The following is a 57,671-nucleotide window of genomic DNA, read 5'->3' on the forward strand; positions in this document are numbered from 1 at the left end:
AGCGCGGCATGGTCATCGTCGCCGGCCGGTATCTCCAGCGACCACATCTTGGCGATGTAGTTCTCGGCGGCATGGGCATCGTCGATGATGACAACATCGGGATTGTTGAAGAAAGGGCTGACGTTGAACAGGCTCGAATACGTCGTGACGGCGACTTTGCTGCCGGTCGTATAGTCTGACTTCGCGGAGGCGGGGTAATCCCGCTTCGCGCTGGTGAAGCCCACGGCATCGATACCATAGCGGTTCTGCGCCTGGTCCACGGTCTGATTGACGAGCTGGCGAGTGGGACAAAGATAGACGACACGCTCTTTGAATTTGCGACGCCGCCATTCCGCGATCAGCAGGCCCACAAGCGTCTTCCCGCTGCCCGTCGGCAACTGAAGGGCGACATCCTTCTCGTCGACCATCTTGTCACCATAGGCGCTGAGCATATCGCGCTGATGCGTCATGACATCAGGGAGTTTGCGCCGGGTAAGAGTCTGGAACAGCTTTGCGGGAGAGTCCGACGCACTCAGGATCGAAGTGTTCTTCTTGAAAGCCATATGCTGTGCTTATCCCTAAAACATCACTTAATCATTTCTTGGCTCGCCTGATCTCAGGAAACCTGCCCGATGTCGAGCCTTGCCAGCATGTAGTGGGCCAACCCACGCAGCCTTATCGATTCGCGGACTCATTCACGTGGCGGACGGAACGGCTGCTTTCCGGCTTGGCCTTAAAATGCGACCGTCATCGCCTTATGGCGACGTTAGCCCTTCGGACGACGGGCTCTGATGACCGCGCTTAGGGTTCTGTGCTCGATTCGGCTGACCGATTCAAACGACAAACATTCCACCCCCATCTCGTCCATGGCGGCAGTCAGCTGATGAATTTTGCCCCAGCCCATAAGGATGGGCGCTTCCGGATTTTTTTTGCTCTGTGGCGCCAGAACGCATCCGGATGGAGGAACGGCGGGCACCCTAGGACTTCCATTGGGGACGGAAACACCCATCGATCAAAGTCGGTTGGTTCCTGGCGTTTTGGTCCGGCGACGGCTGACCGCAGGTGACTCAGCTGGTTTGACGGCACACCAATTGGCGCGGCTCTTCAGGCATTCTACGCAACACCTTGCTCCGCGAACAATTTGACATCAGCACCATCGGCAGTGAACCCGAGAGTGCCAGACTAACTGGCCGATTCCGAACGGATTCGTTGACATTCGACAGTAGACTGGTCCCAGGCACTGCGACCGGGTTCATGTCGTGATGGATCTGCCCGTCCCAAAGCGTCGATGAGTTTACTCCTTCACCCGGAGAACTTGCTTCTGGTGGCAAGCGTCGTGCATGATTCATCAGGACGGGGCGGCAGATGGCTTTCATCTTCTACGATACAGAGACGACGGGTGCTGATCGCTGCTTCGATCAGATACTGCAATTCGCGGCGGTTCGGACTGACGATGATCTCAATATCGTTGATAGCTTTGAGATACGCTCACGGCTGCTCCCACACATCGTCCCCTCACCAGGCGCAATGGTCGTCACGGGCGTGCGCGTTGACCAGCTGTTCGATTTGCAACTCCCGTCGCACTACGAAATGTGCACACAAATTCATGAGGTGTTGGCGGTTTGGTCTCCGGCGACCGTGGTCGGCTACAATTCGATTAGTTTCGATGAGGAACTGCTTCGCCGGGCCTTCTATTCCACGCTCTTGCCGATCTATCTGACGAACACCGGTGGCAATTCGCGACTAGACATCTTGCCCCTCGCCATTGCAGCGCACACCTTCGCGCCGGACGGGTTTGCCTGGCCTGTGAACGAGAAGGGACGGACAAGTTTCAAGTTGGATCGTCTGGCGCCTGCCAATGGCTTTGCACACCCCAACGCCCATGATGCGTTGGCCGACGTTCATGCCACCATCCATATCGCTCGCCTGATAAAGGAACGTGCGCCTGCGGTGTGGAATTCCGCGATGGAATACCGGGTGAAAGCCTCCGCGACGCGATTTGTCGAGATGAACCCTGTCTTCGCGGCGACACGCCTGCGTTTTGGCCTCTGCACTTCTAGCTTGGTGACAGCCATTGGGATCAATCCCGACAACTCGGGCGAACTCTTCACGCTTGACCTGAGGCAGGATCCGACGGCTCTCGCGGCGATGACTGTCGAGGAACTGGCGGCACATATCACCACGAAGCCGAGGCCGGTCTCCTCGCTAAAGCTCAATGCGTGCCCCCTGTTCATGCCGGTCGAGCTGGTCGGCGCAAGAGCTTCTGGATTCGACCTCGGGCTCGACGAGATCGCACGTCGAGCCGAACTGGTGCGCAATGACGAAGGCCTGCGACAGCGCCTGATCTCTGCCGTAATGTTGGGCCGCACACCGTTCTCAGAAAGCCCTCATGTCGAGGAACAAATTTACGGCGGCTTCTACTCTCGGTCAGACCAAACGCTGGCTGATGAGTTCCGCGGGGAGAGCTGGCCACGTCGGCTTGAACTCTCCGGGCAATTTGAGGACCGGCGCCTCAGAGGGCTGTCGAGGCGACTCATCTACTTTGACGCACCTCACGTCATGTCTGCGAGGACGCGTGCAGATTACGCCCATGCGATTGCCACCCGAATTCACTCGCGGACTGAGACAACAGGCCGTTGGACCACTCTGGACGATGCAATCGAAGACGCCCAGGACATGTTGACCGATGCTGCCCCGGACCATGAGGCGTTCCTGCGGGAACACCTTGCCAGATTGACTGCCTGGCGTGAGGAGGCAGGCCAGATTTTGCACGGTCCAAACGCTACTATCGTCAAATCCCAATAGCTCTGAACGACCGAGTAGGCCCCTTCTCCCCCCTCGGCTCGGAGAAGTTGAAGGGGAAGCCGTGACCCAAAGACGGCCTTCGTCTCCCGCAGGACGAATGGCGGCTTCGGCCAATTCCGGTCGCTCGCGGCATCTTCACTCGATCGCTGCCGCGGCCCGTCGGCATGAGACACACACGCATCCGGGGGGCACAACGTCGCTCGTCCTAATCTCTGAAGCGCAGACCTTCCAGAAGCAGGTTGAAGGCTGGCGATGGCTGCCGCCGGCTGGTGTAGTAAAGATAGTAGCCGTCGAACGGTTCGCACCACTCCTCGAGGACACGGACCAGCACCCCTTCGGCCACCAACGCTGCTGTCCGGTCCTCAACCAAGAAAGCGATGCCGTGTCCTGCGACGGCGGCAGCGACGATGAGTTCGGCATTGTTGAACGTCAGCTGACCCTCGACCTTGACATTCAGCTCGCGCCCGTCCTTCTCGAACTCCCAAGCATAGATGCTTCCGCTCACCATCCGGAGATTGATGCAGGAGTGCCTCGCGAGATCGTGAGGCGTCAGCGGCTGCCCGTGCTGCGCAAAGTAGGTCGGAGAGCCGACCGCGGCCATCCTCAACCTGGGTCCGATCCGAACCGCGATCATGTCCTTCTCTAATCGTTCGCCAAGGCGAACGCCCGCATCGTAACGCTTTGCGACGATGTCGGTCAGGCCCGACTCGATGTTGAGTTCGACCTGAATGTCGGGATGCTCGGCTGCGAGCCGATCGACCACTGGCCAGAGCACTGATTGAGCAGCGTGTTCGGACGTGGTGATCCGGATAGTGCCGGCCGGTCGCTCGCGCAGTTCTGTCAGCGCTGCAAGCTTGGCGTCGATGTCGTCCAGCGCAGGCCGGAGCGTCTCGACCAGCCGCTCGCCAGCCTCGGTCGGCGCCACACTGCGCGTCGTGCGGGTCAGCAGGCGCAGGCCCAGCTTGGCTTCCAGCCGCCGCATCGCGTGGCTGAGCGCCGACTGGGAGATGCCAAGCTTTGCAGCTGCTCTGGTGAAGCTCTGTTCTTCGGCGACCGCCAGGAACATTGCCAAACTGCCCAGATCCTCACGTCGCATGCCGGTCACTCCGCCATTGATGACACCGAGTCATAAGCCCATGCGACTTGCCCTGTCTAATCGCTAGGACACGGAGGGCATATCTTCTCCGGATGGAAGGCGCTGCGATGCCGACCACCAGCGAGAGGACGATCATGCAGAAACGAACATTAGGGCGGAACGGCCTGAGCGTATCAGCAATTGGTCTCGGCTGCATGGGCCTGAGCTACGGCTACGGGCCGGCGACCGATCGCGGTGAGGCCATCAAGCTCATCCGCGCTGCCCATGATCGAGGTGTCACGTTCTTTGACACCGCCGAGGCCTATGGCCCTGGCATCAACGAGGAGGTTGTGGGCGAGGCGCTTGAGCCTGTCCGTGACCAGGTGGTGATCGCGACCAAGTTCGGCTTCAAGGACGGCATTCCGGCGAATGGTCTCGACAGCCAACCTGAGCGAATCCGACAGGTCGCGGACGAGGCACTGAAGCGTCTGCGAACTGATGTGATTGACCTGTTCTATCAACACCGGGTCGACCCGACTGTGCCGATCGAGGATGTCGCCGGCACTGTCCGCGATCTCATCGCCCAAGGCAAGGTCCGCCACTTCGGTCTGTCGGAGGCTGGCGCCGAGTCGATCCGCCGCGCCCATGCGGTTCAGCCGGTCGCCGCGCTTCAGAGCGAATATTCGCTATGGTGGCGCGAGCCCGAGAAAGAAATCCTGCCGACGCTCGAAGCGCTTGGCATCGGCTTTGTGCCGTTCAGTCCTCTCGGCAAGGGCTTCCTGACCGGCAAGATCGACCCGAACACCGCCTTCGGTGAAAGTGATTTCCGCCGCATCGTGCCACGCTTCTCGCCCGAGGCGCTCAAGGCGAACCAGGCACTCGTCGATCTCATCGGATCGATCGCTTCGGCCAAAGGTGTGACCCCCGCGCAGATCGCTCTCGCTTGGCTACTCGCCCAGCGTCCCTGGATCGCGCCGATCCCCGGCACCACGAAGCTCCACCGGCTGGAGGAGAATCTCGGCGCCGCGGACGTGGAACTGACGGCTGACGATCTCGCCCGCATCGAGCGGACGCTCGCCAGCGTCGAAGTGAAGGGCGATCGCTACCCCGCCTCGCTTCAGCGCTTCGTCAACCGCTGAACCGCGCCTGATTCCCACCGCTGGCGAGACCATCGATAAGAAATTCCCCTCGGATCGAGACGGATCCGAGCCCCGGTGAAAAGGATGATTGAGATGACAACCGAACGCATAACATTGAGACGACGTGGTTTTCTGGGAGCAGCGGCAACTCTCGCCGCTGCGCCACTGCTCGCAGGAACGGGTTCGCAGGCCTTCGCTCAGGCAACTGGTTCTGGCAGCGAGGGCGCAGCCCGGGCGAGCGGGCGGCGAAAGCTGGGCCAGCTGGAAGTCTCGAGCGTCGGCCTCGGTGTCCAGAACATGCACCGGACCTACCAGACGACGGTCCCCACCCGACCCGAGATGCTGAACATCATCCGAGCTGCCCACGACCATGGCGTCACCTTCTTCGACACCGCCGAGGCCTACGGGCCGCATGAGTGCGAGCGGATCCTCGGCGAAGCCATCGCGCTGTTCCGCGACCAAGTTGTGATTACCTCGAAGTTTGGCTGGAACATCGATCAGGAGACCGGCGAGCGTCGGCCGGGGCTCATCAGCCGCCCGGACCACATCAAACGCGTGGTCGAGGGCATGCTCAAGCGCCTTCGCACCGACCGCATCGATCTCCTTTATCAGCATCGTGTCGACCCTGAAGTGCCGATCGAGGACGTCGCCGACGCGGTCAAGGACCTGATGACGGAGGGGAAGGTTCTGCATTGGGGCCTTTCCGAAATGGGCCTTAAGACGCTGCGTCGCGCTCATGCCGCATTACCTGTCACCGCGGTTCAGAACGAATACTCGATGCTGTGGCGCGGGCCTGAGAAGGAAGTCATTCCACTTTGCGAAGAGCTAGGCATCGGCTTCGTGCCCTGGAGCCCGCTTGGGGTAGGATTCCTGACCGGCGCCATCGATGCCAGGACCCGGTTTGCCGAAGGCGACATCCGCGGGATCGAGTCCCGTTTCTCGCCGGACAACTTGCCACACAATCTGGCGCTGGTTGAGCTGGTGAAGAGCTGGGCCGAACGGAAGCAGGCCACATCCGCCCAGATCACGCTGGCCTGGCTGCTGGCGCAGAAGCCGTGGATCGTGCCGATGCCCGGGTCGACACAGATGCCGCACATGATCGAGAACATGGGCGCGGCTGAAGTCCAGTTCACGCCCGCAGAAGTGGCCGAGCTCAATGCGGCCGTGGCCACGATCGAGATCAGGGGCGCGCGCCTTCCTGACCAAGTGCTGGTCTTCTCGGGCGTGGAAGCGCCTCCGAAAATCTGATCGCATGCACTGGCCATCACGAGAGCCCTGGATGATTTCGACTACAACCATCTCGCGCCGGCAGGCCCTGCAACGCTCGCTCCTGCTGCCTTTGGTGGCGGGAGTGAGTTCGGCGGCGGCAAGCGCCGAACCTGCTGCGGCCGGTCGCAGCGCCACGGTCCTGGTGGCCTACTTTACCCGGACCGGCAACACGCGCCTGATCGCCACCCAGATTGCCCGCGCACTCGACGCAACGCTGTTTCAGATCGTGCCGGCGGCGGCCTATCCGGAAGACTACGAGGCACAGGTCGCGCAGGCAGAGGACGAACGGCAGCGCGGCTACGAGCCGCCGTTGAAGGCGACGGTGCCGGATCTGAACTCCTATGAGACCGTGTTTCTGGGCTTTCCGATCTGGGGGATGACCGCGCCTTCCGTCATCCGCTCGTTCCTGTCGCAGCACGACCTTTCGGGCAAGATGTTGGTGCCGTTCATCACGCATGGTGGCTACGGGTTCGGCAACAGCCTTGCCGTGGTCGCCGAGCATGCACCCGGTGCCCGTCTGATCGATGGGTTTTCCAAAGAATGCGACCAGGAGCGCGAGACGCTTCGAGAGGTCACACAGTGGCTCCGGAGCGTCGAGATACGCCGGTAGCCTTGGCTGCAAACCCTGGGCGTCGCGATCCGAGGCACTGACCGCATAAAGGATTGAACAACATGACCCAAGGGATTCAAGGCAAAGTCGTCGTCATCACCGGCGCCAGCAGCGGCCTCGGTGAAGCGGCAACACGGCGGCTTGCCGCAGATGGAGCCAAGCTGGTGCTTGGCGCTCGCCGCATCGATCGTCTCCAGGCGCTCGCAACAGAGCTTGGTCTAGATAGGGAGGCGGTCGTCCAGACCGACGTCACCCAGGTCGATCAGGTTAGGAGCCTCGTTGACCACGCGGTGCAAACGCATGGCCGTCTCGACGTCATCATCAACAATGCGGGGCTCATGCCCCATTCGCCGCTGGAGCGCGGCAAGGTCGACGACTGGGACCGCATGATCGACGTCAACATCAAGGGCGTTCTCTACGGCATCGCGGCGGCACTGCCGCATATGACCAAGCAAAAGAGCGGCCACATCATCAACGTGTCCTCCGTTGCCGGCCACAAAGTTGGAAAGGGCGGTGCCGTTTACTCCGCCACCAAGCACGCCGTGCGGGTGATCTCGGAGGGGCTGCGCCAGGAGGTCAAACCCTACAACATCCGGACCACTGTCATCTCGCCTGGAGCTGTCGCCACTGAGCTGCCCCTGAGCATCACGGAAGCTGATGTCGCCCAGGGCATCAAGCAGTTCTATGAGGCCGTCGCGATCCCTGCCGACAGCTTTGCCCGCATGGTGGCCTTCGCCATGAGCCAGCCGGAGGACGTGGACGTCAACGAAATCCTGTTCCGGCCGACCGCCCAAGAGCTCTGACTTCATCCAGCTACAGAGAGACGCGCAACATGAAAAGCCTTTCAGCCTCCTTGGTGGCGGCAACACTCGCGGCCTCGGCCGCAGACGCACAGGAACGTCCTGCAGGTCGGATTGCACCCCCGGACGTCTATGTCGTAGCACCCGGTCTTGGGGACTACACCGACAATCTCCTGTTCGGCGATGTCTGGCTGCGTAAGGAGCTCGCGCCCCGGGACCGGAGCATTGTTACGGTATCGGCGCTGATCGCCTCAGGTCGCATCGCGCAGGTGGGCGGACATGTCAGCCGGGCGCTGGACAACAGAGTCACGCCAGGGGAGATTGGCGAGATCATCACCCATCTCGCCTTCTACTCGGGCTGGCCGAACGCAATTTCCGCAGTTCAGGCGACAAAGGACGTGTTCGACCGGCGCGGCATCGGCGAAGTTGAGGCAAGCACGGCCGAACCACTTGAGCCCAACGCCGCCGCCGAAGCGGCGCGAGCCGCTACTGTTGACGACACGGTGGCGCCGGTGGCTCCCGCACTGGCGGCCTACACCAATCGGGTGCTGTTTGGCGATCTTTGGCGCCGGCCGGGCCTTTCCGAGCGGGATCGCAGTCTTGCCACCATAGCCGCGCTTCTCGCTTCAGGGGACGTTGACCAGTTGCCATTCCAGGTCAAGCAAGCGCTGGACAATGGCCTGACGCAGACGGAAATCGCTGAGGTTCCCACCCACCTGGCCTTCTATGCAGGGTGGCCGAAGGCGATGGCAGCGATGCCTGCCTTGCGCACGGGCTTCGCGGAGCAGGCCGCCGGCGGGTCTTCCGGCGCAGCAATCCGGGTGCAGAAATATGATCCCGCCAAGGCAACGACGGGATCGTCAGATCACTTTACCGGCTCGGTTAGAATTGAGTCATCGTTCAAGGCTGACGAGCCGGCGCGCGTCGGCGGCGGAACGGTTCATTTCGAGGCCGGTGCCAGAACCGCGTGGCATACCCACCCCTTAGGCCAGACGCTGATCGTCACCGCCGGCAAGGGCCTTGTCCAACAATGGGGAAAGCTGGTTGAAGAGATCGAGCCCGGCGATGTTGTTTGGATCCCGCCCGGCGTGAAGCACTGGCATGGTGCCGGTCGCACGGCCGGCATGACGCATGTTGCCGTTGCCGAGGCACTGGACGGCAAGGCCGTCGAGTGGCTGGAACATGTGAGCGACGCACAGTATCCCAAGTGAGAAGGCTGCTGGCTCTTTTCGTTGCTTTGCGGAATACGCCAAATGAACCGGCCTGCAGTCTTGGTGATGGTGGGGAAAGGGCTCATCTGCCCGCGGCGGCGCTCGGTCTGCTCGCCGCTCTGGCAGTGAACAGCCTAGTGCTGGTCCTTGGGCTGGCTGGACGACGAGCCCGGCGAAAGATCGTCAGTCCGTCGTCCGAAGGCGATAGCCGACACCAGTCTCGGTGATGATGTGTTGCGGCTGCTCCGGATATCGGCACTCGCCGAACGGCTTGAATGAGATCCGCCTCCGGTCATTCAACCGCACTCGCGCCAACCGCAGATTCTGGCGCATCCTGCGTCGTGCTCGGCCGGCAGATCGATGTCCGAGGTCACCTGGAAACTGGACATCGGCCGATCGCCATAATCGATCGACCCATCAGTCTTCCCATTCCCGCATTCGGCGTCGCTTCTCATTCAGCCGTTTCTCTGGCGGCCATGCCGTAATGATGTGCTTACCGTCGAACAGAACGTAGATCCGTTCGCCAAGGCGATCGATTCTGACGGAGTAGATGGACGTCCTTTTCGATCGCTTTTCGATCTCCTTGGCGTAGCCGGATTTGATATCCCGAACCATGTCGGAGAACTCGCCAGGCTGGAGGACAATGCTGTATCGGCGCCAGAGCTGCCTATGAAAATGCCAATGTTTCTTAGGGATGGAAGCGCCGAGCCACCGTGGGTTGAAGTAAGGCTTTTTGCTCATCGATCAGCTGCTCGACTCTGAAAAATTTGGCGAAGTCGCTGAACGCGATCCAACGTCGGCGGGGGGTCCGTATCGCCACTGACGGACCTGATGAATTCGATCCATGCGATTTCATTTGGCGTGATCGCTGTCTCCGCTATGCTCGGATGTGGGGCCGTCGATCGATCAATCCGAGCCCCCTTCATTTGCCGAAGATCCCGCGCAGCGCAGCCCTGGCCCTCGACGTCAGGCTTGGGTCTGAGTAGTTGGACGCCCTGCGGATTTCCTCCAGCCATGCGGTCTCATTTTGTGTAGCCAGAGTTCCGAAAATTTTACGGATCGCTAGTTCGGTGGTTTCGCCACCGAGCTGCTCAAGGGCCATCTGGAAAAGCAGAACTGGGTCACATTCGAGCGCGCTAGCTAGGGCGGGAACGCGATCGAGCGGCAGTTTGCTGCTGCCGGTCTTAATGTTCGTCAGCATGTTATGTTGTGCAAAGCCGGCCTCTCTCGAGATGAGCGACTGCGTCTTGCGCGGCTTCAGCTCTAGAATTCGTCTTTCGACGAATTTAGCCAGCCTTGTTTCTGAGTAAGGCCTAAGTGTTGTTTGCTTAACCATCGATCTTCTCTCTCAGTCTCACAGCATCAACGCGCTGCTTGATCTGATTTATAGCGATCGACTTATGGGTTATGTCGCGAGGGATGTGGCGAAATGCTTCTACTTTTCGTTTGCCTTGCGCGCGCTCCTTAGCGGCCCTGCGTTCCACGAGGCTGCTAGCACCACTGGACCGCCGAGCCAGGGCCCAGCTCTTTGCCCGCCCAACTGGCTAGGTGAAAATCGAAATGATTTCGGTTTCAACTCTCGCGAGATATCAAGACGCAGGTGAAGCGCTAACGCAATGCCTCAGCTGTGCATGACTCAGGCTCTGCTCCCTATGTCGGCGCACATGTAAGCAGTCGACGCAAACTGGTGCAGGTTGACAATTGCGTGCCACTCGCTCTTTTGCCGGGTTCCGGAGAATTGTGCGCAGTCTTTCAGGGAAAGACCAGCCAGCTGAGTTGATGCCGGGAAGCCATAGCTGCGATGATGTAGAATTTTGTTGCAGCTGTCCCGAAAGTATAGGGTGGTTTCGTTGCCATCCGTCAAAAGCAGCCCAACCTCCCTTTCCGCGAGCATCCGCCATTCGTCGCTTCTTGTCTCAATAGGATACTTTTCAAACACCACGTTTCGAATCATGCCAGCCGTGGCGAGAAGCCTCTTAAGGAGCATGCTTTCGATGCTGGTCTGCAAATCATCCAGAAAAATATCGCTTTCCGGATTTCTGCTGATTGCTTGCTCGACATTTTGAAGCGCAAGAACGAGGCACGATATCAAGAAGGCGTCTTCAATGATTCCGGATGTAACAACGGGGTTATTATCCATGGCTCGCCCTCAACGCCTGCTCCTGCCCAGCCGGCGGCCTGCTTCGCTGCAGAACCACCGCTCGCTCTTTAATACGCCTATACGAGTTTCCCGATAGTGCTGCTGCCTTGGGACATGGCCGCCGATGCGCTCGCCAGTGTGGCTGGTTCTCCCTTTATACCGCGGGTCACCGGCGGCTTGCATCGCCACACGATCTCGGAAGGTAAAGACTTGCTGGTTCGCCAGCCGGATCGGCTGCCCGCCAGCTCCCCTGCGCCGTGGCGAGCCTCGAACGCCCGCGCCGCCGATCCGACCGATTGTGATATCGGTTCTTGTCCACGCCCTCTCCCCAGGAGAGCATGAGACCGTTGGGTTGAATGTCTAGAGAATTTCGCCATTGCTAAGGAATCCGAAGTGTCCCGACCAGAGTATCAGCGGCGGCACCGTGACGGCCTCAAAGGTTTTACAGGCGTATTGACTTCATTGGATAATCTGTGGTCGAAAATGGACCTGTTTTACAGCTAAGTCACTGAAATGTCGGCATTACACCCAGCTTCAGAAAGCGGTCGGCATGTGAAACATCGCCACCCGCGCGCCGGTAAGTAATCCTTGGACGTGACGCCAATCGTTCCTCCTCTCAAATTTGCGTTGCTGTCAAATGCGACAGGTCGAGCTTTGGATACTGGATTGAGTTCACCAGGTCGACACGCTGTTGCAACATGCCTTGCGGCAGGATGCCGTAGCGGCCGGTCGTGCTACCGCTAGCGTGTCCAAGGATGAAACCAAATTGTTCATCAAGGTAGCCGGCGCGGCGAAGCGCGTCGGTTGCGCCGTGCCGGAAGCTGTAGAGCGACAAGCCGCGACCGACCTTCAAGCCGATGCGTTCGAGATATCGGGGAAACTCGCGCGAGAAGTCAGCAATCATCTGGCCACGCTCGTTACGCTCAGCAAGCGGGAATAGCCGGGTCTCGCCGGTCTTTTCGATGTCCGTGCGATATTCGATGAAGCCAAGCTTGATCAGTTCCGGGTGAATCGGCACGACACGCATAGAGCCTTCGTTCTTGGTGCTCTTGTCGTCGCCGTCGCCCTCTTCGGTAACATGCATGATCCAATGGCCGTGTTGCTGTCGAACATCAGTAACGGCAAGCTGCGCGATCTCTCCCGGTCGTGCACCGGAATACGCCATGACCAGCGGCACCCAATAGCGATGATCGCGGATGACGATATTGCCCGGAACAGCCCAGAAGCGAGGCGCTTCATCGTTTTGGCAGCCGGTGAACAGCGGCGATTTGAAAAGCGTGTTCATCTGGTCGACCGTAAAGACGGGCTTTTTCTTCCGCTTTTCCTTGGCAAGGAACATGTCGGCGACGGGATTGGCGTCGAGGTAGCCGTGATTGACCAACCAGCTACAGAAGGCGCTGAAGCCCGCGAGATATCTGTTGACGGTGCGCGGTGTAATTGTTGGCTTCCCTACCGTCTCGTTGTGCTGGACGATCTGCGCAAGGCGCATGCCGGCGAAGGCTTTGCTTTCGCTCGCCTTGACGGGATACTTGATCAAGAGCGACTTCCATTCGCGAGCGGCCCTCTTGTCGATCCTATGAACCGGACAAGTGCTGCCGACATGATCAACAAAGGTGCCGATGTCGCGCCGGGCCTGATTGAGCGTGTCGGCCTTGACGCCGTTCGGATTTTCGCGAGCGTATTGCTCGAAAAGCTCCATGATCTTCTCGCCGGGCGCGGCTTGCTCGCGCGCCGTGCCGGTGGCCGGCTTTACGATCGGGTCTGCCGGCGTGTGTGTATAGTCGCCCTGGTCACGTTTCAGGGTGCCCTCAAGAGCTTCGATCTCGGCCCGCATCATACGTCTGGCAAGGTCGGCACGTTCCGGCGACGACGGGTCGATGATGAGCTTGTTTTGGTCGATATAGGCGTCGACATCGTGACCGACGAGCGACATGTCGCCAGTCACAAGATCGGCGCGCAAACGCTTCAATCGGGCCGCGCGCCGGCGGGCGTCCCATGCCACCTGATTGGCGAGGATCTCGACTTCGGTCATGGCATTGATGGCGGCGATAGGTCCGGCGTTATGCGCGCCGGATTTAATCGCGTCCATTCCCACGCGTTCGGCCGCTGCGTCGATCTGGGCTTGCGTCGGCATAGCCGCTCGCCTCTGCTCATCGCGTTGCAGGGCGCCGGTGTAATGCTGCCACGTTGCATCGGCCATGTCGTCAGGCGTGATGGCCCGGCGGGCGCGCACGTCATCGAAATGCCGGTTCCATGCTTCAACCACAGGCCAGAGGCGACGTTTGGCTTCCTGCTCGTCCTTGGTGCCAAGCGCCTTCACAAGCTCTTTCTTGCCGACGATGTCGACAACGTCGAGGGGAACGCGGGCGCGGGCATAATAGGATGCTCCGCGCCGTAGAAGGTAGCTTAAACGAGCCATGATTGCTCCACATGGAAGGGCTGTGTGTTACAGCAATGTGTTACAACTATCGGCCAAAAACGTCAATAACTACAGATATTTATATGATTACAAGGCCTTAAAAAATGTTGGATTATGGTCCAGGTTCCCCAGCCAAGCAATTTCAAGCACTTAGCAACCTCCGATGGCCCGGCTGGTTATATTCATCTGTCTCTAAAAATGACCGAAAGATAAAGGGCGCTCCGTTTCCGAGGCGCCCTCCGCTGGAATTCCGTCAGCTCTTCGAGAGCGCCTGGACGATAACCGGCAGGTACTTTCGGACCTGCTCGCGGTCGCTTCCCTTTTCTGTGTTGCTCAAGTCAGCATACGTTGTACGCGACTGCCAACGGTTTTTCAGCATATTCCAGAAATGGCATCTGGACCCCACGCCTAACCAGCAACGAATGCTCAATTCCCAGTATCTTCCGCACACTCGCCAGCGCTGCCTCATTCACCTCGATGTAAGCGACAATGTACCATTCGCCATTTTCTTCCCTCGCCATGCCCATCGGCTCGGCACGCCATTTGAGCGCGCCATGGTGGGGCATGAAATACGTCTCCTGGACACCGCCCACCGCGCTGAGGCCTTCGTCGAGAGCATATTCCATCACCGCGCAGCACAGTTGCGTCAGCGTGCCTCGCAACCCGGTCGAGCGCTTGTCGGGAACGACGAAGGTGCGCGTCCATTCGGCCCAGTCGGGACGCCGGGGGACGCCCGATCTTTCGCACATGTGAGAAAAAACCTCCGAGACCATGTGCGGCTCGCTCGTTGGGATCAATCGAGCCGAAGTCACCACGCGACCGTCTTCGATACCGAGCAGATACGTCGCCGCATCCGTATCGAATTGATCTAGCTCGCGACCATCCGGGCTCGGAGGGCGCCAATGTTTCTGGTGCACGAAGAAATCGTGACGCCGGCGCAAAAACTCGTCGAATTCGTTTTCATAGAGATGCTTGTTATGCGCATTGATTACGTGAGCCGTTATCATGGCGCGATCCCCCGATCGTTCTCGGATGGGATAGTCGCAGCCGCGCTAAGATACGTCACCTGTCCGATGGGACAGTTGACGCGTTAGGGATGGATCAAACGCCGGCGCACCGCTTCGACCACCGCTTGCGTGGTCGTGCCAACACCAAAAGCTTCACGGGCTCTTGTGGAATGCCATTTGACGGTGCGTTCGGTCAGACCGAGGATCTGGGACGTTTCCGACGAGGTCTTGCCGGCCGCGGCCCACAAAAGCACTTCCCTCTCCCGATCGGTCAGCAGGCCTTCATCGCCGTCACCGTCATTTGACAAAGCCTGGATCGACATGCCGGCATAAACCGCCATCGTCACCAGTTGCACCTGCTGGCGCGGCGAAAGAGTGCAGGACTTTGCGGCAGAGGCAAACGACAGCACGGATTGCCAATGGTGGACGCTGAGCATCGGCACCGCAAAGCCGCTCGATATGCCGAACTCCGTCGCTTCGCCGGCCACGCGTCGGGAGTCGTCCGTGTCGGACCATTTTGCGGGAACATCGGCCCAGAAGAATGGCTTCAGGGTCTTCGCCGAATAAATGCAAACGCCGTCGACAGCCGCATGCTCGGCTTCGACATAGCGCTCGAACCAGCCCACGGGCCAGCCGTTCAGTTCAACCATCGGCGCAAGTTTCTGACCACTGAGCGGAACCCCGCTCAGGATAAGATGCTCGAAGCCGAGATCTTTCACGGTTTCAAGAAGGTCGCCCAGAAGCGGCCCTGTTGCTGTGTGTTTCCTGCAGCGTTCGACAAAGTCGAACACTTCTGAATCAATCATGCCAGAGACCCCCCGCCTCTTTGCCGAAAATAAGCATACCTCAAATTAGAGCTTTCGAATACGGCCTGGCCAAGGCGGTCGATCAGTTCGTCAGGTCTGTGTTGGGCGAGCGTGCAGCCGGGGCAAAGCTGCTGTCATTGAGGCGCCGGCTTCTCGCCCTAGCAGTCTCGCAGCGTGATTCCCGCCTTCACGCAGCCGCATCAAGCCCCTGCCCCGGCACATAGTTGACAAACGGCCCGAGCCAGCGCTCGACCTCGGCCAGCGGCATGCCTTTGCGCCGTGCATAGTCCTCGACCTGGTCGCGTTCGATCTTGGCGACGCCGAAATAACAGCTTTCGGGATGCGACCACCCTTGGCCTTGCCGTATGCTTTCGGCCCCGTGTCGGGCGTATAGATCTGCCCGACTGGGATTGTCATTATATTAGCCTAGGCGCATATTGACGATGCAGCGGGCCTCCACGTGCCCCTGTAATTAATAAAAAGAGAAATAATTCTCGTGTTGTTCAAATATTTTTCGCCTCACGAAACAATAAAAATTGGAGGAATGCCCCATGAAAGTGACTGTATTGGCAAACTACGCACCCCATGCTGCTAAAGGATTGATGCAGGGCTCAGACCGGGAAGCTGCCATCAAGGCGCTTTTTGAAAGCGTCGGCGGCAAAGTGGCCAGCATGATGTTTACTCGAGGCATCTATGACATTGTCATCAACGGTGAGGTTCCGGACCAATCTGCTGGGATGGGTTTAACCCTAGCGGTGCGGGCAAGCGGCTCGGTGACCGATCTCGTCGTTCTTGAGGAACTTGATATGAAAGCCGTGCTCGCGGCTGCCAACAAGGCTGCCAGCACTTATAGGCCCGCCGGGTGATTTGGAATCACTGAACACATGGGCAGCACGGTTTCATTTGATACGCCGTGCTGCCTTCCGGGACCCCTGTTTGTCCATCTTCCTATAAGTCGAACAGGTCATCCCTCACGAGGTCGACCAAATCGGGACGGTTGTTTCTCGGTTGCCGACATCGCGACCGATCTTCCACATGGTCATCAGCTCTTCCGGAAACGGCTGCATGACGCGCGGCCCTACGCAGCTGCATCCAGCCCCTGCCCCGGCACATAGTTGAGTATAGGCCCGAGCCAGCGCTCGACCTCGGCGCGCGGCATGCCCTTGCGCCGCGCATAGTCCTCGACCTGGTCGCGTTCGACCTTGGCCACGCCGAAATAATAGCTTTCAGGATGCGACAAATAGATGCCGGAGACGGAGGAGCCCGGCCACATCGCGAAACTTTCGGTCAGGCTGACGCCGGCATTGCGCTCGCCGTCGAGCAGGCGGAACAGCGTCGCTTTCTCGGTGTGATCGGGCTGCGCGGGATAGCCGGGCGCCGGGCGGATGCCGCGATAGGGTTCGCCGATCAACTCGTCCGGCGCCAGGTTCTCGTCCGGCGCATAGGCCCAGAATTCCTTGCGCACCTTCTCGTGCATGCGCTCGGCAAAGGCCTCGGCGAAGCGGTCGGCCAGCGCCTTGACCATGATCGACGAATAATCGTCGTTCGCCCGCTCGAAACGCTCGGCGATCGCCGCTTCCTCGATGCCGGCGGTGACGATGAAGCCGCCGAGATAGTCGGCCTTGCCGCTGTCCAGGGGCGCGACGAAATCCGACAGCGCGACGTTCGCCTTGCCGTCGCGCTTGGTCAGTTGCTGGCGCAGCGTGAAGAAGGTCGCCAGTTCCCGCGAGCGCTTGTCGTCCGCGAACAGCCTGATATCGTCGCCGACGGCGTTGGCCGGCCAGAAGCCGATGACGCCCTTCGGCGCGAACCATTTTTCGGCAATGACCTTGGCCAGCATTGCCTGCGCATCATCGAAGAGCTGGCGTGCCGCCGGCCCTTGCGCTTCGTCCTCGAGGATTTTGGGGTAACGCCCCTTCAGCTCCCAGGTCTGGAAGAACGGCGTCCAGTCGATATAGCGGGCGAGTTCGGCCAGATCCCAGCCTTCGAAGACTTTCTGGCCGAGGAATGAGGGCTTCGGCGGCTCGTAGGCCGACCAGTCGATCCTGTGGGCGTTGGCCCGCGCCTTGGCCAGCGGCAGGCGCAGCTTGTCGGCTTCGCTGCGTGCATGCGCATCGGCGACCTTCTTGTATTCGGCGCGAACGTTGTCGACATAGCCGCCCCTGGTCTCGTTCGACAGCAGCGACGAGACCACGCCGACCGCGCGGCTGGCATCGGCGACATAGACCGTCTGGCCCCTGATATAGCGCGGATGGATTTTTACCGCCGTATGCACGCGGCTGGTCGTCGCGCCGCCGATCAACAGCGGAATGTCAAACCCTTCGCGCTCCATTTCGGCGGCCATGTGCGCCATCTCGTCGAGTGAGGGCGTGATCAGGCCGGACAGGCCGATGATGTCGACCTGTTGCTCGCGCGCCGTCTGCAGGATCTTCGCCGCCGGCACCATGACGCCGAGGTCGATGATCTCGTAATTGTTGCAGGCCAGAACCACGCCGACGATGTTCTTGCCGATGTCGTGGACATCGCCCTTCACCGTCGCCATCAGGATCTTGCCGGCGGTCTGGCGCTCGCCAGTGTCGATGCCATTGGCGGCATTCGCCAGCTTCTCCGCCTCCATGTGCGGCAATAGTCCTGCGACGGCCTGTTTCATGACGCGGGCGGACTTCACCACCTGTGGCAGGAACATTTTTCCCGCGCCGAACAGATCGCCGACAACATTCATGCCTGCCATCAAGGGGCCTTCGATGACATGCAGCGGGCGTTCGGCGGCAAGTCGCGCCTCGTCCGTGTCCGCGTCGATGAATTCGGTGATGCCGTTGACCAGTGCGTGCGAAATGCGCTGCTCGACCGGCCAGTCACGCCAGGCGAGATCACGTTCCTGCGCCTCCTTGCCGGCCGTGCCCTTGAAGCGTTCGGCGAGTTCCAACAGGCGTTCGGTCGCGGTGCCGCCACCCTTCGGCTGACGGTTGTTGACGACATCCTCGCAGGCTTCGCGCAGTTCCGGATCGATGGTGTCGTAGACGGCAAGCTGTCCGGCATTGACGATGCCCATGTCCATGCCGGCCTGGATGGCGTGGTAGAGGAACACGGCATGCATGGCCTCGCGCACCGGCTCGTTGCCGCGAAACGAGAAGGACAGGTTCGACACGCCGCCCGATATGTGGACATGGGGCAGCGTCGCGGTGATCCGCCGTGCGGCTTCGATGAAGTCGACGCCGTAATTGTTGTGCTCCTCGATGCCGGTGGCGATGGCAAAGACGTTGGGATCGAAAACGATGTCCTCGGGCGGGAACGCGGCCTGCTCGGTCAACAGCTTGTAGGCGCGGGTGCAGATCTCGACCTTGCGCGCCTGCGTGTCGGCCTGGCCGTCCTCGTCGAAGGCCATGACCACCACCGCCGCGCCGTAGGCGCGGACGAGCTTCGCATGGTGCAGGAAGGCCTCCTCGCCCTCCTTCATCGAAATGGAGTTCACCAGCGGCTTTCCCTGCACGCATTTCAGGCCGGCTTCGATGATCTCCCATTTGGAACTGTCGATCATCACGGGGACGCGGGCGATATCAGGCTCGGCGGCGATCAGGTTGAGGTATTCCACCATCGCCTTGTTCGAATCGATCAGGCCTTCGTCCATGTTGATGTCGATGATCTGCGCGCCGTTGGCGACCTGGTCGCGCGCGACGTCGAGCGCGGCGACATAGTCGCCGGCGGTGATCAGCTTCCTGAATTTTGCCGAGCCGGTGACATTGGTGCGCTCGCCGACATTGACGAACGGAATCTCGTCGGTCAGCGTGAACGGCTCGAGGCCGGACAGGCGCATCTTCGGTTCGATATGGGGAACCGCGCGCGGCGGATATTTCTTCACCGCCTGGGCGATGGCGCGGATGTGGTCGGGCGTCGAGCCGCAGCAGCCGCCGACGACATTGACCAGTCCGTCGCGCGCGAACTCCTCGATCTGCGCGGCCATGAATTCCGGGCTCTCGTCATAGCGGCCGAATTCATTGGGCAGGCCGGCATTCGGATAGGCGCAGGTAAAAGTGTCGGCGACGCCTGATATTTCGTCCAGATGCGCGCGCATGGCCTTGGCGCCAAGCGCGCAATTGAGGCCTATGGTGAACGGGTTGGCGTGACGGACCGAATGCCAGAAAGCCGTCGGCGTCTGGCCGGACAGCGTGCGGCCGGACAGGTCGGTGATCGTGCCGGAGATCATCACCGGCAGGTGCACATCCTTCTCGATGAAGATCTCTTCTGCGGCGAAGATCGCCGCCTTTGCGTTCAGCGTATCAAAAATGGTCTCGATCAGGATGATGTCGGCGCCGCCGTCGATGAGACCGCGCAGCTGCTCGCCATAGGCGAGGCGCAACTCGTCGAACGTCACGGCACGGTAGCCGGGATTGTTGACGTCCGGCGACATCGAGGCGGTGCGGTTGGTCGGCCCCAGCGCCCCGGCGACGAAACGACGCTTGCCGTCCTCCTGCTCGGCCCTCAGCGCCGCCCTGCGCACCAGCCGCGCGCCATCGCGGTTCAGCGCGTAGACCGCGTCCTCCATGCCGTAATCAGCCTGGGCGATGGCGGTCGAGGAGAAGGTGTTGGTTTCAAGGATGTCAGCCCCTGATATGGCGTATTGATAGTGAATCTCTTCGATCGCCTTGGGCTGCGTCAGGATCAGCAGGTCGTTGTTGCCCTGCTGATGGCAGGCGCACTCGGCGAACTTGTCGCCACGGAAATGGTTCTCGTCGAAGCCCAGGCCCTGGATCTGCGTGCCCATGGCGCCGTCGAGGATGAGGATGCGTTCGCGCGCCGCCGCCGTCAGCGCCGCAAGCACTTCCGAGCCGTCGGGCTTGGCCGCGACGGGGCCGAAAAGGTCGTCCAGCGATGAAGGGCTTTGCGACATTTTTCATCCTCAAGACGACAGCCGCACTTACACGACATAAAGACATCTTTATGTCAGTATACGGCATTTGCCTGCCGCTGTCACCCCTGCCGGAAGGAACGTCCAGGGCAATCGCTTGAGGTGCGCGCTGCCGCTCATCCGCCTGCCGGCACCTTCTCCCCGTATAATGACGGAGATCGCCGCCGGAATGCTGCCCGCTGGCACTACAGCGCCGCCTGCCCTGCATTCGGCGCGCGTCGGCACGCTGTTTTCGGATGCGCTGCGGGCGCTCAGCGCAAAACACGAGATCATCGGCGACGTGCGCGGGCGCGGCCTTGCCGTCGGCGTCGACCTGGCCAGGGACCGCTCGACGCGCGAGCCTGTCGCGGCGACGACGACCGCCAAGATCATCTATCGCGGCTACGAACTGGGTGCGGCCTTCACCTATGTCGGGCTGAAGGCCAATGTGCTCGAATTCATGCCGCCGCTGACGCTGACCGAGGACGAGGCCGCCAAGGGCGCGGCCATCGTCGATCAGGCGATGACCGACGTAAGCGCAGGCAAGGTCTCCGACGCGGATGTCGCCTCCTTTATGATGTGGTAGGCGGGCATGTGGGCGGACCCCTCTCCGTCAGGAGAATATCTCCGCCAGCTCGTCGACGCTGGTACCTTCCTTGACCTCGCGCAGTTCGACATAGCTGACCGCCGCGGCAATCGACATCATCATCGACCAAACCGTAGACACCAATGCGGCCAAGACAGCTCCGATAATTCCGCCGAAGAGCGCAATTACCGTGCCGAGCACCAACTGGATGGCCATCCCGACGAGGATAAGTATGAGGAAGAGGCCGAACAGTGCCCAGCGGCTGCCTTTGGTCAGGACACGACTGCGCGACATGCTGCCGAACACCCCGAGCCGCTCCTGTACCAGAACCGGCACCGCCACCGACCAGCCAAGCCATAAAATAATTCCGGGGACCAGCAGGGCTATTGCAGCAAGGCCCGCGCCGAAAGCGACGAGCAACCCGATTCCCAAGGTTGGCAGCAAACAACGGATAGCTATCTGAATGCAGTCGCCAAGGGCCGGTTGCTTGCCGTTCAAGTCTTCGATTGTTGCTCTGACAAGCGCTGATTGCAGCAACAACGAGAGCACAAAGTAGATCATGGCAAAAGCAAACGAGAGCAAAGAATCACGAAGCAACGTGCTAGGATTTGCGATGTTATTCGGGTCGCCAAGCGTCAGGTCCCCCAAGCGTGCCTGATTCCAAAGCTGAAGAACAAGCGCCGGCAATCCCGAAAACAGTACTGCCAGCCCGAGGCAAAGAAGAGGATTGCGGCCGATGACAGCAAAGCTGTCGTTGAAAACCCTGCCGATGCGAAACTTGTCTGGTCGTTCCAGTGTTACTGAAGCCATGATGCGTCCCCCGCTTAATCACCGAATACCGCCGGTGATCCCCGCATTTAATGTGCCAACATTGGAGGTCGACGTCTAGTCCGCTTGCAATTGTCTTGCTGCATTGCCACTGTCGACTGGGGAACCACAGGTTGCAGGGAGCGGGTGGCAGTGGCACAGCCGGGCACAGCGGAAGCCGAATGGCTGGCAAAAGCGCATGAACAGCTGATCGCGGACAAGTCGATCCAGTTCGACCTGCCGGCCTATGTGCCACCACAGCCGCCTGATTGGCTGAAGCCGTTGGCGGACCTGTTGTCGTGGCTCGGTCCCTACATGATCTATCTGTTCTGGGGAGCGGTGATATCAGGTGTCGCGATCATCCTGCTGCTGATTGTCCTCGAGCTGAAAGGTGTCGCCTGGCGCTTGCCGTGGCGGCGGGCCGAGCATGAGATCAAGGCGGAGGAAGCATGGCGCCCCGATGCCGGCGCCGCGCAGATCCTGCTGTCGGAGGCCGACGCGCTGGCCGCGCGAGGTGACTATGACGAGGCGGTTCATCTCCTGCTTCGCCGCAGCGTCGCCGACATAGCCGGCCGGCTGCCAGACTTCCTGCGTCCATCGCTCACGGCGCGCGACATCGCCGCTGCCCCCTCCATCCCGGCGCGAGCGCGTAGCGCGTTTACCGAGATCGCACGCATCGTCGAAGCCGCATTGTTCGCACGCCGGCCAGTCGGCGCCGAAGGCTGGCGGGAAGCGCGCGGCGCCTATGAGCGTTTCGTCTTCCGGGATGCCTGGACATGAGTGCGGTCGAACCAGCGGCACAGGAACCGTTCAATCGAAGAACGCTGTTTTGGGGTATTTTCGCCAGCCTGCTTGCGGCAGCGGGTTTCTTTCTGCTGTCCACCTATGCTCCCGACTTTCGGCAACCCGGCAACGGCGGTACCACGCCGCTGTCGAAAAGCGGCGTCGGCTATGCCGGCCTGGCGGAATGGTTGCGGCTCACCGGCGAGACGCCGGCCATGGCACGAACCGAGGACGATCTCGGCACCGACATGTTGCTGATCGTCACCATTTCGCCCGAGAGCGATCCCGCGGCGCTCGACCACATCCTCGAACTTCGACAGGACCTGGATACCCTCTTCGTGCTGCCCAAATGGCAGACATTGCCGCTGGAGGAGCACGAAGGATGGAAGATGAAATTCGGGCGATTGCCAGAATCCGTGGTGAACCAATGGCTCGGCCGGATCGCCAATGCAAAGATCGGCGTCGGCCAAGGCACGGCGCGGCAACTCGACATCGAGGGCCGGCTCATTGCCGCCCCTGACGATTTGCAGTGGGTGCAGGACGAGTATCCAATGATAGCAGCCGGCAACGACAAGGCTGTGCTCAGCGAAGTCGACGAGAAGCCGTTTTATATCCTGACCGACCCTGACCTGATCAACAACGCTGGGCTTGGGGATTCCGACAAGGCGGCGGCCGCGCTCGACCTGATTGCATTGCTGCAACCCGAAAACGGTCCGGTCATGTTCGATCTCACGCTGCATGGCGCGGCGCGAAAGTATGACCTTGCCAAGCTCCTGGTCGAACCGCCGTTTCTGGCGCTGACACTGACGATCCTGGCGGCGGCGGCACTGGCGTTCCTGCACGGCCTCGGCCGTTTCGGCCCACCGCGCGCCGAACTGCGCGCTATTGTCTATGGCAAGCGCGCGCTGGTGGATACGACGGCGATGCTGTTGCGGCGCGCTGGACGGCTCGAGGAACTGGGCGGCCGTTACGCGGCCTTGATGCGGGTGCGCGCCGGCGCGCTGCTGGGAGCGCCGCAGGGGCTGCAGGGAGAAGCGCTCGACCACTGGCTCGATTCTCGCGATAAGGACGAGGCCAGCGGATTTACCGCCCGGGCGCAAGCTGCCGGCGAGGCGAAGAACCTGACGCAGATGCACGAGGCAGCGGAGCGGCTGCACCATTGGACGGCAAGGAGGCTCGGTGAACGTCGATGATGTAAAGGCCCTGGCGACACGGATCAGGGAAGAAGTGGCCAAGGCGATCACCGGGCAACACGATACGGTCGACCTGATGCTGACCGCCTTGTTCGCAGGCGGGCACATCCTGCTGGAGGGCCCTCCCGGCACGGCCAAGACAATGACCGCGCGTTGCTTCGCGCAGGCTCTGGGTGTCGCCTACGGACGCATCCAGTTCACCCCGGACCTGATGCCCGGCGATATCGTCGGATCGAACATCTACAATTTCCAGACCGGACAGTTCACGCTGACGCGCGGTCCGATCTTCTGCGATTTGCTGCTCGCCGACGAGATCAACCGCACGCCGCCCAAGACCCAGGCCGCACTTCTGGAGGCGATGCAGGAGCATGCGGTCACCTTCGACGGCACCACGCATTCGCTGGGCCGCAACTTCATGGTGGTCGCCACCCAGAACCCCATCGAGCATCAGGGTGTCTATCCCCTGCCCGAAGCGCAACTCGACCGTTTTCTGTTCAAGCATCGGGTCAGCTATCCCGGCCCCGAGGATGAACGGGCCATCATCATTCATCACGGCGGCGGCTCCGCCTCGCATGACATCGCGCAATACGGCATCAAGGCCCAGGCGGACCGCAAGACACTGGAGGCCGCGCTTGCCACCGTCGGCTCCGTAACCCTTGTCGACGACGTCGTCGGCTACATCGCGGCGCTGGTGCGCGCCACCCGAGAAAGCGCCGATTTGGAGGTTGGTGCCAGTCCACGCGCGGGCGCCATGCTGGCCAGGGCGGCGAGGGCGCGGGCGGCGCTGGACGGGCGCGCCTATGTGATCCCCGACGACGTCAAGGCGCTGGCGGTGCCGGCGCTGCGCCATCGCGTCATCCTGTCACCGGCCGCGCAGATCGATGGCCGCCTCGTCGAGCAGATCGTCTCCGAACTTGTCGACCAGACGGAAGCGCCACGTTGATCTATCCAAGCGGCCGAGCGGTGTGGGCGGCGGCGGCAGGTGCGGTGCCGGCCTTCCTGGTCGCACTGGCGCTGCCGTCGCTCTGGTATCTCGGACTGCTGTGGATCTGCCTGCTGCTCGCCTTCCTGGCGGTGGACGCCGCGGCAGGACGCGGCCGGGCATCGCTGGCGGCCAGCCTCCACGCGCCGCCGCAGGTCGGCGTCGGCGGGCATTTCACCGTCCGTGTCGCCGCGCGTTTTTCTGGCCGTCCGCGGAGCCTGGAGGCGCGCGTCGGTCATGATGAGCGCTTGGCGCCTGTGGGAGGCACCGGCGGCGCCTTGGCCCCGACCAGCGACGGCGGATCGCTCGACATTCGGTTTCAGGCGTTTCGGCGCGGCATCGCCAGCTTCGATCGCCTGTGGGTGCGCTGGCGCGGGCCGTTCGGACTGGTCTGGAACCAGATCGTGCTGCCGATGGACGGCAAGGTGGCGGTGTTGCCCGACGTCGGCAGCGCCCGCGACCAAGCAATCACGTTGCTGCAGCGCGAGGCCTTGCCCGACGGCCACGCGCAGCGCCGGGCCGGCCAGGGCCGGGAATTCGAGGCGCTCAAGGATTATCAGCCGGGCATGGGCCGGCGGATGATCGACTGGAAGCGCAGCGCCCGCCACGGCAAGCTTCTGGCGCGCGAGTTCCGTATCGAGGAGAATAACAACATCGTGCTGGCCATCGACAGCGGACGCCTGATGTGCGAGCCGGTCGACGGTGTGCCGAAGGTGGACCGGGCAGTGACGGCCGCCTTGCTGTCGGCGTTCATTGCGCTCAGGGGCGGCGACATGGTCAGCCTGTTCGGTTTCGATGCCCGGCCGCGCGTCTCAAGCGGCGCGGTGCGCGGCTCCGCCAGTTTCGCCATGATCCAGAAACGGGCGGCGGAGATCGACTATTCCAACGAGGAGACCAATTTCACCCTGGCGCTGACCACGCTCGCCGCACGGCTCGACCGGCGCTCGCTGGTGATCATCTTCACCGATTTCGTCGATCCGATCAGCGCGGAATTGATGCTGCGCACCGTCGGCCGGCTCACGGAGCGGCATCTGGTGCTGTTCATGATGATGAGGGATGTCGAGTTGGAGACCTTGGCCGACATGCCGCCCCGGTCCGGCGAGGATGTCGCCCGCGCCGTCGTTGCCGGCGGGCTTTTGCGCGAAAGGCAGGTCGTCATCGGCCGGTTGCGACTGCTTGGCGCGCATGTGATCGAAGCCGACCATCAAAGGCTCGGGCCGGCGCTGGTCGAGCGCTATCTGCAGTTCAAGCGGGAGGATTTGTTGTGAGCGCGCCAGTACCCGGCGATGCTGTACGCGGCGACGCCGTACGCCAGTCGCTGGCCAGCTTCCGTCGGGAGCGCGAGGCCGACTGGAAGGCGTTCGAGGCGCTTCTCGCCCGCGTCGAGAAACGCGCGCCGCGGACGCTGTCGGAAGAAGAGCTGCTCTCGCTGCCGTTGCTCTACCGGTCTGCATTGTCTTCCCTGTCGGTGGCGAGAGCGACATCCCTCGACAGCGCGCTGATCGCCTATCTCGAATCGCTCTCGCTGCGGGGTTACTTCTATCTCTATGGGGTACGCCGCGGACTGCGGCAGCGCATTGGCGATTTCTTCCTGTACGATTGGCCCGGTGCCATCCGCGATTTGTGGCGCGAGACGCTGGTGTCGGTGGCGTTGATGTTTGTCGGCATCGGCGCGGGCGCCTGGCTGGTGGCGTCCGACAAGGGCTGGTTCGACGCGATCATCCCGTCAGGGCTGGCCGCCGGGCGCGGCCCCGATGCTTCGGCCGAGCTGCTGCGCGGGATGCTCTATAGTGGCGACAACGGCTTTCTATCGGGCTTTGCCGCCTATCTCTTCACGCACAACGTACAGGTCGCGATCCTGGCCTTTGCCCTTGGCTTTGCCTTCGCCGTGCCGACGGTGGTGCTGATGCTGTTCAACGGCTGCATGCTGGGCGCGCTGTTCCAAGTCTACTGGGCAAAGGGGCTTGGCATGGAGCTCGGCGGTTGGCTGGCCATTCACGGCACCACCGAATTGTTCGCCATCGCACTGGCCGGCGCTGCCGGCATCCGCATCGGCACGCGCATCGCCTTTCCCGGCGAGTTGACCCGTATGTCGGCGGCCGCCCATGCCGGGCGCGTGGCGGCAACCGCGATGGTCGGCGTTTCGGTCATGCTGCTGTTTGCCGGATTGCTCGAGGGCATTGGCAGGCAGACGATCACCAGCGATGTCACACGCTATGCCATTGGCGGCGGCATGCTGGCGCTGTGGATCGGCTATTTTTACCTGTTCCAGGTGGTGAGGAATGGCGACCGCTAGACGCACAGCACTGGCGACGACACGCTCGCTGATCACGCCTGAAGGCGTCGATCTCCAGATAAAGCTGGCAGACGCCGGCACGCGGGCTGCCGCTTTCCTGCTCGATGTCGTGTTCATCGTCACAGCTGCAATCGTGGTCACGATCATCGTTCTGTTAGGGGTGGGAGGCCTCGGCACCGATGAAATGCAGCCGCTTTTCATCGTCTGGATCATCCTGATGTTCTTTCTGCGCAACATCTATTTCATCGCCTTCGAGGCCGGCCGGCGCGCATCGACGCCCGGCAAGCGGATCGTCGGCATCAGGGTGGCGTCACGCAATGGAGCCGGCCTGTCGGTCGATCAGGTCATCGCTCGCAATCTGATGCGCGAGATCGAGGTGTTCCTGCCGCTGTCGATCATCGCGGCGCGCGGCGGCACCGGCGTCGCCGACACGCTGACGACGGTCTTCGGACTGGTGTGGGCGTTGCTCTTTTCCCTGTTTCCGCTTTTCAATCGCGACCGCATGCGGATCGGCGACCTGCTGGCGGGAACCTGGGTCGTCGAAGCGCCGAAGCGCGCGCTAATGGAGGATCTGTCGGCAAGACAGGATCCGGTCGCCAAGGCCTTTCAGTTCAGCAGCGCCCAGCTCGATGCCTATGGCATCGCCGAACTGCACAAGCTGGAGGAAGTGCTGCGGCGCGACGATTATTTCGCGCTGCGGACGGTGGCGGAAACGATCGGGCGCAAGATCGGCTCAACACCGCAGGCGCATGAGGCCCGCCCGTTCCTGACAGCCTATTACGGGGATCTCAAGGCCCATCTCGAGCGAAAGCTCCTACTGGGCAACCGCAGAGCCGACAAGCACGACCGTTAGGCCCAAAAGCGGCTGCCTTATCCCACCCACTTGTCATAATCGGACACGAGCAGGTGCAGCGGCGCGACGTCCTCGTCGATGTCGGCGAAGCGGCCAATGGGTTCGCGGAAGACATTGTCGGTGAGATCGTCGTTGACGGTCGACACCTCTCCGATCAGCACGTCCTTGCCCTCGGCCCAGAAGGCATGCCAGACGCCCGGCAGAAGCGTGACGCTCTGGCCCGGGTCGAGCTTCAGGAGCCCGCCCGCCGGCAGCCTGTGGATGGTTCCGTCGACAGGCACCGATACCTCGGCCTTCGGATCGATGCCGCCATCGCGATCGTGCATGAACAGTTCCAGCACCAGTCTGCCGCCACCACGGTTGATGATGTCTTCGGCCTTGATGTTGTGGCGGTGCATCGGCGACAGTTGGTCCTTGCGCGAGATCATGATCTTCTCGGCATAGAGCATGCCCATGCCCTTCTTCATGTCCTCGTAGCGGCCGTTGCGAACTGTGAACAGGAAGAGGCCGAGCTCGTCGAACTTGCCCTGGCCGTAGTCGGTGATGTCCCAGCCCAGCCGTGAGGAGAAGATGGCCGACGAATCCTGCCGGCGCGCCTTCATCTCTTCCGGGCTCCAATAGGCGAAGGGCGGCATGATGTAGCCGAACGAGCGAATGAAGGCATCGGCATCGCGGATGATGTCGTTGACGGCGGAGCGTTTCATGATCGTGATCCCTTCTTCAGGCGGCGGCTACAGCAAATAGCCGAACGCCGGTCCGGTGTCGACGTAAACTGCTTGAGCTGGCCTCATGACATCCTGTCCGATCAAGGCCATAAGTTCGAACGAATTCCTGACGGTGACAACCCCATGCGCAGCATAGATGACCTCGATACGCCGGCGATCCTGATCGATGTCAACCGCGCCGAAGCCAACATCGCGCGGGCGCAGGCCCATGCCGACCGCCACGGGCTGAAGCTCAGGCCGCACATCAAGACCCACAAACTGCCCTACTGGGCAAAGAAGCAGATCGCGGCGGGCGCCGTCGGCATCACCTGCCAGAAGATCGGTGAAGCCGAGGTGATGGCCAATGCCGGCCTCACCGACATTTTTCTCCCTTACAACATTCTGGGCAGAGCCAAGCTGGAGCGCCTCAAGGCGCTGCACGGTCGCGTGGCGCTGTCGGTGACAACAGACAGCATGGAAACGCTTGAGGGTCTCGCCGCCACGTTCACCGATCCGGGCCAGCCGCTACAGGTGCTGGTGGAATGCGACACCGGCATGGGCCGCTGCGGCGTCCAGTCGGCCAGCGAGGCGGCCGCGCTTGCCAGAGAGATCGACAGGGCCAAGGGGCTCGCCTTCGGCGGGCTGATGACCTATCCGGCGGCCGGTCGCGCCGCCGCCGCCGAGACATGGCTCGCCGATGCACGCCAGGCGCTCGCCGCATCCGGCCTTGCCTGCGAACGCATCTCCAGCGGCGGAACACCGGATATGTGGCGTTTGCGCGAAGCTTCCGTCGTGACCGAGTATCGCCCAGGCACCTACATCTATCTCGACCGCTACCAGGTCGCCAAAGGCGTAGGAAGCCTCGACGATTGCGCGCTGACAGTGCTGTCGACCGTGGTCAGCCATCCGACGCCGACACGGGCCATCCTCGATGCCGGCAGCAAGGCCTTGTCCAGCGACACGCTGGGGCTGCCCGATTTCGGCGAATTGCTGGGCGTTGCGGGCGCCATCGTCACCGGCCTCAGCGAGGAGCACGGCAACATCACGCTTTCCGGCGACGCCAGGCTGCGTATCGGCGAGCGCGTGCGCATCGTGCCCGACCATTGCTGCGTGGTCACCAATCTGTTCGACGAGGTCCACCTGATCGCCGGAGAACGGGTGCTGGAAACGCTGCCGGTGGCGGCACGCGGCCGCATGGGGTGAGTGCGGAATTTCTCGGGATCATGGCGGGACAGACGGGCGGGAAAGGAACCCGGCAGAGGTCAGTTAGCCTGCCTCGCCGCGATGCGGCGCATGGAAATGACACGGCGTCGCCGGATTTCAGTGCGCATCGCCATCAGATGCAGCGTGAAGAACAGCATGGTAAAGCCCAAGGCCATGACCAGCAGCGGCCACAGAAGGCTGGGATCGATGGTCGGTCCGCCGAGCCGGAACACCGAAGCCGGCTGATGCAGCGTGTTCCACCAGTCGACCGAGAACTTGATGATCGGGATGTTGATGAAGCCGACCAGGGTGATGATTGCGGCGGCCCAGGCGGCACGTGCCGCGTCGTCGAGTGCCCGCGTCAGCGCGATGATGCCGAGATACATCAAAAACAACACGAAGACCGAGGTCAGCCGCGCGTCCCACACCCACCAGGTGCCCCACATCGGCTTGCCCCAGATCGAGCCGGTGATCAGCGCGAGCGCTGTAAAGACGGCGCCGATCGGCGCCGCCGATTTCAGCGCGACATCGGCCAGCGGATGGCGCCATACCAGCGTGCCCAAAGCGAAAATCGCCATCAGCGTGAAACACATCATGGCCAGCCAGGCGAAGGGCACATGGATATACATGATGCGCACGGTGATGCCTTGCTGGAAATCCTCCGGCGCCGTGAAGCTCATATAGAGCCCGGCCGCCAGGATGAGTGTGGCGCTCGTGGCCAGCCACGGCACCACCCTGTCGGCCAACCCTACAAACCGTGTCGGGTTGGCGAAATCCATCCAGCCGCTGAGGCGTGAAGTCATATCGCTCATGCGGCTTTACATAAACCGGCGAGGCGTTTGGGGCAACTACAGCGCCGTCTCGTAGGCGGGGCTTTCCCTTCTGCCCAGGGGAAGAAGGGAAAAGTTCAGGCGGCCTCGTCCGTGATGGTTCGGCTGAGGCGACGGACTTCCTCGTCGTTAAGGAGGCCGCCGGCGCGCAGCAGGCTGGCGAAGCGGCCATTGCGCATCGACAATTCGGCGAAGCCACCCATCTCGACCACCCTGCCCTTGTCCATGAACACGACCAGATCGGCATCGCGAACAGTGGTCAGGCGGTGGGCGATGATGAAGGTGGTGCGGCCGCGCCGCAACTCGTCGATCGCTTCCTTGACGCGGTCTTCCGTCTCGACATCGAGCGCGCTGGTCGCTTCGTCGAGCACCAGGATGGGCGAATCCTTCAGTACGGCGCGCGCGATCGCGATACGCTGGCGCTCGCCGCCCGAAAGCTGTCCGCCGCGTTCGCCGACGACGGTGTCGTAGCCGTTGCTCTTCGACAGGATGAAATCCTGCGCGGCGGCGGCATTGGCGGCGGCATGGACCTCATCGTAGGTCGCCTCGGCGCGCCCGACGCGGATATTGTCCTCGATCGAGCGGTTGAGCAGGCCCGCATCCTGGAACACGGTGGCGATCGAGTGGCGCAGCGACTTACGGGTCACCGTGCGGGTATCGATGCCATCGATCAGGATACGGCCGCTGGACGGAGCAAAGACACGCTGCAAAAGATTGATGAGGGTGGTTTTGCCCGCGCCCGTCGGACCGACGATGGCCACGGTCTGGCCGGCGTGGACCTCGAACGACACGTCGTGCACGCCCTGCCCCGAATTGGCGAATTCGAAGCTGACGTCTTCAAAGCGCACATGACCAGTGACGTTGACGAGGTCGCGCAACCCATCCGGCTCGGCGGCGTCGGCCGCGGAGTCCTCAAGGCGATAAAATTCCTCGAGCTTGGCCCTGGCTTCCGAAATCTGGTTGGCGAAGGCCGACATCTGGTCGAGCCTGGCAATCAGCAGCGTGGCAAAGCCCGTAAAGGCGATGACATCACCGATACGCAATTGGCCATGCATGACCAGATAGGAGCCGATCAACAGCACGACCATCATCGAAATGGTCGACGACAGGCGGTGCAGAGCGTTGGCCAATGCCCACCAGTCAAGCACCGGATACTGGGCATCGAGCAGATTCTTGACATAGCGCTTCAAGGCGTCGGTCTCGTGGCCGATACGGTTGTAGCTCTGCAGCACGGCGACGTTGCTGACCGAGTCACTCACATGCGCGAACACCTTGTGGAAGTGCCGCTCCACGGAGGCCTGACCTTCCTTGGTACGCCGCATCACCAGCCGCCCGATTCCGACGTAGAGCGCGCCCAGCGCCAGCAGGACCATCGACATGCGAATATCCATGCTGAGCGCCGTCGGCACCAGCAGAACCAGCGCGACGGCGGTGGACAGATGCTGCCTCATGAACTCGAGCCAGAGGCTGAACAAGGTCTCGACCGCGCGCAGAAGCGTATGCAGGGAATTGGAGGTGCCGCGCTGATGATGCCACGCGAGCGGCATGGTGATCACGCGTTCGAATGACTCGCAAAGGACATCGCTGCGCCGCGCATGGGCAAAGCGGTCCGCACCGCGCGCCACCAGAACGAAGGCGACGATGTTGAAGGCGCCGATACCAGCCCACAGCCCGAGCGTCGAGAAGACCGAGCCGCCGTCCGAAATAGCATCGATCACCCGTCCGAACATGATTGGCTCAAGGATGGCGATAATGGCAAGCGCGACATTCGCCCCGCAGATAAACGCCACGCGTTTTCTGTCGGCAGCGAGATAACCGAGCGCTTTCCAGTAGATTTGCAGAAGGGACACTTCAGCTACTCCGGCAAATTGTTATTGTGCACTGCATCAATTTCTGACTCGTACCCGTTGACGTGTCGCGAAACAATGCCCGTGTACCTCTTCAGTTCCCATTTCGCGAACAAAAGATGGCGACGTTCCGAAATCTGCCGTGATCATCTAACGGTTTGAGAAAAAAGGTAAAATGTCAGCCTTGCGGCAAAATCGTGGCAGGCTGGAAGCACTGCTGCAATTTTAATCAGCAAGTGGTTATGTACGTGTCCCGAAAGCCTGTACCGGCTTTTCGGAAAGCTCATGCACAATAGAATTGGTAGAGCATTCTTAGGTAACGCGTGCCCTCAAGACGTGCAAAGACGTTCCAACTTCTTGAAACTACGCCGGTATCCTGACGACCACTTCAGACTTTTCGCCGGCTTTCGGTTCGAAAGACGGAGCCTTCGTCTTTTTACCATTTACCGCAAGCGAGATGGCTTTGGCCTTGCTGTCGCGAATAACCCGAACCCTGAGCTCGGCCCCCAGCACCTTGAGCGTTGCCGCATAACCGTCCCAATGGCTGGGGAGTTTCGGCCTGAACTGGATGCGCTCTCCCCTGCGCTCAATGCCGAGGATGCCTTCGACCGCCGCGCGGTAAAGCCAGCCGGCCGAGCCGGTATACCAGGTCCAGCCGCCGCGGCCGCCCTTGTCTTGGCCGGCGTAGACGTCGGCCGCGACCACATAAGGCTCGACGCGGTAGATCTCGGCAGCGGCCTCGTCGAGCGCGTGGTTGACCGGGTTGAGCATCGAGAAACAGCGGTAGGCGTCGTCGGTGCGCCCCATTTCGGCGAGCGCGATGACGAACCATGTCGCCGCATGGGTGTACTGGCCACCGTTTTCACGGACACCGGGCGGGTAGCTCTTGATGTAGCCCGGGTTTTGTTCCGTCCTGGAGAAGGGCGGGGTGAAAAGCTTTACGATCTTGAGATCGTCGTCTACGAGCATTTTCATCGCCTGCTGCATCGCCGTGGTCGACCGCGCCGGATCGCCCTCGCCCGACAGCACGCTCCACGACTGGGCAATCGAGTCGATCTTGCACTCTTGCGAACCGCGCGACCCCAGCGGCGTGCCGTCATCGAAGCTGCCGCGGCGATACCATTCACCATCCCAGGCTGTGCTTTCCAGCGCTCGCTTCAGCACGTCGGCATGTTTTGTCCAGGCTTGCGAACGCTTGGCGTCGCCTTCCGCCTTGGCGACGGCTGCAAAGTCGCCCAACGTCTTCAGCAGGAACCAGCCCAGCCAGACGCTCTCGCCCTTGCCGTGCTCGCCGACACGGTTCATGCCGTCGTTCCAGTCGCCGCCGAGGATCAGCGGCAGCCCGGCTGGGCTGCTGCGCTTGACGGCAAGGTCGAGCGCTCGCGCGCAATGGTCATAGAGCGAAGCGGTCTTCTTCGAGACCTCGGGGGTGAAGAAGGCGTCATGCTCGCCTTCTTCCAGCGACTGCCCTTCGATGAAGGGCAGTTGTTCCCTGAGGATCGCGGTGTCGCCGGTCACCAGCAAGTAGTGGGCCGTGGCATGAGCGAGCCAGACCACATCGTCGGAAATCATGGTGCGGACGCCTGCCTCGCTGCGCGGCAGCCACCAGTGCTGCACGTCTCCTTCGGGGAATTGCCGCCGCGCTGCGCTGAGGATCTGGTCGCGCGCCAGTTTCGGATCATGGGCAAGCAGGGCCAGCGTGTCCTGCAACTGATCGCGGAAGCCGAAGGCGCCGCTCGCCTGGTAAAAAGCGGAGCGGGCGCGGATGCGGCAGGCAAGGCTCTGGTAAGGCAGCCAATGGTTGACCATGGCGTTGAGCGCCTTGTCGGGAGTCTCGACCTGGATGGTGTCGAGAAACCCTCGCCACGTTCGTTCGTTGTCAGCCAGCCGCTGATCGAAATCCTTGCTGCGATGCTGCTCCACCAAGGCGCTGGCTTCCGCGGCAGAGGCTGCATCGCCGAGCAGCCACAGCAGCGTCACGTCGCCGCCGGCAGGGATGTCGATGTCGCGGGCAATTGCAGCACAAGGATCGTCGCCGGCCTCGACGCGGCCCGACAGGCTGGCGCCGCTGAGCACGGCATGCGGAAGTTCGCTGGTGCCGTGCCGGCCGATGAACTCGCCGCGGTCGGCCGTCACCGACTGTGCCGCGCTGTCGGTGGCCAGGAAGGCGATCCGCTCGCTGAAGTCGAGCCCGTAGGGATTTTGCGCCAGCAACGCGCCCGTCGCGGCATCCCTGGACGGAACGATCGTCGCCGCCGTGCGCGAACGATGGCTGCCAAGAACCCATTCCGCATAGCCATAGATGCGCAGGCGCGCCGGCACCGAACCCGAATTCTGGATGCGCAATCGGGAGATTTTCACCGGATCGACCGGATCCACCACATGGGTAAGGTCCATCGACAGCGGCCCGCGCTTCGAACGGAAGGTCGAAAAACCCTGCCCGTGCCATGTTTCGTAGGTCATGGCGGGATCGCGCACCACGGCGGCCATCGGCGAGAACGCCCGGCCGCTGGCATGATCGTAAATATAGATGCCCTCGCCGGGCCGGTTGGTGACCGGATCGTTCGCCCACGGCGTCAGTTGATAGTCGCGGCTGTTTCGGCTCCAGGTGAAGGCCGCGCCTTCGGCCGAAACATGGAAACCGAACGAAGCGTTGGAGACGACGTTGATCCAGGGTTGCGGCGTCGTGCGCCGGCCGGCAAGACGCACGACATAGTGGCGTCCGTCGCCCTCGAAGCCGCCAAAACCGTTCCACTGGTCGAGCCCACCGCCGTCGGCTCTGCCTTCGATCGAGGCCTGGGCACCCCATGTCTGTGGCGACGGTTCGCCAGGTGCTGCCGCACCCGCCGGCTGCAGGGCGTCCCGCGCTTGCAACGCGGCGGCCTCGGCGCGCTCGATCTGATCGAAGATAGTGCCGTTGCGCGTGTGCAGTACGACGCGGGCGACAGCGAGCAGCGTCTTGTACGTCGTCTCGTCCATCAGGTCGCGGCGCACCGCGAAGATGTGCTGGCGGGGTCCGAGTTCCTTGCCGCGCAGGCGGCTGTTTTCGCACAGCGTCTCGACCGCTCGTTGCAGGTCCTGTACGTAGGATGAAGCCTGCTCGTTGACGACGACAAAGTCGATCATCATGCCGCGGGCGCGCATGTATTCCTGGAAGCGGAGCGCCTGGGCGACGATTTCGAGGTCGGCGACATCGCTGATCCTGACCAGGAAGATCGGAAAGTCGCCGGATATGCTGGTCGGCCACAGGCCGGACTGCTTACCGAGCCCTGAGGCGATCGACTCGGCCGGAAGGCGCAGGAACGGATCGGGATAGATCAAATAGCGCGCCAGCTTCTGCACATTGGCGGCGTCGGTCAGGCTGAGGCCGAGATGACGGGTCTGCACTTGCGAGCGGGTCCAGGCGAGCATCGCCTGGCGGGCGAAGGCTTCCGGATGATCGAGCCGCGCAACGGCTTCTTCGAGTTCGGCGCGGTTGGCGCCGACGGCAGTCCAGAAGGTCAGCGAGATCTTCTTGTTGGCCGGAACGCGCACCTGCCGGCGAAGTGCCGCAACCGGATCCAGCGTGAAGCCGGAATGGCCGCCGAGCTTGGCGCCGGGATCGAAGGCGGCGGCCTCGGCAATGGTGCGGCCGCGGCCGATGAAGGCACGCCGGTCGGTCTCGGCCTCGGCGTCGCGCGTCGACCCGGACGGATCGGTGACGAAGTGCACCATGGTGACGTCAGGCTCGTTCGTTTCCCGCTTGCGCCTTGTGGCGAAGATCGCCGCGTTGTTCGCAGCGATTTCGGTTTCCACGAACATTTTCGAGAAGGCCGGATGCGCGTTGTCGGATACGTCGGAGCCCAGTACCAGTTCGGCAAAGGAGGTCACTTCAATATGCCGGTCAGCCGGGCCGTCATTGTAGAGCGTCACCCGCCGGCCTTCGCCGTTTCCTTCCGAGATGACGATGCATTCGACCTCCGAACGCAGCGATCCCACCGATTTGACGAAGCTCGCCTTGTCGTCGGAGAACAGCGTCTGCACCTCTTCATCGGTGGCACGTTTGGGCTCGGCGGTGGCCGACCACCAGTCGCCGGTGCCGGCGTCGCGCAGGAAGATATAGGACCCAAGCCGATCCTCGGTCGGGTCCGGCTGCCAGCGCGTGACGGCAAGCTCGCCCCAGCGGCTGTAGCCGGAGCCGGTCGCCGTGACCATGACCGAGTAGCGGCCGTTGGACATGACGCTGGTCGAACGCAGCGCCCTGCGCGGGTCGAGCACAATGCGCGTATCGGGGCTCTCGACTTCCGTTTCGTCATCTTTCGACCGTTCGTCAGCCTCGGTCCTGACGGTGGCCGTGGGAATGTCGCGCGGCGCTCTTTCCTGTAGCAGCAACTCGGCCGACTCGATGACCGGATCGCTGTGGAAGCGGTCGCGCAGGCGTCCTTCGAAGATGGCGTCGGCAACGGCGGCGATCGACATGCCGGAATGGTGGGCCATGTAGTTCAGCACGACAGCATGGTCGGTGCCGTCCGGCACGCGCTGCGGCGTGAAATCGACCGCATCGTAAAAACCGTGCCGGCCAAGAGCGCCGATCTGCCTCAGCCTGGCCAGGTTCTGCACCGATTCACGCGGGGTGAACTGGGCCGCCAGCACGGTCGCGTAAGGCGCAATCACCGTGTTCTGGCCAAGACCTCGCTTCAAGCCCAGCCCGGGCACGCCGAAATTGGTATACTGGTAGGTCAGTTCGCGGTCGCGGGCGTTGTAAGCGGCCTCCGAAATCCCCCAGGGCACGTTCTTCGAACGGCCATACTGGATCTGGCGCTTGATGATGAGCTTGCTGGTCTGGTTGAGGATGCTGCCCTGCGGCTCCTTCATCACCAGCGGCGGCATCAGATACTCGAACATCGAGCCGGACCAGGACATCAGCGCGCCCTGGAACCCGATCTCGACGATCGGCCGACCGAGGTGAAACCAGTGCTCCGTCGGCAGATCGCCCTTGGCGATGGCGAACAGGCTGGTCAGCCGCGCCTCTGAAGCCAGGAGGTCGTAGCAGCTTTCGTCGAGCTGATGCTCCTCGACCCGGTAGCCGATCGACAGGAGCTTGCGTTCCTTCCGCATAAGGAAGGAGAAATCCATCTCGAAGGCGAAGCGTCGCGTGCGCTCGCGCAACGACAGAAGCTTGGCCCGCAAGGCTTCGACGGCATTGTCGTCGCTATGCGCGTCATGGACATGCGCCTCGCAGGTGGCTTCCAGTCTGGCCGCCCAGTCGGCGATGACGTCGCTCGGTGTCGATGCGGCCTCGGTATCGATGGCGGTTGCGAGCTTGCGGATCTCGCCGGCCAGAACGGCGAGGTTGATGGTGCGGATCGACGCCATCTCGGGTTGTGCCTTGATCGATTCGACCGCCCGCCGCATGCCGTCGAGGCGATCGGCGAGCCGTTGGCGCAACGGCCGCAACTGGCGACGGTCGTCAGGCAACGCCGCCAGGCTTTCGTCGAGGATCGTCACCGTATCGAGGATGCCCTCGAAGTCGCCCTGAAGGTGGACTGCGGGTGCTTCCGCCCACTCGGCGCAGGCGGCCGCCACCGCCACCAGATGGCCGGCGAGATTGCCGCTGTCGACGGCGGAGATGTAGAGCGGATAGAGCGGCTTCAGCGTCGTCGTGTCATACCAGTTGAAGAGATGGCCGCGCTCTCGCGGCATGCTCTCGATGGTCGACATCGTGGCGTCGATGCGGGTGGTGGCGTCGGACAGGCTGATCCAGCCGAAATCGCGCGCCGAAATCACGGACAGGAGATAGACGCCGATATTGGTCGGCGAGGTGCGGGGCGCCACGACAGGCGCCGGACTTTCCTGGAAATTGTCGGGCGGCAGATTGTGATGCTCGGCCGTCACGAAGGTTTCGAAATAATGCCATGTACGCCGCGCGACCGTGCGCAGCGCATGGATGTCGGCCGCCGATATGCGCAAGCGGTCCTCGGTTTCGGCCGAGCGGCTGATCCAGAAGGCGAAGGCCGGCGAGCCGATCCAGAACAGCGCGAAGAAGAAGGCGACGAAAGCGCCGGTGGAATCGGCCAGAACCGGAATGGCGAGGCCAACGATGCCGACAATCACCGCGCCATACATCATGCCGTAATAGGAGCCGAGATCGTTGTCGCCGTTCTTGTGCGCCTGTGAGGCAGTGCGCCATTCCAGCAGGTTCTGCCGACTGACGAACAGGCGGTAAAGCGTACGGATGATGGCATCACCCATCATCCAGGCGAGATGCGCCATCAGCACGATCTTCAGGGCCACCAGGGCGGTGCCGAAGACAACGTCGCGCGCCAGCGCCGAGAAATGGCCGCGCGGCGTCTGGTCGCCGCTTTTCGGCAGGATGGCGTGGACGATGTCGAACGTCGGCGCCATGAACAGTGTGAGGATCAGTAGCGCCTGCCACTGCGCGGCCTGCGTGAAGGGCAACAACGTCCAGCCGGCGATCGCCGCCATCACCCAGAAGATCGGCGTCAGCGAGCGGCGCAGATTGTCGACCATCTTCCAGCGCGACAGCGCCGGCACGCCGGAGCGCGGATCCAGAAGGAAGCCCAGAAGCTGCCAGTCGCCGCGTGCCCAGCGATGGTGGCGCGATGCGTCGACCGAATAGCGGGTCGGATAATCCTCGACCAGTTCGACGTCCGTGACCAGCGCCGCGCGCGCCAGAGCGCCTTCAAGCAGATCGTGGCTGAGGATGGTGTTTTCCTCGATGCGGCCCTTCAGCGCCGCTTCGAAGGCGTCGACATGATAGAGGCCCTTGCCGGTGAAGGAGCCGTCGCCGAAGACGTCCTGATAGATATCCGAGACGGCAAAGACATATGGATCGAGGCCGCGATTGGCGGAAAAGACCCGCTGGAAGAAGGATGCCTCGTCGCCGCTGGTCAGCGAGGCGGTTATGCGCGGCTGCAGGATGGTGTAGCCGGCGGTGACAAGGCGCTTTGCCGCATCGAAATGCGGGCGGTTGAGCGGATGGCAAAGCTTGCCGGCCAAGGCGGCGACGGCATCGCGGGTGGTGCGCGTGTCGGCGTCCAGCGTCATCACATGGACGACGTTTTCCGGCAACGGCACATCCAGCGGCAGGAAGGTGGTGTCGCTGTCGCCGCGCAGCAGAAGATTCAGTTCGTGCAGCTTGCCGCGCTTGCGTTCCCATCCCATCCAGGCGCCCTGGGATTCGTTGTAGAGCCGCCGGCGGTGCAGGACGTAGAAACGCGGCGCGCCTTCGCTGGGATAGCGGGCGTTCAGCCGCGCGATCTCGTCGCGGGCATATTGGAGGATCTCAATATCCGCCGCATCGATTTCGGTTTTGCTGTCCGGCCAGTCCGAAAGCAGCGCGAAATGGATTTCGTCCGCCGTGTTGGCCAGGTGATGCACTTCGATGTTGCGGATGTTCTCCTCGACGTCGTCGCGCGAGCCGATCAGCGACGGCACCACCACCAGCGTGCGCGCCTCGGGCGGCATGCCGCGTCTGTAGTCGTAGCCGACGAGGCGCGTCGGCTTCAGGAACAACGATACGACGGTGTTGAAGAAGGCAAGCGCGCCCTCGCTGGCCGGCACGGCAAACAGCGCCAGCATCATGACGATCGACGGCGCGGAAAGGCCGAGATTGGCAAGGGCGTTGCCGGAGAGGACCAGGAGCAGGGCCGTCAGCGCGAACACCGGCACGACAATGCCCAGCCATCCGGTCTTGCGGAACGCCCGTTTGACCGTGACGCTGACGGTCGGCCGATAGCCGATCGCCTTCTCCAGTTCCAGCCGGCGCGGGCCGACCAGAAAGAACCCAACATCGGTATGATCGGTCGGACCGGTGCCGGTGGTGTCGGCGACAGCGGCATGGCCGGCGAGTTCGATAGCCTTTTCGGCGACGCGGAATTCGGAACGGTCGGAGCGGCGCGCCATTTCCTCGATCGCGGTCCGGTACTGATCGCGCGAGAAGAAATCGAGCGTGGCGAAGTCGGTGCGCTCGCGCAACAAGGTGTCGATGCGGCTGACACCTTCGAACCAAACCGTCCAGTCGATATCGTTGATGAGTCTGAGGCCGCGGATGATGTTACCCGTGGTCACGTTGCCGCCAGACAGCGTGCGATGCTCGCTGATGATGATTTCCTCGGCATCGGAGCCGGACTTTTCAAGCTCGTTCTCGAGCCATTCCAGCGCCCTGCCGGCATTTTGCGACCCGTCGCGCAGCCGATAGAGCAATTGCGTGGCAAAGGTGGTGTCCTGGGCATGGGGGACGTAGCTCGACAGGATTGCCTGACGGTCGGCGCTGTCGTCGATCGCCAGCACGCGATCGGCAACCTCGTTGGCAATCTGGCGCATCTGCCGGGTGCGATTGACCCGGACCGCGATCCGGCGAAGATTTTCGATCAGAACGAAGCGCAGCAGCGACGGCAGCGCCCATAGCTCGCCGATCTTCAGCGGCTCGACGGCTTGAAAGCCTTCGACGATCGCCTTGAACATGGCCGCCGAGACGGAACTGTCCGAATGCGCGACATAGGTCCAGGCTAGCGCAAGCGCGCGCGGCACGCTGGCGCCGTCGGACAGTTTCAGGGTCGGCAACTGCCGATAGAAACGGCGCGGCAGGTCGCGCTTGACTTGAAAGATGGTTTCCTCGACCAGATAGTTGTTGTCGAGCAGCCATTGCGCCGCCGGGGTGATCGTCTCGCCCCTCGCCTGCGCGGCGTTGGTGGAGCGGTAGACTTCGAGGATCTTCCTGGCGCTGTCGCGAACGCGCGGCTGGAAATCGAACGGCTCCAGGCCGAACAAATCCTTGACGTCGCCCTGGGCGAGGCTTGTACCCAGCGTGCGCAGGCGCTCCTCCGGCAGGAAATTGGAACGTATCGGCTCTTCCGTGATGGCCGGGAAGCTCGCGCTCGTCTTTTCCATTTGGGTGGGGTTTGTCTGGATATTCATTGAAAATTCCGCATGAGGGACGCATAGCGGCGTCACCGCCACGGCAATGTCCCTAAAACCGATTCAAATGCAATTGGTTGCATCGAGACACGGGCCGAAAGTCCGTTTTTGCACCACAACTTTCAGACGAGCATCCCCTCGCTTCCGTCGGCCTTGATCGACGGAAGAATTCGGGCTTTTTCGTGATGCGCGCTTGAGCTTACGGCATATTTTGCCGGTGTCGCGATCATGTTTCGAAACAGGCGTTAATCGTTTGCGGCTACGCGATCGATACGGATCACGAACAGCGTCGCCGTTCGGGCAGGCTCCAGCCGCAGTTTCATGGCGTCCGGACCGAGCAACAGCGTGTCGCGCGGTCCGATGCGGACAGGCGCCGCGCCGGCCACAATGATCTCCCCGTCAAGACACAGGACGAGGATCGCATCGGCCGCCGACTGGATGTCCGTCGGAGCCGAAATCCCCACGCGCTCGACAGCGTGGGTCATCCGTCCGCGCCGCGTCATGACGTTGAGATCGGTGATCGGCCCGGCGACCAGCGCCGCCTGTGTCGGCACGTCGGCAGGAAAGGAAAGCGGGGCGGATGCCCTGGTCAGTGTTGTCGCCGCACGGCTGGCAATATCCAGGATAATCCCCTCGCCTTCCAGCACGGCCAAGGTTCGGTCCACTCCGGCGAAACCGGAGAAGGGCCCGCCGCTGTCGACGCGTGCCATCGAGACGCGCCAGTCGAAATCGTCGAGCCCGGCACCTGCCGGCGAGACGGCGATTTCCGTCGTCACCCCGCCGCCGTTCTTCCACGGCATCGACCGGTATTCGGCTGCCCGAAGGATGCGCAAGGCGCAGCTCAGCCGAGGATGCCGGGCAGGTTGAGCTGGTGCTCCCTGGCGCAGTCAACCGCGATGTCATAGCCGGCGTCGGCGTGGCGCATGACGCCGGTCGCCGGATCGTTCCACAGCACACGCTCCAGGCGTTTGGCCGCTTCGCGTGTGCCGTCGGCGACGATGACCATGCCGGCATGCTGCGAAAAGCCCATGCCGACGCCGCCGCCATGGTGCAGCGACACCCAGGTTGCGCCGGAGGCGGTGTTGAGCAGCGCGTTGAGCAACGGCCAGTCGGACACGGCGTCCGAGCCATCCTTCATCGCTTCCGTCTCTCGGTTCGGCGAGGCGACCGAGCCGGAATCGAGATGATCGCGGCCGATGACCACCGGCGCCTTGAGCTCGCCCTTCGCCACCATCTCGTTGAAGGCAAGGCCAAGCCGGTGGCGGTCGCCGAGACCGACCCAGCAGATGCGCGCCGGCAGACCCTGGAAGGCGATGCGCTCGCGCGCCATGTCGAGCCAGTTGTGCAGGTGGGTGTTGCCGGGCGTCAGTTCGCGCACCTTGGCGTCGGTTTTGTAGATGTCCTCGGGGTCGCCTGAGAGGGCTGCCCAGCGGAACGGGCCGATGCCGCGGCAAAACAGCGGGCGGATGTAAGCCGGCACGAAACCCGGGAAGGCAAAGGCGTTCTCGAATCCTTCCTCCTTCGCCACCTGGCGGATGTTGTTGCCATAGTCGAGCGTCGGCACGCCGGCGTTCCAGAACGCCACCATAGCCTCGACATGTTCGCGCATCGACGCGCGAGCGGCCTTTTCGACCGCCTTCGGGTCGCTGGTGCGCTTCTCGCGCCATTCGGCCAGCGACCAGCCCTTGGGCAGATAGCCATTGAGCGGATCATGCGCCGACGTTTGGTCGGTGACCATGTCGGGGCGCACGCCGCGCCGCACCAGTTCCGGCACGAGGTCGGCGGTGTTGCCGACCAGGCCGACCGATTTAGCCTCGCCGGCCCTGGTCCAGCGTTCGATCTTCTCCAGCGCCTCGTCGAGCGTGTCGGCGCGTTCGTCGACATAGCGGGTGCGCAGCCTGAAATCGATGCGGTCGGGATCGCATTCGATCGCCAGGCAGCAGGCGCCTGCCATGACCGCGGCCAGCGGCTGGGCGCCGCCCATGCCGCCGAGGCCGCCGGTCAGGATCCATTTGCCCTTGAGATTGCCGCCATAGTGCTGGCGGCCGGCCTCGACGAAGGTCTCGTAGGTGCCCTGCACGATGCCTTGCGTGCCGATATAGATCCACGAGCCGGCCGTCATCTGGCCGTACATCATCAGGCCCTTTTTATCGAGCTCGTTGAATTTCTCCCACGTGGCCCAGTGCGGCACCAGGTTGGAATTGGCGATCAGTACGCGCGGCGCATCGGCGTGCGTCCGAAACACGCCCACCGGCTTGCCGGACTGCACCAGGAGCGTCTCGTCATCTCCAAGCGTCTTCAGAGAGGCGACGATGCGGTCGAAATCGTTCCAGGTGCGCGCCGCCCGGCCGATGCCGCCATAGACGACCAGTTCGTTGGGATTTTCGGCGACGTCGGGATCGAGATTGTTCATCAGCATGCGCAACGGCGCTTCAGTCAGCCATGTGCGGGCGTTGAGCTCGCTGCCGCGCGGGCTGCGGACTTCGCGGATGTTATGACGAGGATCGGTCATGGTGTCACTGTCCCTTTCGAATGGCGGCGGCGCGTCAGCCTTCAGCCCAGGCAATCGCGCTTCCGAGCATCTTCTTCAGCGTAACGCGGATCGGCGCTGCGAAATCGGCATCGTAGGGCACCGGCCAATTGTCCGGCGCACCCTTGCCCTCGGGCTCGCGCATGTAGCCGCGGTTGGATAGTTCCATCTGCAGCGCATGGACGCCGTTTTGCGGCTGGCCGAAATGGCGCGTGATCCAGCCGCCCTTGAAGCGACCGTTGACGACAAAGGTCTCGCCGGTTTCGGCGAGGATCTGGCCGACCATTGCCTGCAAGGCCGGATCGGCGCTCCTGCCGTCATTGGTACCGAGATTGAATACCGGCAGCGTACCCTCGAACAGGCGCGGCAATACCGAGCGGATCGAGTGGCAGTCATAAAGGACGATCTTCTGGTGCAAGGTGCGCAGCCTGTCGATTTCGGCCTGCAAGGCGGCATGATAGGGCACAAAGTATTTTTCGCGGCGCTCGTCGATCTCCGAAGGTCCCGGCTCCTCACCCTCGCGATAGAGCGGATCGCCATCGAAGGTCTCGGTCGGGCAGAGACCGGTTGTCGCCTGGCCGGGATAGAGAGAGGCGCCGGATGGGTCGCGATTGACGTCGATGACAGTGCGCGAGATCGCCGTATGCACGATCGTCGCGCCGACGCTTTCGGCGAAATCATAGAGCTTGTCGATCCACCAGTCGCAGTCGCGACGGCCGAGCCAGGGCGAAACGAGCCGGCTTTCAAGACCGGCGAGATCGATGCCGGTGTGCGGAATCGAGACCAGCAAGGGTGCGGTGCCGCGGGTGACCGTGAGCCAGGAGGGCAAAGTCATGAGAGGTCTCCCCTGCGTTGGAGCTCTACGGCCTGTGACGGTGTACAGTCTCATGCCGTAATCCCCGGCAGCGCCACCGTGCCCGCCGCCCTCACGGCAGCGCCGCTGCGCACCATGGCGATGGCCTTTTCCATGTCGGGGTGGAAATGCCGGTCATTGTCGAGATGCGGCACTTCGGCCCTGACCAGCCTGCGAACAGCCTCAAGTGCGGCACTCGACGCCAGCGGCGCATGGAAATCGCAACCCTGCGCGGCGGCCAGCAATTCGATGCCGATGACGGCCGTCGCATTCTCGACCATGCCGATCAGCCGGCGCGCGCCGTGCGCTGCCATCGAGACGTGGTCCTCCTGGTTGGCCGAGGTCGGGATCGAATCGACGCTGGCCGGATAGGCCTTCTGCTTGTTTTCCGAGACGAGGGCCGCCGCCGTCACCTGCGGGATCATGAAGCCGGAATTCAAGCCGGGCTTCGGCGTCAGGAAGGCCGGCATGCCCGACAGGGCCGGATCGACCAGCATGGCGATGCGCCGCTCCGACAGCGAGCCGATCTCGCAGACGGCGAGCGCGATCATGTCGGCGGCGAAAGCCACCGGCTCGGCGTGGAAATTGCCGCCGGAAAGTGCTGTGTCGTCCTCGGCGAAGATCAGGGGATTGTCGGTGACGCCGTTGGCCTCGGTGCCCAGCGTGTCGGCGGCCTGGCGCAGCACGCCGAGTGCGGCGCCCATTACCTGCGGCTGGCAGCGCAAGCAGTACGGGTCCTGCACGCGCTCGTCGCCGAGCCGGTGCGATTCGCGGATGGCGCTGCCGGCCATAAGGTTGCGCAGTGCCTCAGCCGTCTCGATCTGTCCAGGATGCTTCCTGAGCAGATGGATGCGCGGATCGAAGGGGGCGTCGGAACCCTTGGCGGCATCGGTCGAAAGCGCGCCGGCGACCAGCGCCGACTGATAAAGCACTTCGGCGTCGAACAGGGCGGCCAGCGCATAGGCGGTCGAAAACTGCGTGCCGTTGAGCAGCGCCAATCCTTCCTTGGCGCCCAATGTCACCGGCTCCAGCCCGTGCGAGACAAAGGCGACCTTGGCTGGAACGCGGCCATGCGGGGTAAAGCATTCGCCGACGCCGATCATCACCGCCGTCATGTGCGACAGCGGCGCAAGGTCGCCGGATGCGCCGACAGAGCCTTGCGCCGGCACCACCGGGATGACGTCGTTGGCCAGCATCGCTTCCAGCAACTCGATGGTCTGCGGCCGCACGCCTGAAGCGCCCTGCGCCAGGCTGGCCAGTTTCAACGCCATCATCAGCCGACAAACAGCAACCGGCATCGGCTCGCCGACGCCGGCGGCATGCGACAGCACGATGTTGCGTTGAAGCGTCTCTAGGTCGGCGGCGGGAATGCGGACGCTGGCCAGTTTGCCGAAACCGGTGTTGATGCCATAGACCGGCTCGCCCTTGGCGACGATCCGCGCAACCGCCTCGGCGCTTGCCTTGATCTTCGGCCGGCAGGCGGCATCCAGCTTCGGCACGGCGCCCCGATAGATTTCGCGCCAGTCGGCCAGCGTTGCGTTGCCCGGCTTGAGTTTGAGTTCGCTCATTGTCCCCTCCAGATGCGGGCATGCAACGGGTTGAATCCCATGCGGTAGACGAGTTCGGCCGGGCGCTCGACGTCCCAGATAGCCAGATCGGCCGACTTTCCGGCCTCCAGCGTACCGGTCTGCCCGAGCAGCCCCAGCGCACGGGCGGCCTCTCGAGTGACACCGGCAAGGCATTCGTCGACCGTCAGGCCGAACAAGGTTGCCGCCATGTTCATGGTCAGCAGCAGCGAGGTCAGCGGCGAGGTGCCGGGATTGCAGTCGGTGGCGACCGCCATTTTGACGCCGTGCTGGCGAAACAGGCCGACCGGCGGCTTCTTGGTCTCGCGAATGAAATAATAGGCGCCGGGCAGGATCGTCGCCACGGTTCCGGCCCTGGCCATCGCCGCAGCACCCGCCTCGTCGGTGTATTCGAGATGGTCTGCCGACAGTGCCCCATAGCGTGCCGCGAGTTCGGCGCCGTGCAGATTGGACAATTGGTCGGCATGGAGCTTTACCGGCAGGCCCGCCGCCTTCGCCGCGTCGAACACGCGAGAAATCTGCGCCGGCGAAAACGCGATGCCCTCGCAAAAGCCGTCGACGGCATCGGCCAGGCCCTCGGCAGCGACGGCCGGCAAAATCTCCTTTGCGACCAGATCGATAAAGGCGTCCTTGTTGCCTTTCGCTTCGGGCGGCAGGGCGTGGGCGCCGAGGAAGCTCGTGCTTACCGTTACCGGACGGTGTTCGCCCAGGAGCCGCGCGGCGCGCAGCGATTTCTTCTCGTTTTCGATGTCGAGCCCGTAGCCCGATTTGATCTCGATGGTGGTGAGGCCCTCGGCGATCAGCGCATCGAGGCGCGACAGCGACTGCGCAACGAGTTCGTGTTCGCTGGCAGCGCGCAGCGCCTTGACCGACGAGACGATGCCGCCGCCGGCCTTGGTGACCTCTTCATAGGTCGCGCCGGCCAGCCGCATCTCGAATTCGTTGGCGCGGTCGCCTGCATGGACCAGATGGGTGTGGCAGTCGATCAGGCCTGGCGTGATCCAGCGGCCTTCGCAATCGACAATCTCGACCGCTTGACCAAACGCTGCCGGTATTTCGTGTTCCGGGCCGGCATAAACGATCAAGCCATCGCGAGCGGCGATCGCGCCGTGTTCGACGATGCCAAGTCCAGCGGCGCTCTCGGCCATGGTCGCCAGGCGTGCGTTGCGCCAGATGCGAACCTCCCCTGCCCGATCCCTGCTCTCTCCAGCCATCATCTTTTCCGTTTCAATCGGTGGCAATTATGTATATACATATCGAAAAGCACTGCAAGTGCTATCATCATATTGCCAGATGCGATTTTGGAGAAAAACGTGACGGCGATCTTTGCGGAACAGGCGCTCTTGCCCGACGGCTGGCATTCCAACACCCGGATCGCCGTCACCGAAGGCCGCATTGCGACGGTCGAACCCGACGCCACATCCCAGCCCGGCGACGAACGCCATGCCATCCTGCTGCCAGGCATGCCGAACCTGCACAGCCACGCCTTCCAGCGCGGCATGGCCGGTCTTGCCGAGTTGCGCGGCCCCTCCGCCGACAGTTTCTGGAGCTGGCGCGAGGTGATGTACCGCTTCGCGCTGTCGATGACGCCGGATCAGGTCGAGGCGGTCGCAGCCCAGCTCTATGTCGAGATGCTGGAGGCCGGCTTTTCGCGCGTCGGCGAGTTTCATTATCTTCACCACGACCGCGACGGCCGGCCCTATGCCAACATCGCCGAGATGGCCGAGCGCATCACTGCCGCGGCTGCCGAGACCGGCATCGGGCTGACCTTGCTGCCGGTCTTCTATGCGCATTCCTCTTTCGGCGGCGCGGCGCCGAACGAAGGCCAGCGGCGATTTATCAACGATGTGAATCGGTTCGCGCGGCTTGTTGAGAAATGCCGCGAATCCGTTCGCACTTTGAATCAAAGCAACGGCGGGAACCAAGTCGTCGTTGGCGTCGCCCCGCACAGTCTGCGCGCCGTGACGCCGGAGGAACTGGAGAAGATCGCGGCGCTGGCGCCCTCCGGACCAATCCACATCCATATCGCCGAGCAAGTGAAGGAGGTTGAGGACTGCCTTGCCTGGTCCGGGGCGCGGCCGGTCGAATGGCTGCTCGCCAACGCCAAGGTCGATATGCGCTGGTGCCTGATCCACGCTACCCACATGACCGAGACCGAGACGGCGGCCATGGCGAAAAGCGGAGCAATCGCCGGCCTCTGCCCGATCACCGAGGCCAATCTCGGCGATGGCACTTTTGCAGCAGCTTTGTTCAAGCAATACGGCGGCCGCTTCGGTATCGGCTCCGATTCCAACGTGTTGATCGGCCTGCCGGCCGAATTGCGGCAGCTCGAATATTCGCAGCGCCTCGCCCACCGTGCCCGCAACGTGCTGGCGGTCGCCGGTGGCTCGACCGGCCGTGCCCTGTTCGATGCAGCACTCGACGGCGGCGGTGCCGCCCTAGGCGCGGGCCCCTCACGGATCGCGGAAGGTGGTTCAGCCAATTTCGTCTCGCTCGATGGCAACCACCCGTCGCTTGCCGGCAAGACGGGCGATGCGGTGCTCGACGCCTGGATCTTCGCCAACGCCACCAAGGTCGATTGCGTCTGGGTGCATGGCGAGAAACTGGTCAGCGGCGGCAGGCATCCACGGCGCGATGCCATTGCCGAGCGTTTTCGCAGCGTGATGACGGAACTCGCCACCGGCTGAGCCAGGCCTCACCTCAACAGGCATTCGGGATTGCGGCATGAGCATGATCGGAACCATGGACGCGGGTGTCGGCGAACCTCTCTCGCTGCACCAGCGCATCCTGTCCGACATCAGCGAGCGGATCCTGTCCGGCGCGTGGGCGCCCGGTCACCGCATCCCGTTCGAGCATGAACTGACGGCTGAATACAAATGTTCGCGCATGACGGTCAACAAGGCGCTGTCACAGCTTGCCAAGGCCGGGCTGATCGAGCGCCGCCGCCGCTCCGGAAGCTTCGTCCGGCGGCCGCAGTCGCAAGCCGCGGTGCTGGAAATCCACGACATCAGGATCGAGGTCGAAGCGCTCGGCTTGCCGTATCGCTTCGAGCGTGTGGCGCGACATAAAAGGCGCAGCAGCGCCGAGGATCGCGCCTTGCTGGAACTCGCCGCCGCCGGGCCGGTGCTGGCGCTGGAATGCCGGCATTTCGCCGGCAAGCGGCCGTTCGCCCACGAACAGCGGCTGATCAATCTCGCCGCCGTGACCGAGGCCGCCGGCGAGGAATTTCATGCCATGGCGCCCGGGCCATGGCTGATCGCCCGCGTGCCGTGGAGTGCCGCCGAGCACCGCATCCGCGCCTTTGCCGCCGACAAACACATTGCGGCGGCACTCGACATCGAGGCCGGCGCACCATGTCTGGTGGTCGAGCGACGGACATGGAGCGCCGAGCACCCCGTCACTCATGTCCGTTTCACCTATGCGGCCGAGAGCCACACGTTGGTCGCGAGGTTCACGCCCTCGCAGGGGTAGCTCCTACCCTCCCCTCGAGGGCAGGGTCACGGCGCAAGTGCCGCAAAGCGGCACTTTGTGACGCGGGGTGGGGTCGGTGCAACCTCGCCGACCCTCCCCTCGACGGGAGGGGTAAAGCGCCGCGCCTCAAATCGCCGCGGTAACGATAATCTCGACCAGATATTCCGGCCCGGCAAGCTTGGCTTCACCGGTGGCACGGGCCGGGGTGTGGCCTTGCGGCACCCACTTGTCCCATTCCGCATTCATCTCGGCAAAGGTACCCATGTCGGCCAGCCAGATGATCGCCTGCAGGATCTTGGTCTTGTCAGTGCCTGCCTTGGCCAGCAATTCGTCAATGGCAACCAGGATGTCCCTTGTCTGGGCGCCAACGTTTCCACCCGGCTCACCGACCTGACCAGCCAGATAGACGGTGTTGCCGTGAATGACGATCTGGCTCATGCGCGGGCCAACATCGATGCGACGAATGCTCATGGGACGTTTCCTTCTCTTGTCCGTTGCGCCTCTTTAGAGTCGCGGTCGGTCTCGGGCAAGGCCGCCAGAGCGATTCCTCTTGAGCCAACAGGCGCGAGTCCTGAAGGCACCCGACAAGTCGCTCCGACAGCCACTATTGCGCCCAATTGGCTTGTTGACTAATGTAATAACATCACATATCCAATCGGCCGCCGCAGCCGCCTAGATGGTGCTCACGAATCGTCACATGACCCAAACCTGCCTGACCTTCCGCGACCTGACGCTGGGCTACAACAGCCATCCGGCGATCCATCATCTCGACGGCACGATCCGCCGGGGGTCGCTGACCGCAGTCGTCGGCGCCAACGGCTCGGGCAAGTCGACCCTGATGAAGGGTATCGTCGGCGTGTTGAAGCCGATGGCCGGCACGGTGATCCGCGCGCCCGGCGTGCGCGCCGCTTATCTGCCACAGCAATCGGAGCTCGACCGATCCTTTCCGGCCAGGGTTGTCGATCTGGTTTCGCTGGGCCTGTGGCCACGGCGCGGGCTGCTCGGCCGCTATACCAAGGAAGATCGCGCTTCGGTCAGCCAGGCGCTCATGGCCGTCGGCCTCGGCGGCTTCGAGAAGCGCCCGATCGACACATTGTCGGGCGGCCAGCTGCAGCGCACGCTGTTCGCCCGCGTGCTGCTGCAGGACGCCGACCTGATTCTGCTCGACGAGCCGTTCAACGCCGTTGACACCAAGACTGTCGGCGACCTGATCGCGCTGATCAAGCGCTGGCATGGCGAGGAACGAACGATCATGGTTGTCGTCCACGATCTGGAGTTGGTGCGCCAGAATTTCCCCGAGACGCTGCTGCTGGCGCGCCAGCCAGTCGCCTGGGGCGAGACCAAGGAAACGCTGCGGCCGGAAAACCTGTTGCGCGCGCGCCGCTTCCACGAAGGCTGGGAGGAGAACGCGCCCTGGTGTGAGCCCGACAATCATGAGCACGGCGATCACGCTCATGATCATGGGCATGACCATGCGCGCGACCATCATCACGACTCCGGGCCGAGGGCGGCATGATGGACACGTTCTACGGTCTTTTCATCGCTCCGTTCGCCGACTTCGCCTTCATGCAGCGGGCGCTTGCCGGGTCGCTGATGCTATCGCTCGGCGCCTGCCCCGTCGGCGTGTTCCTGATGCTGCGGCGCATGAGCCTGTCCGGCGACGCCATGGCCCACGCCATCCTGCCGGGTGCGGCCGCCGGCTTCCTGTTCTATGGGCTGGAGATCCTGCCGATGACCATCGGCGGGTTGATTGCCGGGATCATCGTGGCGCTCGGCGCCGGCGCCGTCTCGCGCTTCACCATTCAGCGCGAGGACGCCTCGATGGCGGCCTTCTACCTGATTTCGCTGGCCATCGGCGTGCTGATGGTGTCGATCCGCGGCTCCAGCGTCGATCTCATGCATGTGCTGTTCGGCACGGTTCTGGCACTCAACAATGAAGCACTGACGCTGATCGGCAGCATCGTCCTGGTCACGCTGGTCAGCCTCGCCATCTTCTGGCGGGCGCTCGTCGCCGAATGTCTCGACCCGCTGTTCCTGCGTTCGGTCAGCCGGCTGGGCAGCCCGGTGCATTTCATCTTCCTCGGCCTCGTCGTGCTTAACCTCGTCGGCGGCTTCCAGGCGCTCGGCACGTTGCTGTCCGTCGGGCTGATGATGCTGCCCGCGGCAGCCGCGCGCTTCTGGACCATGCGCGTCGAGCCGATGTGCGTGCTGGCGGTGCTGATCGGATTTGCCTCCTGCGTCGCGGGGCTGCTCTTGTCCTATCATGCGTCGCTGCCTTCCGGCCCGGCCATCATCCTGTCCGCCGGCGTCGTCTATTTCGCCTCGATCCTGTTCGGCACGCGCGGCATCCTGCGTGCTCGTATCGTCCATCACCGCCACAGAACCGCCTGATCCGAACAAAGGAGATCTGCCCATGCTGAAATCGATCCGCGCCGCCTTGGCATTGAGTGTTATAACATTAATAGCCTTTAGCGCGTCGTCTGCCCTCGCGGAGCCATTGAAAGTGGTCGCCAGCTTCACGGTCATTGCCGATTTCGCCAAGAATGTCGGCGGCGACCGGATCAATCTGACCACCATCGTCGGGCCGGACGGCGATGCGCATGTCTACGAGCCGAGCCCGGCGGACGCGGTATCAATGGCCGGTGCAGATGTGGTGCTGGTCAACGGCCTGCACTTCGAAGGCTTCTTGCAGCGCCTGGTCGATGCCAGCGCCACCAAGGCGACGATCGCCGTTCTGACCAAGGATGTCACGCCGATCAATTTCAAGCCGGAATTCGCCGATGCCGACGCCCACGACGGCGCAGATACCGGCGGTGGCGAGACGGCTACCGATCCGCACGCCTTCCAGTCGATCGCCAATGCCAAGATCTACGTGAAGAACATCGCCGACGCTTTCTGCACCGCCGATGCCGACGGTTGCGACAGCTACAAGGCCAACGCTGTCGCCTATGCCGAGAAGCTCGACGCGCTCGAGGGCGAAGTGCAGGCGGCGATCCAGTCGATCCCGAAAGAGAAGCGCGTCGTCATCACCTCGCATGATGCCTTCGGCTATTTCGAGAAGGCCTATGGCCTCACCTTCCTGGCCCCCGAAGGGGTATCGACCGAGTCGGAGCCTTCCGCTGCCGACGTCGCCAAGCTGGTCAGCCAGGTGAAGCTGGACAAGGCGGCGGCGGTCTTCGTCGAGAACATCACCAACGCGCGGCTGATCGAGCAGATCGCCAGCGAGACCGGCATCAAGGTTGGCGGCACGCTCTATTCGGACGCGCTGTCGCAGCCCGACGGCCCGGCCTCGACCTATATCGACCTGATGCACAACAACATCGTCCGAATCAAAGGCGCGATCCTCGGAAGCTGAACTGTCGACGCATCCAGCCGGGCCGAGATGGCTCGGCTGGATTCTCCGCCGGAAATGTCTATCTGCACGAGTGGGATTTCATTCTGCGCGGATTGCCGACCTCGTCGGGGAGTGGCAAGACTGTCGCCAAACCAGATTGCGAGGACAGGACATGGACTATCGTCAGATCAGCGAGGACTATTCGGTCTCGGGCCAGATCCAGCCCGAAGAGGTCGCCGCCATCAAGGCCGCCGGCTTCAAGAGCATCATCTGCAACCGGCCCGATGACGAGCAGCCCGGCCAGCCTTCGGCGGACAGCGTCAAGGCGGCGGTCGAAGCGGCAGGGCTCGCCTTCCGCTATATCCCCGTCATCAGCGGCCAGATCACGGCCGAGAATGTCGAGGACCAGGCCGAGGCTCTGGACCAACTCGAAGGGCCGATCTTCGCCTATTGCCGTTCCGGCGCACGCTGCACCAACCTCTACGGGCTGATCCAGCAATCGAAGGGCTGACCTGCAGCTCAATCAAATCGGCAGCGCGCCGGTTTCCTTCAGCGTTTCCAGCACGATCGCCGTCTTTACATGTTGCACGGATTCGTGCGGCAGGAGCACGCCGTTGACGAATTCCGACAGCGACTTCAGGTCCGGCGTCACCACTTTCAGGATATAGTCCATCTCGCCGGTCAGCGCGTGCGCCTCCTGTACTTCCGGCAGCCGCGCCACCAGCTCACCGAAGCGCTGCGCATTGTCGCGATTGTGGGTGGCGAGCGTCACCGAGATGACATTGACCAGCGAGAAGCCGAGCTTGTCGCGGTCGAGCACGGCGCGATAGCCCCTGATATAGCCGTCCTCCTCCAGCCTCTGACGGCGGCGCGAACATTGCGACGCCGACAGGTTCACCCGTTCGGAAAGATCGTTGTTGGTCAGCCGTGCGTCGCCCTGCAACTCGGCCATTATCTTGCGGTCAAACCGATCAACGCGCGCGTCATCCATGGATTACTCCCCATATATGCACAGTTCGCGCACCATCTGATCATTTCAAGCGTTTGAATGCAAGCACCATGCGGCCGCTCCGCGCTATGATTGCGTTGAAATGGCCATTTCCGGCCACGCCAGCTTTTTGGAGGACAATGCCATGGGTCCCTTCCCGCACGACGCCCCGCCTGCAAAGATAAGCAAGGCCAATCCCGCAGGAACCGACGGCTTCGAGTTCGTCGAGTTTGCGCATCCCGAACCGGAAAAGCTCGCAGAGCTTTTCACCCGCATGGGTTATGTGCCGGTGGCCAAGCATCGCACCAAGAACATCACCGTCTGGCGGCAGGGCGACATCAACTATGTCGTCAATGCCGAACCCGGCTCGCATGCGATGAAATTCGTTGACAAGCACGGCCCCTGCGCGGCCTCGATGGCCTGGCGCGTGGTCGACGCCAAGCATGCGTTCGACCACGCCGTCGCCAAGGGCGCAACGCCCTATGAAGGCACCGACAAGGCGCTCGATGTGCCGGCAATCGTCGGCATCGGCGGCTCGCTGCTTTATTTCATCGAGGTCTACGGCGACAAGGGCTCGGCCTACGATGCCGAGTTCGACTGGCTGGGCGCGTGCGACCCGAAGCCCGAAGGCGTCGGCTTCTATTATCTCGACCACCTCACCCACAACGTCTATCGCGGCAACATGGACAAATGGTGGGATTTCTATCGCGATCTGTTCGGCTTCAAGCAGATCCATTTCTTCGACATCGACGGCAAGATCACCGGCCTGGTCAGCCGCGCCATCACCTCGCCCTGCGGCAAGATCCGCATCCCGCTCAACGAGTCCAAGGACGAGACCAGCCAGATCGCCGAATATCTGAAAAGGTACAATGGCGAAGGCATCCAGCACATCGCCGTCGGCACGGACGAGATCTACGGCGCGACCGACAGGCTGGCCGCCAACGGGCTGAAGTTCATGCCCGGCCCACCGGAAACCTATTACGACATGTGCCATGCCCGCGTGAACGGCCACGACGAGCCGATCGAACGCATGAAAAAGCACGGCATCCTGATCGATGGCGAAGGCGTGGTGGATGGCGGCACGACCAAGATCCTGCTGCAGATCTTTTCCAAGACCGTGATCGGGCCGATCTTCTTCGAGTTCATCCAGAGGAAAGGCGACGAAGGCTTTGGCGAGGGCAATTTCCGCGCTCTGTTCGAATCGATCGAGAAGGACCAGATGAGGCGCGGCGTGCTGAAGGTAGACGGCAAGGCGGCGTAATCGAACTCACTTGCGGCTCGGCCAATTATGACCTAAATTCTGGTCATAAAGGGTCGAGTCATGAATATCTCTATTGCCGAAGCCAAAGCTAAATTGTCGGAACTCGTCAGCCGCGCGGAAGCCGGTGAGGAGATCATACTTACACGCCACGGCAAGGTGGCGGCGCGTCTTGTGCCGCCAGCAGTGGCGGAACCCCTGCCGCGTATCGGCGCCTTGCAAGGCAAGATCTGGATTGCGGACGATTTTGACGAACTCGGTCCCGAATGGGACGAGTACGTGAAATGACGCTCGGTCCGTTTCTCGCCGACACACATGTTATCCTTTGGTCGATTTCGGACGATCGACGTCTCAGCGAGCACTACCGCGCTATCCTGGCCTCGGAAGCGGTGGTGTTTGCAAGCGCGGCAAGCGTTTGGGAAATTGCCATCAAACGTTCAATCGGAAAACTCAATGTGCCGGACGATCTGACGACATTGCTCCCAAGGATGCGATTTCAGCCACTCGCGATCACGTTCCAGCACGCGAACGCCGTCGGCAGCCTGCCCCACCACCATGGTGATCCGTTCGACAGACTGCTGATTGCGCAGGCCCAGATGGAGAAACTTAGCATTCTGACAGCCGACCCGCATTTTGCCCGTTATGATGTAGCCTTGGCCTGATTCCGGTATCGGTCGAGGCTTTCTCGCGCTTGCCAGACCGCCCGCTACTTCTGAAGGCCGGCGGCCTTGCGTAAAATGTCATTGATCCGGCTTTGCCAGCCGGGGCCACCGGCGCGGAAGTGGGCGACCACGTCGCTGTCGAGCCGGAGTGTCACCTGCTTCTTCGGATTGTCGAGCGCCGGCCGGCCACGCGACCGACGGATGCTTTCGGCAAGCTTGGGGAAGACTTCGGCGAAGGGACGGGCGTTTTTGAAATCCTCCTCGGTCCATTCCGGATTGTCCGAAACGGCATCCCAATCTTCTTTGGAAAAGCCCTTGCCTGGCTGAAACTCCCTGCCAGCCGTCGTAGCATTCAGCTTAGGTTTTGCCATCAAACAATCTCTCTCCGCCTGGTTGGCCGGACGCATCGAAATTATGGAGATGCCCTCGGCGCCCAGCCGGGCAAAGACCACAGCGACAACGCCACCGGCCATCCAGCCAATTGCCATGAGGCGACCGGCTTTGGCTGTTCGTATCGTCGAGGCGAGGAAGAACTCCTCATCCAGATCCGCGAAATCCAATCCGTGTTTCTCTTGGTTGGCCAACCGCTTCGGTTCGTGCCAAACGATCTTCATCGGAATTTATGTACCTACAATAATTACGTCAATAATTTTCGTAACTACAATAATTACTAACCACCATTCAGGCCCAACCGCTCGACCTCCGCCTGCCTCAGCTTCAAATCGTAGTCGAGCAGGAACTCGTCGAGCTGCGGCGGCGCAACCGATGTGCCGGACAGCATTGCGTGCACCTGGCCGCGATGATGGATGTCGTGCAGGAAAACGTGAGCAAGGATGTCGCCGATCTTTTCGGGGATCATGCCATCCTCGCGCCGGTCGGTGATGACGCGCCGGTCGAGATCGTCGGCCGACAGGTGATCGCAAAAGGCGATCAGCCGGCGGTCCGATGCGGTCTGGGCGGCAAACAGCGCCTGCGGTTCGTCGAAGGGCACGAAATCGTCATGGGCGGCAGCGCCGACTCCGCCCTCCTCCAGGAAATCGAGATAGAGATGATCGACCGCCAGTATGTGGTTGAGCGTCGCCTTGATCGAGGGGAAGAAGCTGATTCGCTGGGCTTCGAACTCGCCGGGCTGGAGCTGCAACACGGCGCGGTAGAGCCGGTCGTTCGACCAGAGATTGTTGCCGGCCATGCGGCGGAGATGGTCCAGCAGGTCCACGTCACATACTCGCCCAACCAGCCCAGACAATCAAGTTCACAGCGATACCGATAGCACCTATGGCTAGCAGACGAGCGATCATGCCGCGCCGCAGCGCTTATCGTTTCAACATCACTCGCAACGTCCCGGTTCAAAGCGACGCGGATAAGCTTCGCCTGACGCGCCACGCTGCTGAAGTTGCGCAGTCTTTCAGATCGATCCTCAACCTGATGGCAAAGTCGGATTGCAGAAATCAGAAGCCAGGCAGTAGCGGCGCTGCAAAATCCCACAATCCAGAGATAAGTGGCGGTGTACGGCATCCTGCTCCTGCCAGCGCTTCGGAACGTCTGTTAGATATAGGATTGCTTCAAATTGCGTATTTCTCGACCTTCTGCTCGATCGCACCAAAGATCGAATGTCCGGTCCTGTCCTTCATCTCGATGCGCACGGTGTCGCCAAAGCGCAGGAATGGCGTTTTCGGCGCGCCAGCCTCGATCGTCTCGATCATGCGCAATTCGGCAATGCAGGAATAGCCGGCGCCGCCCGCCGAGACAGGCTTGCCCGGGCCGCCGTCGAGCTTGTTGGAGACCGTGCCCGAACCGATGATCGTGCCGGCGGACAGCGGCCGGGTTTTCGCGGCATGCGC

Annotated in this window: 48 protein-coding genes and 3 pseudogenes (2 of these 51 only partly in view); 24 read left to right on the forward strand and 27 right to left on the reverse strand. The window is 62.4% G+C overall.

What is annotated here, in order from left to right; translation table 11 throughout:
* A protein-coding gene (locus tag AC0NID_RS25170) for a DEAD/DEAH box helicase (RefSeq protein WP_473452856.1) crosses the window boundary here: on the reverse strand, positions 1 to 542 show its 5' end (the start). Its footprint begins 2,053 nt before the window's first position; only the first 542 of its 2,595 coding nucleotides appear in the window; the start codon lies at positions 540 to 542; its stop codon lies beyond the left edge, outside the window.
* 802 nt (positions 543 to 1,344) lie between these two features.
* Here AC0NID_RS25170 and AC0NID_RS25175 point away from each other — a divergent pair.
* On the forward strand, positions 1,345 to 2,784 hold the full coding sequence (locus AC0NID_RS25175; protein ID WP_473452854.1) for an exonuclease domain-containing protein: 1,440 nt from the start codon (positions 1,345 to 1,347) through the stop codon (positions 2,782 to 2,784).
* 205 nt (positions 2,785 to 2,989) lie between these two features.
* Here the strand turns inward: AC0NID_RS25175 and AC0NID_RS25180 are convergent, their stop codons facing one another.
* The gene (locus AC0NID_RS25180; protein WP_473452852.1) at positions 2,990 to 3,880 is read right to left on the reverse strand and encodes a LysR family transcriptional regulator; all 891 of its coding nucleotides are present in this window, start codon (positions 3,878 to 3,880) and stop codon (positions 2,990 to 2,992) included.
* Positions 3,881 to 4,014: 134 nt separating this feature from the next.
* Here AC0NID_RS25180 and AC0NID_RS25185 point away from each other — a divergent pair, with 134 nt between their 5' ends.
* From AC0NID_RS25185 to AC0NID_RS25205, 5 genes are all read left to right on the forward strand, one after another.
* A complete protein-coding gene (locus AC0NID_RS25185) occupies positions 4,015 to 4,998 on the forward strand; it encodes an aldo/keto reductase (RefSeq protein ID WP_473453304.1) in 984 nt (327 codons plus the stop codon).
* Between the two features lie 93 nt (positions 4,999 to 5,091).
* Positions 5,092 to 6,246, forward strand: coding sequence for an aldo/keto reductase (locus AC0NID_RS25190; RefSeq protein WP_473452851.1), 1,155 nt, complete (start codon positions 5,092 to 5,094; stop codon positions 6,244 to 6,246).
* A gap of 31 nt (positions 6,247 to 6,277) precedes the next feature.
* Positions 6,278 to 6,877, forward strand: coding sequence for a flavodoxin (locus AC0NID_RS25195; RefSeq protein WP_473452849.1), 600 nt, complete (start codon positions 6,278 to 6,280; stop codon positions 6,875 to 6,877).
* Between the two features lie 62 nt (positions 6,878 to 6,939).
* Complete coding sequence (locus tag AC0NID_RS25200; RefSeq protein WP_473452847.1) at positions 6,940 to 7,680, forward strand: SDR family oxidoreductase; 741 nt, start codon at positions 6,940 to 6,942, stop codon at positions 7,678 to 7,680.
* A 29-nt stretch (positions 7,681 to 7,709) separates the two neighbouring features.
* Complete coding sequence (locus AC0NID_RS25205; RefSeq protein ID WP_473452845.1) at positions 7,710 to 8,888, forward strand: (R)-mandelonitrile lyase; 1,179 nt, start codon at positions 7,710 to 7,712, stop codon at positions 8,886 to 8,888.
* Positions 8,889 to 9,305: 417 nt separating this feature from the next.
* On the opposite strand, the gene AC0NID_RS25210 is transcribed toward AC0NID_RS25205, so the two are convergent.
* The 8 genes and pseudogenes from AC0NID_RS25210 to AC0NID_RS25245 all read right to left on the reverse strand — a co-directional run.
* Positions 9,306 to 9,629 carry a hypothetical protein gene (locus AC0NID_RS25210; protein WP_473452843.1) on the reverse strand — a complete coding sequence of 108 codons (324 nt, stop codon included), beginning with the start codon at positions 9,627 to 9,629 and terminating at the stop codon, positions 9,306 to 9,308.
* Positions 9,630 to 9,810: 181 nt separating this feature from the next.
* Positions 9,811 to 10,224 (reverse strand): XRE family transcriptional regulator, encoded by a 414-nt coding sequence (locus AC0NID_RS25215; protein WP_473452841.1) that lies wholly within the window; start codon positions 10,222 to 10,224, stop codon positions 9,811 to 9,813.
* A gap of 300 nt (positions 10,225 to 10,524) precedes the next feature.
* Positions 10,525 to 11,028: a hypothetical protein gene (locus AC0NID_RS25220; protein WP_473452839.1), complete on the reverse strand. Its 504-nt coding sequence runs from the start codon at positions 11,026 to 11,028 to the stop codon at positions 10,525 to 10,527.
* 616 nt (positions 11,029 to 11,644) lie between these two features.
* Positions 11,645 to 12,862 (reverse strand): site-specific integrase, encoded by a 1,218-nt coding sequence (locus AC0NID_RS25225; protein WP_473562931.1) that lies wholly within the window; start codon positions 12,860 to 12,862, stop codon positions 11,645 to 11,647.
* Between the two features lie 453 nt (positions 12,863 to 13,315).
* A pseudogene (locus AC0NID_RS25230) lies at positions 13,316 to 13,447 on the reverse strand (DUF6538 domain-containing protein); the annotation flags it as partial.
* 338 nt (positions 13,448 to 13,785) lie between these two features.
* Positions 13,786 to 14,454, reverse strand: a complete 669-nt coding sequence (locus tag AC0NID_RS25235; protein ID WP_473452837.1) for an acyl-homoserine-lactone synthase — start codon at positions 14,452 to 14,454, stop codon at positions 13,786 to 13,788.
* Positions 14,455 to 14,537: 83 nt separating this feature from the next.
* Entirely contained in the window at positions 14,538 to 15,260 is a 723-nt protein-coding gene (locus AC0NID_RS25240) for a LuxR family transcriptional regulator (protein WP_473452836.1), read from the reverse strand.
* A 187-nt stretch (positions 15,261 to 15,447) separates the two neighbouring features.
* Positions 15,448 to 15,606: pseudogene (locus tag AC0NID_RS25245) on the reverse strand (vitamin B12 dependent-methionine synthase activation domain-containing protein); the annotation flags it as partial.
* A 205-nt stretch (positions 15,607 to 15,811) separates the two neighbouring features.
* On the opposite strand from AC0NID_RS25245, the gene AC0NID_RS25250 reads away from it, so the two are divergent.
* Entirely contained in the window at positions 15,812 to 16,126 is a 315-nt protein-coding gene (locus AC0NID_RS25250) for a GYD domain-containing protein (RefSeq protein ID WP_473452834.1), read from the forward strand.
* 212 nt (positions 16,127 to 16,338) lie between these two features.
* Here the strand turns inward: AC0NID_RS25250 and metH are convergent, their stop codons facing one another.
* Positions 16,339 to 20,148 (reverse strand): methionine synthase, encoded by a 3,810-nt coding sequence (gene metH / locus AC0NID_RS25255; RefSeq protein WP_473452832.1) that lies wholly within the window; start codon positions 20,146 to 20,148, stop codon positions 16,339 to 16,341.
* 187 nt (positions 20,149 to 20,335) lie between these two features.
* On the opposite strand from metH, the gene AC0NID_RS25260 reads away from it, so the two are divergent.
* Entirely contained in the window at positions 20,336 to 20,731 is a 396-nt protein-coding gene (locus AC0NID_RS25260; protein WP_473452830.1) for an aminotransferase class III-fold pyridoxal phosphate-dependent enzyme, read from the forward strand.
* A 27-nt stretch (positions 20,732 to 20,758) separates the two neighbouring features.
* On the opposite strand, the gene AC0NID_RS25265 is transcribed toward AC0NID_RS25260, so the two are convergent.
* Positions 20,759 to 21,541 carry a hypothetical protein gene (locus AC0NID_RS25265; RefSeq protein ID WP_473452828.1) on the reverse strand — a complete coding sequence of 261 codons (783 nt, stop codon included), beginning with the start codon at positions 21,539 to 21,541 and terminating at the stop codon, positions 20,759 to 20,761.
* A 150-nt stretch (positions 21,542 to 21,691) separates the two neighbouring features.
* Between AC0NID_RS25265 and AC0NID_RS25270 the strand changes: the two genes are divergently transcribed.
* From AC0NID_RS25270 to AC0NID_RS25295, 6 genes are read left to right on the forward strand one after another with little or no spacing between them, the layout of a single operon-like run.
* The gene (locus AC0NID_RS25270; RefSeq protein ID WP_473452826.1) at positions 21,692 to 22,318 is read left to right on the forward strand and encodes a DUF4129 domain-containing protein; all 627 of its coding nucleotides are present in this window, start codon (positions 21,692 to 21,694) and stop codon (positions 22,316 to 22,318) included.
* The gene (locus tag AC0NID_RS25275; RefSeq protein WP_473452825.1) at positions 22,315 to 23,514 is read left to right on the forward strand and encodes a DUF4350 domain-containing protein; all 1,200 of its coding nucleotides are present in this window, start codon (positions 22,315 to 22,317) and stop codon (positions 23,512 to 23,514) included. Before AC0NID_RS25270 ends, AC0NID_RS25275 begins: the two co-directional genes overlap by 4 nt.
* On the forward strand, positions 23,501 to 24,457 hold the full coding sequence (locus AC0NID_RS25280) for an AAA family ATPase (protein ID WP_473452823.1): 957 nt from the start codon (positions 23,501 to 23,503) through the stop codon (positions 24,455 to 24,457). The genes AC0NID_RS25275 and AC0NID_RS25280 overlap by 14 nt, the downstream gene beginning before the upstream one ends.
* Positions 24,454 to 25,764, forward strand: a complete 1,311-nt coding sequence (locus tag AC0NID_RS25285; protein ID WP_473452821.1) for a DUF58 domain-containing protein — start codon at positions 24,454 to 24,456, stop codon at positions 25,762 to 25,764. The genes AC0NID_RS25280 and AC0NID_RS25285 overlap by 4 nt, the downstream gene beginning before the upstream one ends.
* Positions 25,761 to 26,792 carry a stage II sporulation protein M gene (locus tag AC0NID_RS25290; protein WP_473452819.1) on the forward strand — a complete coding sequence of 344 codons (1,032 nt, stop codon included), beginning with the start codon at positions 25,761 to 25,763 and terminating at the stop codon, positions 26,790 to 26,792. Before AC0NID_RS25285 ends, AC0NID_RS25290 begins: the two co-directional genes overlap by 4 nt.
* The gene (locus tag AC0NID_RS25295) at positions 26,779 to 27,645 is read left to right on the forward strand and encodes an RDD family protein (RefSeq protein ID WP_473452818.1); all 867 of its coding nucleotides are present in this window, start codon (positions 26,779 to 26,781) and stop codon (positions 27,643 to 27,645) included. Before AC0NID_RS25290 ends, AC0NID_RS25295 begins: the two co-directional genes overlap by 14 nt.
* 17 nt (positions 27,646 to 27,662) lie before the next feature.
* Here the strand turns inward: AC0NID_RS25295 and AC0NID_RS25300 are convergent, their stop codons facing one another.
* Entirely contained in the window at positions 27,663 to 28,349 is a 687-nt protein-coding gene (locus AC0NID_RS25300) for a D-lyxose/D-mannose family sugar isomerase (protein ID WP_473452816.1), read from the reverse strand.
* 144 nt (positions 28,350 to 28,493) lie between these two features.
* Here AC0NID_RS25300 and AC0NID_RS25305 point away from each other — a divergent pair, with 144 nt between their 5' ends.
* Entirely contained in the window at positions 28,494 to 29,552 is a 1,059-nt protein-coding gene (locus AC0NID_RS25305) for a D-TA family PLP-dependent enzyme (RefSeq protein WP_473452814.1), read from the forward strand.
* Between the two features lie 59 nt (positions 29,553 to 29,611).
* Here the strand turns inward: AC0NID_RS25305 and AC0NID_RS25310 are convergent, their stop codons facing one another.
* The 8 genes from AC0NID_RS25310 to hutI form a co-directional block, all read right to left on the reverse strand.
* Positions 29,612 to 30,364: a heme ABC transporter permease gene (locus AC0NID_RS25310; protein ID WP_473452811.1), complete on the reverse strand. Its 753-nt coding sequence runs from the start codon at positions 30,362 to 30,364 to the stop codon at positions 29,612 to 29,614.
* 95 nt (positions 30,365 to 30,459) lie between these two features.
* Positions 30,460 to 32,232, reverse strand: a complete 1,773-nt coding sequence (locus AC0NID_RS25315) for a glucan ABC transporter ATP-binding protein/ permease (RefSeq protein ID WP_473452809.1) — start codon at positions 32,230 to 32,232, stop codon at positions 30,460 to 30,462.
* A gap of 360 nt (positions 32,233 to 32,592) precedes the next feature.
* Positions 32,593 to 41,148 (reverse strand): glycoside hydrolase family 94 protein, encoded by an 8,556-nt coding sequence (locus AC0NID_RS25320; protein WP_473452807.1) that lies wholly within the window; start codon positions 41,146 to 41,148, stop codon positions 32,593 to 32,595.
* A 245-nt stretch (positions 41,149 to 41,393) separates the two neighbouring features.
* Complete coding sequence (locus AC0NID_RS25325) at positions 41,394 to 41,981, reverse strand: HutD/Ves family protein (RefSeq protein WP_473452805.1); 588 nt, start codon at positions 41,979 to 41,981, stop codon at positions 41,394 to 41,396.
* Between the two features lie 8 nt (positions 41,982 to 41,989).
* A complete protein-coding gene (gene hutU, locus AC0NID_RS25330) occupies positions 41,990 to 43,660 on the reverse strand; it encodes a urocanate hydratase (protein ID WP_473452803.1) in 1,671 nt (556 codons plus the stop codon).
* Positions 43,661 to 43,694: 34 nt separating this feature from the next.
* Positions 43,695 to 44,513: an N-formylglutamate deformylase gene (gene hutG / locus AC0NID_RS25335; RefSeq protein ID WP_473452801.1), complete on the reverse strand. Its 819-nt coding sequence runs from the start codon at positions 44,511 to 44,513 to the stop codon at positions 43,695 to 43,697.
* Positions 44,514 to 44,563: 50 nt separating this feature from the next.
* A complete protein-coding gene (gene hutH, locus AC0NID_RS25340; RefSeq protein WP_473452799.1) occupies positions 44,564 to 46,099 on the reverse strand; it encodes a histidine ammonia-lyase in 1,536 nt (511 codons plus the stop codon).
* On the reverse strand, positions 46,096 to 47,331 hold the full coding sequence (gene hutI / locus AC0NID_RS25345) for an imidazolonepropionase (protein WP_473452797.1): 1,236 nt from the start codon (positions 47,329 to 47,331) through the stop codon (positions 46,096 to 46,098). The genes hutH and hutI overlap by 4 nt, the downstream gene beginning before the upstream one ends.
* A 99-nt stretch (positions 47,332 to 47,430) precedes the next feature.
* Between hutI and AC0NID_RS25350 the strand changes: the two genes are divergently transcribed.
* Entirely contained in the window at positions 47,431 to 48,804 is a 1,374-nt protein-coding gene (locus tag AC0NID_RS25350; protein ID WP_473452795.1) for a formimidoylglutamate deiminase, read from the forward strand.
* A 37-nt stretch (positions 48,805 to 48,841) separates the two neighbouring features.
* Positions 48,842 to 49,588 (forward strand): histidine utilization repressor, encoded by a 747-nt coding sequence (gene hutC, locus AC0NID_RS25355; protein WP_473452793.1) that lies wholly within the window; start codon positions 48,842 to 48,844, stop codon positions 49,586 to 49,588.
* A gap of 126 nt (positions 49,589 to 49,714) precedes the next feature.
* On the opposite strand, the gene AC0NID_RS25360 is transcribed toward hutC, so the two are convergent.
* Positions 49,715 to 50,059: a RidA family protein gene (locus AC0NID_RS25360; protein ID WP_473452791.1), complete on the reverse strand. Its 345-nt coding sequence runs from the start codon at positions 50,057 to 50,059 to the stop codon at positions 49,715 to 49,717.
* Positions 50,060 to 50,285: 226 nt separating this feature from the next.
* Between AC0NID_RS25360 and aztA the strand changes: the two genes are divergently transcribed.
* The 4 genes from aztA (at position 50,286) to AC0NID_RS25380 (ending at position 53,433) form a co-directional block, all read left to right on the forward strand.
* On the forward strand, positions 50,286 to 51,104 hold the full coding sequence (gene aztA / locus AC0NID_RS25365; protein ID WP_473452790.1) for a zinc ABC transporter ATP-binding protein AztA: 819 nt from the start codon (positions 50,286 to 50,288) through the stop codon (positions 51,102 to 51,104).
* Positions 51,104 to 51,979, forward strand: a complete 876-nt coding sequence (aztB, locus tag AC0NID_RS25370) for a zinc ABC transporter permease AztB (RefSeq protein ID WP_473453301.1) — start codon at positions 51,104 to 51,106, stop codon at positions 51,977 to 51,979. The genes aztA and aztB overlap by 1 nt, the downstream gene beginning before the upstream one ends.
* A 22-nt stretch (positions 51,980 to 52,001) precedes the next feature.
* Positions 52,002 to 52,943 carry a zinc ABC transporter substrate-binding protein AztC gene (aztC, locus tag AC0NID_RS25375; RefSeq protein WP_473452788.1) on the forward strand — a complete coding sequence of 314 codons (942 nt, stop codon included), beginning with the start codon at positions 52,002 to 52,004 and terminating at the stop codon, positions 52,941 to 52,943.
* A 151-nt stretch (positions 52,944 to 53,094) separates the two neighbouring features.
* Entirely contained in the window at positions 53,095 to 53,433 is a 339-nt protein-coding gene (locus tag AC0NID_RS25380; protein WP_473452786.1) for a protein tyrosine phosphatase family protein, read from the forward strand.
* Positions 53,434 to 53,445: 12 nt separating this feature from the next.
* Here the strand turns inward: AC0NID_RS25380 and AC0NID_RS25385 are convergent, their stop codons facing one another.
* Positions 53,446 to 53,913: an Lrp/AsnC family transcriptional regulator gene (locus tag AC0NID_RS25385; RefSeq protein ID WP_473452784.1), complete on the reverse strand. Its 468-nt coding sequence runs from the start codon at positions 53,911 to 53,913 to the stop codon at positions 53,446 to 53,448.
* A 142-nt stretch (positions 53,914 to 54,055) separates the two neighbouring features.
* Here AC0NID_RS25385 and hppD point away from each other — a divergent pair, with 142 nt between their 5' ends.
* From hppD to AC0NID_RS25400, 3 genes are read left to right on the forward strand one after another with little or no spacing between them, the layout of a single operon-like run.
* Positions 54,056 to 55,171 (forward strand): 4-hydroxyphenylpyruvate dioxygenase, encoded by a 1,116-nt coding sequence (gene hppD / locus AC0NID_RS25390; protein ID WP_473453300.1) that lies wholly within the window; start codon positions 54,056 to 54,058, stop codon positions 55,169 to 55,171.
* A 60-nt stretch (positions 55,172 to 55,231) separates the two neighbouring features.
* Entirely contained in the window at positions 55,232 to 55,456 is a 225-nt protein-coding gene (locus AC0NID_RS25395; RefSeq protein WP_473452782.1) for a type II toxin-antitoxin system Phd/YefM family antitoxin, read from the forward strand.
* Positions 55,453 to 55,830: a type II toxin-antitoxin system VapC family toxin gene (locus AC0NID_RS25400; protein WP_473452780.1), complete on the forward strand. Its 378-nt coding sequence runs from the start codon at positions 55,453 to 55,455 to the stop codon at positions 55,828 to 55,830. Before AC0NID_RS25395 ends, AC0NID_RS25400 begins: the two co-directional genes overlap by 4 nt.
* Before the next feature lie 44 nt (positions 55,831 to 55,874).
* On the opposite strand, the gene AC0NID_RS25405 is transcribed toward AC0NID_RS25400, so the two are convergent.
* From AC0NID_RS25405 to AC0NID_RS25420, 4 genes and pseudogenes are all read right to left on the reverse strand, one after another.
* The gene (locus tag AC0NID_RS25405; RefSeq protein WP_473453299.1) at positions 55,875 to 56,201 is read right to left on the reverse strand and encodes a BrnA antitoxin family protein; all 327 of its coding nucleotides are present in this window, start codon (positions 56,199 to 56,201) and stop codon (positions 55,875 to 55,877) included.
* Between the two features lie 72 nt (positions 56,202 to 56,273).
* A pseudogene (locus AC0NID_RS25410) lies at positions 56,274 to 56,444 on the reverse strand (BrnT family toxin); the annotation flags it as partial.
* A 56-nt stretch (positions 56,445 to 56,500) separates the two neighbouring features.
* Positions 56,501 to 57,046 carry a DinB family protein gene (locus AC0NID_RS25415; protein ID WP_473452778.1) on the reverse strand — a complete coding sequence of 182 codons (546 nt, stop codon included), beginning with the start codon at positions 57,044 to 57,046 and terminating at the stop codon, positions 56,501 to 56,503.
* A gap of 346 nt (positions 57,047 to 57,392) precedes the next feature.
* Positions 57,393 to 57,671 carry the 3' end of a fumarylacetoacetate hydrolase family protein gene (locus AC0NID_RS25420; protein WP_473452776.1) on the reverse strand. It continues 735 nt past the right edge of the window, so 279 of the gene's 1,014 nt are visible here — the last part of the coding sequence; its start codon lies beyond the right edge, outside the window; the stop codon is at positions 57,393 to 57,395.

This window comes from Mesorhizobium sp. WSM4821 (assembly GCF_055901555.1).

Excerpts from the sequence above, each read along its gene's own strand:
- AC0NID_RS25175 (WP_473452854.1), top strand. The coding sequence starts at position 1,345 with ATGGCTTTCATCTTCTACGATACAGAGACGACGGGTGCTGATCGCTGC.
- AC0NID_RS25180 (WP_473452852.1), bottom strand. The coding sequence starts at position 3,880 with ATGCGACGTGAGGATCTGGGCAGTTTGGCAATGTTCCTGGCGGTCGCC.
- AC0NID_RS25185 (WP_473453304.1), top strand. The coding sequence starts at position 4,015 with ATGCAGAAACGAACATTAGGGCGGAACGGCCTGAGCGTATCAGCAATT.
- AC0NID_RS25190 (WP_473452851.1), top strand. The coding sequence starts at position 5,092 with ATGACAACCGAACGCATAACATTGAGACGACGTGGTTTTCTGGGAGCA.
- AC0NID_RS25195 (WP_473452849.1), top strand. The coding sequence starts at position 6,278 with ATGATTTCGACTACAACCATCTCGCGCCGGCAGGCCCTGCAACGCTCG.
- AC0NID_RS25200 (WP_473452847.1), top strand. The coding sequence starts at position 6,940 with ATGACCCAAGGGATTCAAGGCAAAGTCGTCGTCATCACCGGCGCCAGC.
- AC0NID_RS25205 (WP_473452845.1), top strand. The coding sequence starts at position 7,710 with ATGAAAAGCCTTTCAGCCTCCTTGGTGGCGGCAACACTCGCGGCCTCG.
- AC0NID_RS25210 (WP_473452843.1), bottom strand. The coding sequence starts at position 9,629 with ATGAGCAAAAAGCCTTACTTCAACCCACGGTGGCTCGGCGCTTCCATC.
- AC0NID_RS25215 (WP_473452841.1), bottom strand. The coding sequence starts at position 10,224 with ATGGTTAAGCAAACAACACTTAGGCCTTACTCAGAAACAAGGCTGGCT.
- AC0NID_RS25220 (WP_473452839.1), bottom strand. The coding sequence starts at position 11,028 with ATGGATAATAACCCCGTTGTTACATCCGGAATCATTGAAGACGCCTTC.
- AC0NID_RS25225 (WP_473562931.1), bottom strand. The coding sequence starts at position 12,862 with ATGCGGGCCGAGATCGAAGCTCTTGAGGGCACCCTGAAACGTGACCAG.
- AC0NID_RS25235 (WP_473452837.1), bottom strand. The coding sequence starts at position 14,454 with ATGATAACGGCTCACGTAATCAATGCGCATAACAAGCATCTCTATGAA.
- AC0NID_RS25240 (WP_473452836.1), bottom strand. The coding sequence starts at position 15,260 with ATGATTGATTCAGAAGTGTTCGACTTTGTCGAACGCTGCAGGAAACAC.
- AC0NID_RS25250 (WP_473452834.1), top strand. The coding sequence starts at position 15,812 with ATGAAAGTGACTGTATTGGCAAACTACGCACCCCATGCTGCTAAAGGA.
- metH (WP_473452832.1), bottom strand. The coding sequence starts at position 20,148 with ATGTCGCAAAGCCCTTCATCGCTGGACGACCTTTTCGGCCCCGTCGCG.
- AC0NID_RS25260 (WP_473452830.1), top strand. The coding sequence starts at position 20,336 with ATGCTGCCCGCTGGCACTACAGCGCCGCCTGCCCTGCATTCGGCGCGC.
- AC0NID_RS25265 (WP_473452828.1), bottom strand. The coding sequence starts at position 21,541 with ATGGCTTCAGTAACACTGGAACGACCAGACAAGTTTCGCATCGGCAGG.
- AC0NID_RS25275 (WP_473452825.1), top strand. The coding sequence starts at position 22,315 with ATGAGTGCGGTCGAACCAGCGGCACAGGAACCGTTCAATCGAAGAACG.
- AC0NID_RS25295 (WP_473452818.1), top strand. The coding sequence starts at position 26,779 with ATGGCGACCGCTAGACGCACAGCACTGGCGACGACACGCTCGCTGATC.
- AC0NID_RS25300 (WP_473452816.1), bottom strand. The coding sequence starts at position 28,349 with ATGAAACGCTCCGCCGTCAACGACATCATCCGCGATGCCGATGCCTTC.
- AC0NID_RS25305 (WP_473452814.1), top strand. The coding sequence starts at position 28,494 with ATGCGCAGCATAGATGACCTCGATACGCCGGCGATCCTGATCGATGTC.
- AC0NID_RS25310 (WP_473452811.1), bottom strand. The coding sequence starts at position 30,364 with ATGAGCGATATGACTTCACGCCTCAGCGGCTGGATGGATTTCGCCAAC.
- AC0NID_RS25320 (WP_473452807.1), bottom strand. The coding sequence starts at position 41,148 with ATGAATATCCAGACAAACCCCACCCAAATGGAAAAGACGAGCGCGAGC.
- hutU (WP_473452803.1), bottom strand. The coding sequence starts at position 43,660 with ATGACCGATCCTCGTCATAACATCCGCGAAGTCCGCAGCCCGCGCGGC.
- hutG (WP_473452801.1), bottom strand. The coding sequence starts at position 44,513 with ATGACTTTGCCCTCCTGGCTCACGGTCACCCGCGGCACCGCACCCTTG.
- hutH (WP_473452799.1), bottom strand. The coding sequence starts at position 46,099 with ATGAGCGAACTCAAACTCAAGCCGGGCAACGCAACGCTGGCCGACTGG.
- hutI (WP_473452797.1), bottom strand. The coding sequence starts at position 47,331 with ATGGCTGGAGAGAGCAGGGATCGGGCAGGGGAGGTTCGCATCTGGCGC.
- hutC (WP_473452793.1), top strand. The coding sequence starts at position 48,842 with ATGAGCATGATCGGAACCATGGACGCGGGTGTCGGCGAACCTCTCTCG.
- AC0NID_RS25360 (WP_473452791.1), bottom strand. The coding sequence starts at position 50,059 with ATGAGCATTCGTCGCATCGATGTTGGCCCGCGCATGAGCCAGATCGTC.
- aztA (WP_473452790.1), top strand. The coding sequence starts at position 50,286 with ATGACCCAAACCTGCCTGACCTTCCGCGACCTGACGCTGGGCTACAAC.
- aztB (WP_473453301.1), top strand. The coding sequence starts at position 51,104 with ATGGACACGTTCTACGGTCTTTTCATCGCTCCGTTCGCCGACTTCGCC.
- aztC (WP_473452788.1), top strand. The coding sequence starts at position 52,002 with ATGCTGAAATCGATCCGCGCCGCCTTGGCATTGAGTGTTATAACATTA.
- AC0NID_RS25380 (WP_473452786.1), top strand. The coding sequence starts at position 53,095 with ATGGACTATCGTCAGATCAGCGAGGACTATTCGGTCTCGGGCCAGATC.
- AC0NID_RS25385 (WP_473452784.1), bottom strand. The coding sequence starts at position 53,913 with ATGGATGACGCGCGCGTTGATCGGTTTGACCGCAAGATAATGGCCGAG.
- hppD (WP_473453300.1), top strand. The coding sequence starts at position 54,056 with ATGGGTCCCTTCCCGCACGACGCCCCGCCTGCAAAGATAAGCAAGGCC.
- AC0NID_RS25395 (WP_473452782.1), top strand. The coding sequence starts at position 55,232 with ATGAATATCTCTATTGCCGAAGCCAAAGCTAAATTGTCGGAACTCGTC.
- AC0NID_RS25400 (WP_473452780.1), top strand. The coding sequence starts at position 55,453 with ATGACGCTCGGTCCGTTTCTCGCCGACACACATGTTATCCTTTGGTCG.
- AC0NID_RS25405 (WP_473453299.1), bottom strand. The coding sequence starts at position 56,201 with ATGGCAAAACCTAAGCTGAATGCTACGACGGCTGGCAGGGAGTTTCAG.